A 41812-nucleotide genomic window follows, 5' to 3' on the forward strand; every position below is an offset into this window, starting at 1 on the left:
CGAGACCTAAACATCAAACCCCAGGTCAGAGCCCCGGCCCAGCAAAGCAACCAGAAACCCCCTGCCCCGCACTATCATCAGTGCAGGTCAGGGGGTGTTTTCGTGGAGCCGCCTAGGAGAATCGAACTCCTGACCTTCTCATTACGAGTGAGACGCTCTACCGACTGAGCTAAGGCGGCGGAAACTGCGCTCCAGGGAGCACATATTTACCAAATGAAGAGCTTAGCTTAAGCGGTGTGCCGCAGGAAAACCGGCCGTCTCAATTCCCCGCAGGTAGCCGGTTGACTGCAGGTCAGGACACTCCTGAGGCTTTGCGGATCCGGCCGACCATGCCATCGAAGGCGATCTTGGGTTGGACGTTTTCATCGAGCTGTTCGCGGCAGCGGGTAATCGCGTCCAAACAGCTGACCAGGCCCGCCTCACTGATTTTTCCCGCCAGGTCTGTGGCCATCCCTTGATAATCAGGGTGGGTCAATTCCACTTCCGCTCCGACCTGGATCATCAGGGCATCGCGGTAGAGGCTGGACAGGTCCAGCAGGGAGAGATCGAGGATATCGCGGTTACCGCGGGTTTCCCGGAGCTTCTGCTGCCGCTCCAATTCCTTGACTTGCCCGGCCATGCCGCGGGCCATCTTCTGGGTTCCTTTGCCCCGGCCGCCGGCGCCGAGGGAGGCCTCGAGCTTCTTCACCTCTTCGGCACTGATTTCGGCGAGTTCCTCCTTGACCTGCTTCTTCACCGGGTCAACGAATCTGCTCACTGCCTGGAAAGATTGGTCGCCGTGGAAGATCAGTTCGGCGAGGTTGAGGATTTCGGAGCGACGTTTCTGGGTTTCCGGGGATCTCACCAACCGTCGCGCTCGGCCAATGTGGCGTAAGGAAGCGGTGGCAGCCAGCTGAGCATCTGCTTCTGAAGCCCCCTCCTCGGCGATGAGGATGCGGGTGATCTCCGCTTTGGATGGGGTCTTAACGTAGACGTGGCGGCAGCGTGAGCGCAGGGTGACGGAGAAGTCCTCCGGGTCGGTGGAGGGTGCACAGAGGATGACCACGGTATGGGCCGGTGGCTCCTCCACCGTCTTGAGCAGGGAGTTAGCCGCGGATTCGGAAAGCCGGTCAGCGTCCTCGAGAACCACCACCCGCCAATCGGCGACGGTGGGCAGGCTTGCGGCGTCGCGGATGATTCTTTCCACCTCGCCGACGCCGATGCTCAATCCCTTTGGCACCACATGCACCACATCGGTGTGGCTGCCATTGAAGGCCGCTTGGCAGCCCTCACAGCGGCCACATCCCGGTTCGTTGGGGTCCGTGCACACCAGGGCTGCCGCCAGGGCGATCGCGGCATTGGAGCGGCCGGAACCGGGGGGCCCGGTAAACAGCCAGGCATGGGTCATCGCGCTGTCCTCGACCCCGTATTCGGCGGCGGGGACGCCGCGGATTCGGGCGCGGGAGGCCAGCGCGGCGTCGATAATTGATCTCCGCACGGCGGGCATATCCACGAGACGTTCTGCGACACTGACGGTCTGGGTAGGAGCACTCACCCGAATCAGTCTATTAGGTATCGGGCCGAGGCTGGTTCAAAGTCACTAGAGTGATGATCATGCATCGAATGTTCAGGGCACTTAATTGGCTGTGGGGCACATCCTGGCCCCTCTATGCGGCCTCCGTGCTCGGTTCCAACGTCCTCGGGGCGCTGGCCATCATGTTGTTCGTCCGGTTCTTCATCCCCATGCCGGAGCTCAACGGATTCGAGACGGACGTCCCCCACATCACCTCCATCGGCCTGGGCTACCTGCTTTTTGCGGTGGTGGTGGGCGCGGTCGTGACTTTCCTGATGTTCCGACCGGTCCTCGACTGGCAGCGGCATCCGGATGACCACGATCCAAACATGGTCCGCAACCTGGTGATGCGCATCCCCGTCTACCAGTCGGCGGTGTGCGCGGTGGTCTGGCTGATCGGACTGGTCATCGCGGTGTTGATGACGGCCCCGCACTCCGCCCGCTTGGCCATGGTGCTGGCCGTCTCGATTTTCCTGGCCGGCTGTGTCGTGGTGCTGCTGACGTATCTGGAGGCCGAACGACTGGTCCGCCCGGTCGCCGCCACCGCCCTGGCGCGTCGTTTCGAGGACTCCACCCTGGAGCCCCCGATCAAGCAGCGACTGCGACTGATCTGGGTCATGACCTCGGCTCTGCCGACCATCGGTATCGTCCTGATGCTGCTCGGTCAACGCTTCGATTTCTTCAGCGAGAACTCCAACGACATTCTGCCGGGCATCTCGGTGCTGGCGGTCACCGCGCTGATCACCGGTTTCATCGGCACCAGTTTCGCCATCATGAACGTGGTCGACCCGATCCATGAACTCCAGGACGCCATCAACAAGGTGCGCCGCGGCGACACCAACGCCCAGGTCGATATCTACGACGGTTCCGAGATCGGCGTGCTCCAAGCCGGATTCAACGAGATGATGCGCGGCTTGAAGGAACGCCAGCGGGTGCGTGACATCTTCGGTCGCTATGTCGGGGCCGAAGTCGCCCAACGCGCCTTGGAGGAACGCCCCACCCTCGGTGGTGAGGACCGCAAGGTCGCCGTGCTGTTCATCGATGTCATCGGTTCCACCACCTTCGCCGTCAACCACACCCCGGAGGAGGTTGTCGAGGAGCTGAACAAGTTCTTCGAGCATGTGGTCAAGGCGGTGCACCGCAACAAGGGCATCATCAACAAGTTCCAGGGTGATGCCGCTCTCGCCGTCTTCGGTGCCCCCATCCCGCTCTCTGATGCGAACTCCCACGCCCTGACCGCCGCCCGGGAACTGCGTCAGGATCTCAAGGACCTGGAGCTACAGGCCGGCATCGGCGTCGCCGCCGGACACGTCGTCGCCGGTCACATCGGCGGACTCGACCGCTTCGAATACACCGTGATCGGTGATGCCGTGAATGCCGCCGCCCGGCTCACGGATCTGGCTAAGGACACCCCCGGCCGCATTCTCACCAATGCCGCCACCCTGCGCGGTGCCAATGAAGCCGAGCAGGCCCGCTGGACGCTGATGAAGTCCGTGGAGCTGCGCGGCCGCGGTTCCATGACCCAGCTGGCCCGGCCGATCCGGCCGACCCTGGCAGACCGCTCCTGAGCGCTCGCTTATCGACGCCGCGCCGGTTGCAGTGATCATTTCCGGCGAGGTGGCCCGGCACTGACTATCCTCAGCGCCATGGGCAACTTCTCCGTCAGCGCAGCTACCGTCACCCTCGATCCTGAAGGCTGGGTCCTGCTGATCCAGCGTCAGGACAACGGCGCCTGGGACCTGCCCGGCGGAGTGGTGGAGCTGGGTGAGCAACCGACTGAGGCGGCGATCCGGGAGACCTCCGAGGAAACCGGATTCCTGGTGGAACTGGGACCATTGACCGGGGTGTACACCCACACCACCCGGGGAATCATCGCCCATGTCTTCCTCGCGAAGGTCCGGGAGGGCCATCCCACCGGATCCCCGGAAACCCGGGCGGTGGAGTGGGTGCCGGCTGCAGTCGCGGTCGACCGGGTGCCGCAGGTGTTCAAACAACGGATCCGGGACGCCCTGGCAGCCCACCCGGGGGAAGTCGCATTTCGGGCACATGACGGGGAAAAGATGGTGGGTTAAATCCCCCGAGGTTGAGCCGATATCCGCGAAGCGGTCGGTCCTCATCCCAGGGAATGGAGACTGAAGGCTGCCAGGAACCCGAGTGTGGCTATCAATCCCGAGTACAACGAGGCCTTCTCAAAGGCCTCCGGGATCATGGTGTCACAGATCATCGCCAAGATCGCTCCCGCCGCCAGGGCGTTGACGAAGCCGATCACAGCGGGGGACGCGCCGTCGAGAAGCAGGAAACCGGCCAGCGCGGCCAGGCCGGAGATCAGGGCCATCCCGCCCCAGATGCCGAAGACGTACCCCGGCCCCCGACCCGCGTTCTTCATCCCCGCAGTGCTGGACAGACCTTCCGGCACATTCGAGATAAACACCGCCGCCAACATCGGCAGACTGACGCCACCGCCGCCGAGAAAACCCAGGCCCAGCACCATGGATTCCGGGATGCCGTCTATCAGCGCTCCGATAGCGATCGACAGACCCCCGCCGGAATCCTCGGACTGTTGGGTACCTGAACGTTTACGGTGGCGGGCGCCGCGCCGGGCCAGCAGCAGATTCAGGCCGACATAGACCACCGCACCCACCAGAAACCCCAGGGACGCTGCGAGGAGCCCGCCCTGTTCGACGGCTTCTTCCACAAGTTCGAAGGACAACGCCGAGATGAGCACACCGGCGCCGAAGGCCATCACCACGGCTACCACCCGAGGCGGCACCCGGATAAACCAGGCGATGAACGCCCCCAACAGCAGCGCGAAACCACCGATCAGGCCAGCCCCACTGGCAAGCAGCCAATCTGGCACCTCAGACCCCCTTCGCTACTGTGATCTCGACCATAGTCATAGTGGTACTCGCTGAACAGGCTGAGTCGCTCCCCCAGCGCGACCCGTATCAGCTGCCGGCACCGCCCAGCAGCCAAACCCTATGCCCCATGGAGTCTTATATTCCTCGGTTTCCTGTGTTTTACTGCATGAGAGTTGGGGTGCGTCTACCTGAGGATGAGATTATGTCCACCACGCTTAAAAGAGTTGGCGCAGTACTATTTGCCGCCGGGCTCGTGTTCTCCGCGCCGCTGGCTACCGCCCAGGCCCAGTCTTCACTGCCAACACCATCTGGTTCCCTGGATTCTGGGCCCCCGGACATCAACAAACTACCGCCCTGGGCCTTTGAAGCCCTGCACTATGGGCCGGTGACCCAGGCTGAGGTGGATGCCTGCTGGGATGAGCTGGGGGAGGTGATCATCATGATTTACCCTGGTCCGTGCCCGAATGGCCCGATCAGCCAGGGTGAGCACCTGGCGGCTCAGGCCCTATGGTTCTTCACCTCTCGATTCGGTAACCTCTCCTGATCCAGGCCTGATTCGACCAGCTCCAACTCCGCGGTCTGCGGCACAGCGGCGGGCTTTCCGGGGGCCGACCGAGGGCTTGCCGGATTCCGGCTAAAGCCCCACATTGGGGCTGCCCCCTCGCTACGCTGACTCAGGTGAGAACCTCTCCCCCCGGAGAATCCTCCGGCCAGCAGCACCTGGCCCGCCGGTGGGCGATGCTCCTATTCGGCCAGGTGTTGTCCGCCTTCGGTATCGCCTTCGCGGTGCGCAGTGATCTCGGCACCACCTCGATCTCGAGTCTCCCCTATGTGCTCAGTCTGATTTCCGTGCTCTCCCTGGGCACCTGGACCATCCTTTTGAACCTGGCCTTCCTGCTGTCACAGATGCTGATGCTGCGCCGCCGCTTCGAGTTGCTGCAGCTGCTCCAGATCCCGCTGATGGTGTACTTCGGTCTGCTCAATGACCTCGCGCTCTGGGTGCTTGGCGGGCTGGGTTACACCGCGTACTGGCAGCAGTGGGCACTGGCGCTGGTGGGGATCGTGTTGGTCGGTTTCGGTGTCGCTTTCGCTGTTATCGCGAATACCGTGATGCTCGCCGGCGATGCGCTGGTGCTGGTGGTCACCCGAGAGCTCAACCGAATCTTCGGCACCCGAAAATACCTGGTCTTCGGTTACACCAAGGTCGTCTTCGATGTGACCATGGTGCTCACCGCCGTGATCCTCTCGCTGAATTTTCTACACGGACTCTTCGGGATCCGCGAAGGCACTGTGGCTGCGGCTCTCCTGATCGGCCTGACGGCCAAGCAGGCCACCGCCATTCTCCGGCCGCTGGAACACCGCTGGTTGAATTGATCACCAACGTTTGCCCGATCGAACATAAGTAAGTAGCTTGGCGGGGAGAAAGAACTTCCATCCCGGGACGGCCCGGGATGTTGCAGCTCAGTCGGGGACGGCCCCGGAAGCAGGTACTGAAAGATCCATGCCGTCTCCGCTGACCCCCGCCACCAACATCCGCGTGTTTTTCAGCCGCGGAACGCTCCTCCGGCTACTCATCGGCTGGGGTGCCTTTCTCATCTTCACAGCGTTCTCCGCTCAACTCACCCGCGAGCTGCCCACCCTGCTTATCTGGACTCTGCTGTTCGCGATAGTCGCAGTAATCACCGTCTCCGCCTTCGGCGTGATGGAACAGGCGGAGGCACTCGGACACCGGCTGGGTGATCCCTACGGCACCCTGGTGCTCACCATCTCGATCGTCGGCATTGAGGCGATCCTGATCTCGGCGATCTTGCTCGGCCCCGGGGAGAACCCCACGATCGCCCGGGATTCCGTGATGGCTGTGAGCATGATCATCCTCAACCTCGTGCTCGGTCTCGCCCTGTTGCTCGGCGGAATGAAACATGGCGACCTGAGCCATAACCGCACCGGCACCTCCGCTTACCTCGCGATGATCGTGCTCCTGGGGTCAATGGCTTTCGCCCTTCCCGCCTTCATCGGCGTGGACGGCGCGTTCACCACCGGTCAAGCCATCCCTGTCATCATCCTGACGATTGCGCTCTACGCCTTCTTCCTCTACCGACAGATGGGTGCGCAGAAAACCGACTTCCAGGAAGTTGAATTTCTCGCCACCGCACAAATAGGCGACCAGGCGCGTCCCGCCGTCACCCAGATAATCGCTGAGCACCGGGGAGAGATTCTCGCCCGCACGGGTCTGCTGATCGCCCTGGTGCTGCCGATCGTCCTGCTCTCCCATGACCTGGCCACGCTTCTCGACGTCGCGCTCGACCGTGCGGGAGCCCCTGTTGCGCTCTCCGGCATCCTGATCGCCGCGATCGTGTTCCTGCCCGAGACCATCACCACCATCCGGGCGGCACTGGGGGGCGAAACCCAGCGGGTGAGCAACCTGACTCACGGCGCGCTGGTCTCCACCGTGGGGCTGACCATTCCCACTGTCCTGATCATCGCGCTGATAACCGGGCAGCAGGTGGTGTTCGCGGAATCCCCGGTGAACCTGATGTTGTTGCTGGTCACCCTCTTAATGTCCGTGGCCACCTTCGCCGGCAAGAAGGTCACTGCCATTCACGGTGCCGCACACCTGGTGCTCTTCATGATCTACCTGATGACGGTCTTCGCCTGAGGCTAGAAGAACATCGAGAGCACCAGGGTAAGCCCAAGCGCGACCACGGAGGCCACCGAGATCCCGATGCTCACCGTCTTGAAAGCACCTCGGGTGGTCTGTCCCAGCAGCGACTGCAGCAACCAGAAGGTATTCGAGGTGACGTGCACCAGGAACATCGAACCCGCACCGGCTGCCAAGGCGATGAGCACCGGATCCAGACCGATCTGGGCGGCGACCGGGGCCAACAGGCTGGCTGCGGTGATCGATGAGATCACAATTGATCCGACGGCAATGTGCAGCACCGCAGCAATCGCCCACACCGTGAGCAGCGGTACCGCGGAATTTGCGGAGAAGAACTTGCCCAGAATATCCCCCATACCGGACTGTCCGACCATCTCCGCCAGTGAACCACCGGCACCGGTGAGGATGAGAATCAGACCGGACTCCCGGAAGCCATTCCCCAGGGCGGTCTCCACCTCATCGATACCCAGGGCACGCCAGGCCAGCACGAAGGTACCCAGAAGCCCGATGAGCAGGGCAACCACCGGGGTGGCCAGGAAGTCCAGCACCGGGTGGCTGCCACCCGCGATCTCAAGCACCCCGCCGATCGCCATGAGCACCAATGCCAGCACCATCGGGGCGAAGAGCAACCCCAGCGGCAACTCCTTGCGCCTGGTGGTGGTCGTCGTTTCAGTCCTGGTTTCTGAAGCTGTTTGAACTCCACCACCGGTCCCGGTGTTGTTCTCGGGTTCCCCGGTGATCTCGCCATCATCTTGAACGTGGAAGGCCTCATCCAGCCGGGGATTCCAGAATCCCCGATCGAAGGCGAAGGACATGATGGTCTGGGTGATGACCATGGTGAGCACGCCCACCAGACCGCCGAAGAGCAGCATCTTGCCCAGGGACACCCCCATCACACCAGCCAGTGCCAGGGCACCGACACCCGGAACCACCATGACCACGCCGACCTCGATGCCCAGTGCCATGGCACTGGCGAGCTTGGCTCGGCCGTTCTTTCCCATGAAAGGCACCATGCGGCGGACCAGCGGCGCACTCATCACCAGCATCACGTCCGGGAAGATGGACTGCAGCACAGTGCCGTGGGAGATCGCGAGGGCATAGGGTACACCCTTGACCCCGAAGATCCGGAGCAGGGAATCCACCAGTCTGGTGATCGCACCGGTGGCGTGGAGCAGCGATCCGGTGAGCACTCCCCAGGCGATCAGGAGGCCGACCTCGTAGAGGATATTGCCGAAACCTCGCATGACGGTCTCGGTGGTCTCCTCAATCCCCAATCCGGTGGCCAACCCCAGGGCCAGGGCGCCGACAACCAGGGAGATTGCCGGATGTAGACGTCCTTTGAGGACGAGGAGGACGACACCGATGATGACGGCCGCCGTGATGGTGATGATCTGCCAGTCCTGCATGAGCTGGTACTCGTTACTTCCTTTTCGCCGGCCCTAACGCACGCTAAGGCCGTGGAACATTTCTCGGAGAGGTCGGCCATGGGTGGAGGCCGGGGCTCATCGATGAATGGAATTGTGGTGGGCTCAAGCATATGCAGCAAGCAGGGTGTTCCGGGAACTCGGGGGCTTGCTTTTGCCGGTTTGTCCGTGGCTTTGGTCATTCCGGCAGTGAGTGGGTTCTGATGACAGCTGTCAACCACCCCTGGCATCAGGGTGTGGATAACCCGGATTTGCCGGAGTTATCCACAGCCTTGAAAGCGGGGTCCTTTTCCACCCAGGCTTCGCCTGCCATGCTCGCAGCCATGAGTCCTTCTTTTCGAGATTTTCATTCGAGTGCCCGTCGGCTACGTCTCCGCCTCCACAGGGACGAATCCCAAGATTGTGCTGTCCTTGGTCGCAACCTCATCGGCGCCACGGCCAACTGCTATGAAATCCACGAGGTCTGCGCCCCACCAGGCCTGATCGATGGGGACATCGTGGAAGCCCACCCCGATCCCGAGGGCAGATTCCAGATAACCCGCCTAGTGTCCCTGGTACCGGGTGTCATCGCCTATTTCTCCTTTAGCCCCGAGGTGGCTGCAGCAGAGCAATTCCGCATGATTGAGGAGCTTGAGGAGTTCGGTCTCTTTGAGGTCTCCATCTCCGAGATCACTTCAGGCAGCTACCTCGCCCACTGGAGTGAGATCCATTCCCCGGAGAACGCCCGGCAGCTACTCGACACCCTGCTAGGAGCTGCGGTGACCGTGACCCAGGCGCAGACCCAGCAACAACGAGCCGCCACCCTCCGGAAGAAGATCAACACCCAGCTTCTTTCCCCACCGATATCTGAGCAGGCTCTCCGGTCCACGATCGTGGAGCTGCGCCACCGGTGTCACCTTGAGCTGCCATCAATTGCCCCGGTAGCTGCCGAGAGCACCCCGGTGCTGGATGATCTCAGGCGGTCAGCGGCCTGAGCTGGGACATTTGAGCCATGCTCGGGGCCATAGATTCCGCTGCTGAGCACGGGTAGCCTGGAATTATGCGGTCAAAAACTACGGAACCACAGCTCCCGGGTACAGGTGTGGCAACACCGGATGTCCAGTGCCCGGCCGCAGCATGTTCCCAGTATCACCGGAGCTAACTCCGCCACCCAGGAGAGATGATGTCTGATTCAGCCATCACGACCACCAATCTGACCAAGCGGTTCGGCCGGACCACCGCCTTGGACAACTTCAACTTCAACGTTTCCACCGGACAGGTGCATGGTTTCCTCGGCCCCAACGGTGCCGGCAAGTCCACCACCATCAAGGTACTGCTCGGCATGCTCCGGGCAACCGGTGGTGAGTCAACGGTGCTGGGGCGGGACCCCTGGCGGGATTCCGTGGAACTGCACCACCGGCTGGCCTATGTCGCAGGCGAAACCAGTCTCTGGCCTAACCTCACCGGTGGTGAAGCCATTGACGTACTCACCCGTCACCAGCGTTCCCCCGCGCTGAAGCAGCGAAGAGATGAACTGATCGAGAAATTCGGGCTCGATCCCCGGAAGAAGGCTCGTACCTACTCCAAGGGCAATCGCCAGAAGGTCGCCCTAGTTGCGGCACTGGCCCTGGATGTTGACCTGTATCTGCTCGATGAGCCTACCTCTGGTCTGGATCCACTGATGGAGGCCATCTTCACTGATGAAATCCGGAAACTCCGTAATCAGGGACGCACCATCTTGCTCTCGAGCCACATCCTCGGCGAGGTGGAGAAACTCTGTGACCGGGTGAGCATCATCCGAGAGGGCACCGATGTCGAGCATGGCACCCTCGCGGAGTTGCGCCACCTGACCAGGTTGAATGTCACCGCCACGGTACGCTCTGATGCTTCCCGGCTCAGTGATCTCCTCGGGGTACACGCCCTGAAGGCCGAGAATTCGCAGATTCACTTCGACGTGGACAATGACCATATCACCGGGGTGCTGAGGGTCCTGGCTGATATCGGGGTGGATAACCTGCGGATCAGCCCACCCTCCCTGGAGGACCTGTTTCTCCGGCACTACGGTGGCACGGCATCCGGTGCAGCCACCGATGAAATGGCGCAGTCATGATGACCACCGTGACCCGCTCCCCCACTCCTTCAACTACCCGGAGCGGCCCGCTGACCGGGTTTGGCCGACTCTTCCGCCTGAATCTTCGACTGGACCGACTCCGCCTGGTGGTCTGGGTGTTGAGCTTCTTCCTCCTGATCGCCGGCTCCGTGGCAGCTGTAGCTGTCGCCTACCCCACCCCGGAATCCTTGCAGGCCCGCGCCGCACTCTTGAAGAACCCCGCGGCGATCATGATGACCGGCCCGCTCTTCGCCGCAGACAACTACACCTTCGGTGCAATGGTGGCCAATGAGATGTCGCTCTACACCTTCCTGCCAGCGGCGATCATGGGTGTGTTGTTCATGGTCCGACACACCCGCACCGAGGAGGAAACTGGTCGTTTGGAGGTCCTGCGGGCATTGCCGGTGGGACGCTGGGCTGCGCCGGCGGCTGCTCTCGCGCTGGTGGTGCTGCTCAATGTCTTGGTTGGGGTGGCGGTAGCCCTCGGCCTGATCATCACCGATCTGGCGATCGTTGATTCCCTCGCTTTTGGTTTGGCTACCGCGCTGACCGGTCTGGTCTTTGCCACCATCGCGGCGATCACCGCACAGATCACCGATTCCGCCCGGGCCGCGACGGGAATCGGCCTGGGCACCATCGCCCTGGCTTATGCGGTCCGGGGCATCGGGGATGTACTCAATTCCCAGGGCTCCTGGCTCTCTTGGTTCTCGCCCTTCGCCTGGGCACAGCAGACCCGCCTCTTTGTGGATCTGCGCTGGTGGCCGCTGATGGTTTCAGTGGCTGCAATCCTGATATTCACCACCTTCGCCTTCTACCTCTCAGCCCACCGCGACCTGGGTGCCGGACTGACCAGTCCGCGACCCGGCCCAGCTCGAGCCGCCCACCGACTGCTCTCCCCTGTCGGGCTCGCGCTTCGCCTTGAATCCGCCGCCTTCATCTGGTGGACGGGTGGGTTGTTCTTCTTTGCCCTAGGGTTCGGTCTGCTCGCCTCCGAGCTGCAGGACATGATTTCCGAGATCCCCGCCGTCGCCGACTTCATTGACCTTGATCTGGAAGATCTAACCCGCTCCTTCGGTGCGGTCATGTTGGCGATGCTGACCATCGCCCCGATCGCCCTGATGGTCGCAGGCGTGCTGCGGCTACGCGGTGAAGAATCCGTTGGCCGGGTCGCCGCGATCATCCAGTCCGGTAGTTCCCGTTCCGCGCTGTTGTCCGGCTGGTGCCTGGTAATTCTGGCGTGGTCGGTGATCATGCACATCATTCTCGGATTCGGGGTGGGCGTAGGTATGTCCATCGCCGATGGCCAGCTGTCCTGGATGGGTGAGATGGCCCTCGCCGCGCTCGCCTACCTCCCCGCTATCGCGCTGCACGGGGCGATAGCAGCAGTGATATTGGGGTTGTCGCCTCGGCTGTCGGCACTGGGCTGGCTGCCCGTTGGCTGGGCCGCGTTCGTGATCTTCCTCGGCGAGATGATCAACCTCCCGGACTGGGCTAAAGCGTTGTCCCCGCTCTGGCATACCCCGGCGGTTCCTGATGCCGACCTGGAAGTCTTACCGCTGGGCATCATGGTGGTGCTCGCGCTCGTGCTGTTCGCCTTGGCGCTTATTGCTTATCGACGCCGCGACCTCGCTGCAGGCTGAGCGAGTTCAGCCGGGAAAAGGCCGTCCACCAATAACAGCTGGGCGATGGTGTAGGTGTCCATCACCATCGCATCAAGAATCCGGGCGCTGAAGCTATCTTCCTTAAACAGCAGCTCACGGCTGATCAACAGGGCATCAGAGAGCAGGAAGAGGTTGCCACCGTGTCCGATCCCCAATGATGAGGGAGCGTCCGCCCTGATGAGCGCACGGTCGTCGCCAAGCACCGAGACAGTGGCAAGGAGGCTGCCGTAGCCGGCCGTGATCGGCAGCAGCTGCGGTTTCCGCCAGGCGGTCAGCCCGATGGCGAAGACCAGGGGTAGAGCCCGGCCCGCTGCCCTGGCGACTGTGGGACGGGCACCTCGTTGCCAGAGCAGCCAGCTATAGGCAAGGTGATTGAATGCGAAACCCGCCGCTCCCAGCGGTAAGCGATCGGGCCGAAGCAGCACCACATCACCGAAGCAGCCGCCTGATAGACCGAGCAGACCGATGGTTTTTGCTGAGGTATCTAACTCCGATCGAAGGATCCTGCCAGCGAGCAGCGGCAGGAGCGCAGGTTTGGTGGCTGCCTTGAGTTTCTTCCACCTGAAGAGCGAGGACCAGCTGTTGAGCTCAGCAAAAGCTAGGTAGCCGGCACGTTCCGGTTCCCGGGTGGCCCGCCGCAGCGACTCGCTAAGCGCCACAGCTCCTTCGGTGGAGCGCTTAAGCACAGCGGCATAGATTCCGGCCATGTCCAGGGATCTTTCTGTCTTTTCCATCCATGATCCTCTCCCGGAAGTATCGGAAACCATCCATAATTATCCAACACTATCCAGATTTTTGGATTGCCCTGAGTAGATCCGGATAAATCCCACCACTTCGGCAATCTTCGGATGCCCTCGGTCGCCTTCGATCACAGGAGAACTGGGAATCAATTCCACTCCCCCAAGATCTTGTCAACTCGTCAGCAGTCAGTGCTGTGGATAACCACCCCAATTTCCGGGTTATCCACAGATAGGCGCTACGCTGCAGCTTTCCGGAGTTTCGTGTCCGGCAGGTCTGTCATGCTGAGCCTCATGACCAAGAAAAAGAATGTCATTGCCATGCTCGCCCTCCATCCCCGCACCCCGAAAGATATCCTGGTTCCGGCCAAACCCCGCCGGCTCAAAGCCCAGCGGATCCCCCACGGATTTGAGTTGCACACCGGTGCCTTGGACCTCGGATTCGTCCCCGGCGACAGTGTCACCATCGCTCAGGGGATCGATGGCATCCGCTATATCAACGGAATCCAGAAACTACGCAGCGGTACCCTTTCGCAGATAGACATCAGGCATTCCTTCTGCGATTACCATCGGGCTGAAACCATCGACCAGCTCAGCGAAGATCTGCAATCGGAGGGAGCCGCCACGGTAGCGGAACGCGCTGGCCTGGTTTATGCCTTCTGGCCCGGCAGCATTCTGATCGAAGATGTCGGCATGGCGATTTCCCGCTCCGCCATCGAGTTTGACCTGCCAGCGGTTCTCATGCCCACCTCGTTCCGGCACGCTCTCATCGCCCACTCCGCTGACTTCCGCCCCGGGGAAGAGCACGGCCTCGGAGCGGACCACTGGAATGCGGCTTAAGTACGCACCAGTCCATCAACCAGCAGCAGGTGCCCGACCACTCCGGTTCCGGTCATCGCGGAATCCAGAAGTTTCCCGAGGGTGTGGAATTTTTTGGTGTTCAAGGCACCGAGCAGTGCCAAACCTTCACTGGCCAAGATCAGGTTGCCCGCGTGATCTAACCCCTGGCGGCTGAGTGGGCCGTCCTGCAAATCCCGGCTTTGGGAGAGCGTTGAGGTGGAGATAACACCGGCACCGGCGATCAGCGAGGCAATCACCAGCGCAGTTCCACCGCTGAAAGCCATCCCCACCCCCGAAATCCAGGCCAGGCCACGGAGCTGTGAGCTTATCCAGGAAGGCTGGGCTCCCCGGTGCACCAGCAGCACTGAATAGGCCAGGTGTTGCCCGGTCACCCCGGCGATACCCGTTGCCGAGGGGTATGCGGCATTGCGGGTCTTCTCGATCTCCCCCACTAACCCAGCGCCGAGTCCAGCCAGGAGAATACTCTTCTCCGCTACCGCCAGGTTGCTTCGCAGCACCGTCCCCGCCAGCAATGGCGGGAGTGCCCAACGGAAGGAGGATGCCAGCTTCTCATGGCCGAGAAACCTCGTGCCAGCAGCCAGTCCGCCGACCAAGAGGTACCCGGCTCGTTCCGGCTCAGTGCTAGCGACTTTCACCGAGGCCATCATTGCCTGAGTCCCCTTGCGGGTCCGGTCTAAAAACTCCCCTACCAGTGATTTCATGGGGCTACGGCTTCCGGGTTCCGGCCTTGACCACACGCTTAGTGGTCTGCGGTGGTTTCTTCGCAGCTGTTTTCTTGGCCGTGGTTTTCTTGGCGGTCGTCTTTTTCGCCGTGCTCTTCTTCGCCGGCGACTTCTTGCTCGTCTTCTTTGCCGGACCGCCGTCAGCGGCTTCCTTGGCACGGCGTTCAGAGAGGAGCTCGTTGGCACGGGCGTCGGTAAGCTGCTCCGGCACTTCCCCCTTGCGCAGGGAGGCGTTGGTGTCACCGTCGGTGACATAGGGGCCGAAACGGCCGTCCTTGACGGTCATCGGCTTACCGGAGACGTCATTGTCACCGAGTATTTTCAGCGGCGGGGTCGCTGCGGCACGGCCACGGCGCTTCGGCTCAGCGTAAATGCGGCGGGCTTCGTCCAGGGTGACCGTGAAGATCTGCTCCTCATTCGCCAGCGAACGGGAATCATTACCCTTCTTCAGGTAAGGACCGTAACGACCGTTCTGGGCCGTGATGAGCTCGTTGTCGGCGGGGTCGATTCCGACCTCACGCGGCAGAGTGAGCAGCTGTAATGCCTGTTCCAGGGTGACGGTGGCGGGTTCCATCGTGGAGAACAGGGAAGCCGTGGCCGGCTTGAGGGATTCCTCGACCAGCTGGTTGATCCGCTTCTCCTTCTGGGTGGCGGCGGTCTTGGTCTCCCAGTTCTTCTTGCGCATGCCATCCGCAGCACGCTGGCGATCTTCTTCCGCCCGCTCGACGATGATGGCCTTTTCTGCCTCAGCCTCGGCATGTTCGCGCTCATCCTCGCGCACTTGCTCGGTGACATACGGGCCGTAGCGGCCTTCCTTGGCCACAACGGTCCGACCGTTGTCCGGGTTCTGCCCCAGTTCACGGCCCCCCTGTGGGGTGGCGAAGAGCTTCTCGGCGAGCTCCAGGGTCAGCTCATCCGGAGTGGTGGATTCCGGCAGATTGGCGCGCTGGTAGTCCGGCTCGCCTTCCGCATTCACTCCGACCTGACGCTCGATATAGGGTCCGTAGCGGCCGACACGGACGTTGATGGCCCGGCCCTGCTCATCGTCGTAGAGATGAAGGGAATTCACCAGACGGGCGTCGATGTGCTCGAGGTTATCCCCGACGAGGTTCTTCAGACCACCCTTGCGGGCGACAGATTCTGCCTTGGCTTCAGAGGCCTCAGCGTTGCCGAAGTAGAAGCCGGTCAGCCACTCGGTGCGGTCCTCTTCACCACTGGCGATGTCATCGAGTTCATCCTCCATGGAGGAGGTGAAATCATAGTCGACCAGGTCCTCGAAGTTCTGCTCCATCAGACCGATCACGGCGAAGGCCACCCAGCTGGGGACCAAGGCGTTACCGCGGGGCAGGACATAACCACGGTCCTGGATGGTGCGGATGATCGAGGCATAGGTCGAGGGCCGCCCGATTCCCAGGTCCTCCATCTTCTTGACCAGGCTGGCTTCGGTGTAGCGGGCCGGCGGGTTGGTGGAGTGACCGGCAGCCTCGAGCTCGTTGACCCCGAGTGCATCGCCCTTGCTCAGGCGCGGCAGTCGACTCTCGGCGTTGTCGGCGACATCGCGTCCCTCGGCGTTGAGGGTGGTTTCCACGTAGGCACGCAGGAAGCCCGAGAAGGTGATGGTGCGGCCGGTGGATGAGAACTCCACCTTCTCGCCACCGGCAGATTCACCGGTGACCGTGACCTTCATCGAGGTGCCCTTGGCATCCGTCATCTGGGAGGCGACGGTGCGCTGCCAGATCAGCTCGTAGAGCTTGTATTCCTCGGCATCGAGCTGGCCATGCAGCTGCCCCGGGGTGGAGAAAGTTTCGCCGGCGGGGCGGATGGCCTCGTGGGCCTCCTGGGAATTCTTCACCTTGCGGTCATAGCGACGCGGACCATCGGCGACGAAAGCCGCACCGTAGAGTTCCAACGCCTGCGCCCGGGCGGCCTCGATACCGGAGGCTGAGAGCGAGGTGGAATCAGTACGCATATAGGTGATGTGGCCGTTTTCGTAGAGACGCTGCGCGATGCGCATGGTCCGCTCCGAAGTGAAGTGCAGCTTGCGGCCGGCTTCCTGCTGCAGTGTAGAAGTCATGAACGGCGCATAGGGACGGCGGGTATAAGGCTTTTCCTCGACGCCGGCGACACTCATCGCCGCGTTCTGGAGTCCGGTAGCCAGCGCCTCGGCGCGTTGCTTATCGACGACCACGACCTCCGAGGTCAGCTGACCCAGGTCGTTGAAGTCACGGCCTTGAGCGATGCGCATCCCGTCGATGGCGGTGAGCTTGGCCTTGAAGGTCCGCGGGTTTTCCGGGTCCTGGTCTTTGTTACCGGTATCAAGCTCAGCGGCAATGTCCCAGTAATCGGCGGAGACGAAGGCCATGCGCTCACGTTCCCGCTCGACGATCACGCGGGTCGCCACCGACTGCACGCGACCGGCGGACAGTCGCGGCATGACCTTCTTCCACAGCACCGGGGAGATCTCGTAGCCGTAGAGACGGTCGAGGATACGACGGGTCTCTTGGGCATCAACGAGATTGGTGTCCAGCTCACGGGTGTTGGCGGCAGCCTCGAGGATCGCCGGTTTGGTGATCTCGTGGAAGACCATGCGACGCACCGGGACCTGCGGCTTGAGTTCCTCAAGCAGGTGCCAGGCGATGGCCTCGCCCTCACGGTCGGGGTCTGTCGCCAGATAGAGCTCGTCGACCAACTTCAGCTTGGCCTTGAGGTCGGCGACCTTCTTCTTTTTGTCGGGGCTGACCACATAAAGCGGAGCGAAACCGTGATCGGTGTCCACTCCGAGGCGAGCCCAGGGCTCTTTCTTGTACTTGGCGGGCACATCGGCAGCACCTCGAGGAAGGTCACGAATATGACCGACCGATGCTTCGACGATGTAGTTGTCACCCAGGTACGGCTGGATCTTCTTCGCCTTGGTTGCTGACTCAACAATCACAAGTCGTTTGACGTCCGAGCCCTTGTCTGCTGCCACCGGGGTTACTTCCCTCTCGCCTACTGAAAATACTTACGCGCCGGTATCTGCAGGATTCCCCACAGACCTGCACTTCATTTACTGATCACCGTAGCCGTTCGGACTCTGCGCGATATCGCGGAGCCTACAATTACGATGTTGTCATTTCACGTGACACTACATCACGCCTCTTTCAGGATTACACGCTACACAGTAATTAATGGTGTCCCTCCGGAACGGCCACCCCTTACCTTTCCACCCAAAACGAGTTAAGCATAGCGGCAGGTAACCCCACCAAACCAACATCTGACACCAATTTTCAGCGACCACCGGATACTGACCGATATCCGCCAACGGACAATCCCTTTCCGGTGTTGCCGCAGCAACATTCCGGCACTGGATGCCCCTATCTGTACGGTCACCACCTCGGGGGTAGCACTGTGGGATCCGGTCGTCGACAGCATCTCACCCAAGATTCATCCGACAAATTTTTCGGATGCTCCCTAGAATTGGTGGACAATGTATTTCGTTGACCTGAAGAACACCCGATGACCGACCAGTTCGTGTCCTGGGTTGAAACCCTAATGTCGGCTGCAGCCTTCTATCCGGTGCTCAGCCTCGTGGTGATCATGGATTCCCTGATTCCCCTGATCCCCAGTGAGACCGTCATCTCCCTTGCCGGTGCCTGGTCTGGGTCCCGCGGGACCCCGAATCTGTTTCTGGTACTCATCGTCGCCACTCTCTCCGCGATCGTGGGCGATAATCTCTGCTATTTCTTCGGGACAAGACTCATCGGATTCGTTAACCGGATCCCAGGTAACTCGAAGCGTGGCAAAGCACTGCACTGGACCCGCAAGAACCTCAATGAACGCGATGTATCGACCATCATCATCGCCAGATTTATCCCCTGGGCCAGGTGGTTCGTCACCATCACTCTGGGTTCAGTGGGATATTCCTGGCGACGCTTCCTACTCTGGGACTCCATCGGTGCCCTAGTCTGGGCTGCCCAGGCCACCCTGCTGGGATACCTGGGAGGTTGGCTCTTCCGGGACCAACCACTTATCGGACTCGTCGTCGGCGCAAGTTTCGGCATTCTCTTCGGTATGGCACTGCAACGTCTCCAACGAACCATGGAGAGACGTCGCGAGGCCCGAAAAGCCAGTTAGCCCGCCTGTCAAGGCTAGGGCAGGCCATGAAAAAGCTTGCCTGAAATCCCGCACGCAGGCCTCCTGACCAGCACCGCGCTGGCCATACCCTCACCAGGCTAGTACGGCCGGGGCTGGAGCTTTCAGGGAAGCCGGCCGCCGCCAGCAACACAATTCAGGTACCTAAAGTGCGCAGGCTACCTGCCGCCGCTTACTCCCAGTCAAGTTAACGCGTGCTTGTGGGGGCGGATCTACCCTCAACCCCTCAGTTGAGTACTTTCAGGCATAAAAAAGACGCTGATCACCGCAATGCGATGATCAGCGTCTTTTAATTGAGCTGGTTGTTGCCCGCTACTTACATCGGGTGAACAGCCTGAGCCTGCGGGCCCTTAGCGCCTTCGCCGATCTCAAACTCAACCTGCTGGTTCTCCTCGAGGGTACGGAAGCCGTTGCCCTGAATCTCGGAGTAGTGGACGAAAACGTCAGCGGATCCATCTTCCGGAGCGATGAAGCCGAAGCCCTTCTCCGCGTTGAACCACTTAACAGTTCCCTGTGCCATATTACTAACCTTTACTTTCCTGGAGAGATACAGTGAATCCTAATTGCTGGAAACACCGGGCCGTTTATCGAACTCCCACGTATCCCTCAATCCATGCAGTTTCATGCACAGCGTGAGTTCAACTGGGCGCTCGCGTGAACATCCCTTGCGAGCGCCTAGACACTGCGCGCAGAAACCGCGACCAAGGACCAGTGTGCCACGTTTCCCCCTCTAGCGACAGCCATCGACTAAAGTTCGATCAAAAAGCTCGCCGCCACTCACACTAATAGGGGTGATTTTCCGATGTCAGACCCCCTGCATTTGGAGCTTTCGCAGCCGAGTTCTATAGGTGCTGAAACCGCTGGAACCAGCCCGGCCCACAACCAGATCGGGGAGGAACTCAGCGAGTCCATCATCCGCAGGTTTCCAAACTCTACCTGCACCTACAGCACCACATTGGAGGCCCGGAACGCCCGCTTTGCCCCCTGGCCAGAGTGGGTCCACCCACCCCTGAGGAAGCACCTCGAGGAGCAGGAGATAAGTCGCCTCTACCTGCACCAGGTGGAGTGCGCGGAGATTGCCCACCAAGGCGGGAATGTGGTCTTGGCCACAGGCACTTCCTCGGGGAAGTCACTTGGTTACCAACTGCCGATCTTCAGTGCTTTCGCCGAGGATCCGAAGGCCTGCGCCCTTTATCTGACTCCGACCAAGGCCCTGGGTTCGGACCAGTTGGCCGCTGCGGCAAAGATCTGCCGGGAAGTGCCTGGTCTGGGAGGGGTCCATCCGGCCCCTTATGACGGGGACACTCCCATTGAAGCCCGGAGCGGTATCCGCGATGCCTCCCGCATGATCTTCAGCACCCCGGACATGCTGCACGTCTCCATGCTGGCCAACCATGAACGCTGGGCACGGGTGCTGCGGCATTTGAAATTCCTGGTCATCGACGAATGTCACACCTACCGCGGTATCTTCGGTGCCAATATCGCCCTGGTCCTGCGCCGTTTTCTGCGGATCGCCGCACACTACGGATCTCATCCCACGGTGATCCTGGCATCTGCCACCTCTCACGATCCTGCCGAGCACGCCAGCAACCTCCTCGGCCGACCGGTTCGCGCGGTGACCGAGGACGGTGCACCTACCGGAGCCCGCACGGTCATGCTTTGGGAACCCGGATTCCTCGAGGGTGTCGAGGGTGAGAATGGCGCCCCGGTCCGACGCTCAGCCAGTTCGGAGGCCGCTGCGGTGATGTCCACCGTGGTCGCCGCCGGCGCCCGCACGCTGACCTTCGTCCGCTCCCGCCGCCAGGCCGAGGTCGTGGCAATGCGCTGCGCCGAAGATCTGTCTCTAATGGGGAGAAGTGATCTCAGCGGGCGGATCGCCTCCTACCGTGCCGGTTATCTCGCCGAAGATCGCAGACGGCTGGAACGCCAGCTCGATGAAGGCGAGCTCCTCGGCGTGGCCACCACCAATGCGCTGGAGTTGGGTATCGACGTGGGTGGCCTGGATGCGGTGGTCACCGCAGGGTTCCCCGGCACGGTGGCTTCCTTCTGGCAGCAGGCTGGGCGCGCAGGACGACGAGGTCAGGGATCCCTGGTGATACTGGTCGCAAGGGATGAGCCGATGGATACCTATCTGATTCATCATCCCGAGGCGCTTTTGGGACGTCCGGTGGAAAAGACCGTCTTCAACCCCCGCAACCCCTTTGTGTTGCGTGGGCATATCTACTGCGCGGCCGTCGAGAAGCCCCTGACCCAGACCGATGTCGAGGCTTTCGAAGCTGAGACGGTGGTCGCGGAATTAGAAGAGGCGGGGCTGCTGCGCCGGCGACCGCGGGGATGGTTCGCGGTGGAACGCCCCCACGATGACTCCGGTTTACCGACTCCAGATACCGCACATACGTCGGTGAGCCTGCGTGGCGGCTCAGGTGAGGAGGTCATGATCGTCGATATGAGCGATGGTCGTCTCCTGGGCACCGTGGATTCCGCGCGCGCTGCCGCCCAGGTCCACCCCGGGGCGGTCTATCTGCACCAGGGGGAGAGCTTCGTGATCGAGGAACTGGATTTCGAGGACTATGTGGCACTCGCGCGCCCCGAGATCCCGGACTACACCACCTTCGCCCGCAGTCAGACCGATATCCGGATCATCTCTGCCTCGGATGAACAGCAGATCTTCAGCCCTTCCCCGGGGCTATGGGTGGCCAATGTCGATGTGGAGGTGACGGATCTGGTTACCGGTTATGTCGCCCGAATGTCTGATGGCACGGTGTTGGACTCAGTGCCGCTGGAGATGCCGCCGCAAACCCTGCTGACCCGGGCGGTGGCCTATACCGTCGATCCGCTGGTGCTGACTGCCATGGGTATCCAGGCAGCAGATATCCCCGGCGCGCTGCATGCCGCTGAACATGCGGCAATCGGAATGCTCCCACTGCTGGCGACCTGTGATCGTTGGGATATCGGTGGGGTATCGACTGCCTTGCACCAGGACACCGGGCTACCCACGGTCTTCGTCTATGACGGGCACCCCGGAGGCGCAGGTTTCGCAGACACCGGCTTCGAGCGTTTCGGCACCTGGATCCGGGCGACTTTCGATGCGGTCCGTGCTTGCCGCTGTGAGTCGGGATGTCCTTCCTGTGTGCAGTCCCCCAAGTGCGGCAACGGCAATAATCCCCTGAGCAAGTCCGGCGCGCTGAAGCTGCTCGGCGCACTGGTGACGATGTTGGAGGGGAACCCCGGGGCCGGAAGTGCCCCGGCTACAGAGTTCCCCAGGGATATTATGCCCACCGAAGTTGGGTCCGGGGATGCGGCCTCTGAATAGCTGCTCTGGGGCTGCGCAGTTATTCTAGATCCGTCCGGCTCGTGCGGTGGCTGTTCTTCGCTGTACCGCCACCTCGGTGATGACATCACCTCCTCGGGTTGTACAGGAGATCAGTGCTCCGGAATTGAGCGCAGCGGTCGAAGCCGCCACTGCACAGCCCTCTTGCCCCTGGGCCTGTGCTTCGGCGCCGGACACTGCCGCCAGATCTGCAGCTAATTGCGCCCGGTGTCCGGCAATCACCTGCCCACTGCCAGCTGCCACCACCATTCCCAGGCTGATCAACACCACGATGATTGCGGTGGCCGCCACCGTGGCATAGCCACTTTCATCCCGCCATAGCATCCGAGCTCGGCCTCCCCGGATCATGGTGTTTCCCTGGGGAAGACTGCGGTGGCGCTCATGGTTCCGAAGACCGCAGGGATATCTGCGGTGGCGGTGACCAGTCCGCCTTCCGTGTGGACTGAAATGCTGCCCCGGGATGGTTGATAATCCACTCCGATGGCATGGGAGCGGGCTGCGGCGCCAGCGCTGTCGATAGCCGCGACCTGGGCCGCGAGGGTAGCGATCCCGCCGATCATTCCGGCGCAGACGATCACCAGACTACTCAGCGCGAGTGCAGCTTCAATGGTCACCGACCCCTGCTGATCCATGATCTGATCTGACAGTTTTCTGAGCATCTGTCTCCCCTGGCTCCGCATCCTCATTGGTTTTCCGGTTGGCTAAGGGGTGCTGGTCAGGGCGTCGGTGATGATGGATTCAATCGCATCGACCACCCCACCGCCATTGATGACGGTGTAGAGCACTGCCGCCAAGGCTGCCGCTGCCAAGGAGCCCATCGCGTATTCAATGGTTGACATTCCGGCATCATTATCAAGGTTTCGTCTGGTACGGAGGCAGAGTTCGCCAAGAATGGCTGACTTGCGAGAGTTCTGGACGAGGTTGATCTGCTTCTGGTTCTGGTTGGACATATTATTTCTCCTGTTCAGATGATGTTTCAGTGTTTTTCGAAGGGTGCAGGAATGAGTGGCTGAGTTAGGGGTTGAGGATCTGGGTACCCAGGCCGATCACCACCGGTGCCAGCCCCAGGACAATGAAGCCCGGTAGGAAACAGATCGCCAGCGGCAGAGCGATGAACACTCCGGCGCGTTCCGCTGCGGCGTTGGCGGTCTCGGCGGCCTCACTGCGTAGTGATGCCGCGATGCGTTCACAGCCGGCGGCAACGGCCGCACCAGACCGCTGAGACATCCGCGCCAGGCCAGCCAGCTCCGAGAGTCCATCGATCTCCGCCATCGGGCTCCAGGCTCGGACGGGATCCACCCCCACGGTGAGCAAGGCCGCCACTGACTGCCATTGCCCCCTGGTGGTGTCCCCGGCCGCCGCGGCGACGGCGCCTGCGGCCTGCCCGGTGGACAGGCCAGCACTGACACAGGCGGCAAAGAGGCTGATGTCAGCAGCCACCGCCAGCCGATTACCCTGGGATTGCCGTTGTGCTTCATGAACCCGGGTGCGGATCGATTCCGGCAGCCAGGCCGCGATGCCGCCAGATATTTCGGCAGGTCCATCGCGGGGATGTTTGGGGCCCCGCCAATTACCGGAGGTCCGCTGCAGTGGCGCCGAGGGAGCCAGATAAAACGCGGCAGCCAGCAGGATCAGGGCAAAGGGTGATAAAGCGTCCAAGAAGTCAGAACTAGCTAGCGGGCTCACTTCGCTGCCCCCTCAATGATCTGACGGGTCCAGAGGAAACCGCTGCAGCTTAACCCCACTCCGGCGACCAATAGCATGCCGCCGAGACCACCACCGAAGAGCAGCCCCAGCGGATCCGCTCCCATGGTGCTCCCCATTCCCACTCCTGCCAGCGGCAGCAGGGTCAACACCACCGCAGTAGCTTGTGGTCCCTGCAGCGAGGAGGTCGTCGCGGCCCGATGTCTGGTTCTGATGTCCAGGCGGTTTTGGGCCTCCTGGATCAGGGGTGCCAGTGGCACTCCGTGGTGTTCGGCGGTGTGCCACATCTGCGCCAGTTCCGCGAGTTCCGGAACCGTCGCTCGGGCGTCGAGAAGCACTGCTGGGCCGGATCCGCCGGCAAGGGTGCGGGCGGCGGTGACCTCTACCGCGGTGCGCAACTCCCGTGGGGCGTGTTCCGGAATGGTTTCAGCCGCAGCTGAAATCGCCTGTGGGATACCCGATCCAGCGCGTAGCTCACCGAGCAGGTGCCCGAGGAAGACCCCGGTGGCTGCAGTACGCCGGAGGCGGCGTTTGGTGGCCCGCACTCCCCGGAGGGCCCCGGCGAGGGTAGCCACGACAATTCCGGTGGCCACCGCCACACTGAACTCACCGAGCAGGAAGAACATCAACACGGCGGCGGCGAGGGTGGCACTGAAATGGGCGGTTATTGAACGTGCCTGGGAAGCCCCCGGGGCCAGCTCACTGCCCAGCCGGGACAGCACACCGTGTGCACCCTGGATTCTGGCGACCGGCCCACGGCCGGGAAACGCCAATCCGAACGCCAGCAGGATGTAGGTGTTCATAGCCCCACCTGCCTGCGAAAATCCCCAAGTCCCGGAGCATCTCCACCATCAACATCCCAAATCACGGTGGCAGTCACCGGATTTCCCTGCAGAATCCCCAGCTGATGAAGCTTCCTTCCGGAAGCACTTCGACGCATCGCCAGCACCACCTTCACCGCCGCCGAGAGCTGGGAGTGCAGTGCTGGCCCATCAAGTCCACCCAGGGCTGCCAAGGCCTCCATCCGCGCCGGGATTTCGGATAACGAGTTGGCGTGGACCGTCCCTGCCCCACCATCATGACCGGTGTTCAGCGCCGCGAGAAGATCCACCACTTCTCCGCCCCGGATCTCTCCCACCACAATCCGATCGGGACGCATCCGCAGTGCTTGCCGGAGCAGGTCTGCGAGGCTGATCTCACCGCTGCCCTCGATATTGCTGCTTCGGGCAACCAGGGAGACCACGTGCGGATGCGGTGGTTGCAGCTCTGCGGTGTCCTCGATACACAGAATCCTCTCGTCTTCCGGAATCTCGGCCAATAATGCTGAGAGCAGCGTGGTTTTCCCGGAACCGGTGCCACCCACTACTAGGAAGGACAGTTTCGCTCGCACCATGGCGCGCAGCAGCTGAGCCATCTCTCGGTCCAGTGTCCCGAATTGGACAAGTTGATCCAGGGTGGTCACGGCCTGCCGCAGGATACGGAGACTGAGACAGGTTCCACCTTCCGCCGGCGGACTGAGCAGTGCATGCACCCTGATCTGGCTACCGTCAGAGCGGTGCAGCCGTCCATTGGCGAAGGGCTGCGCATCATCAAGTCTGGCCCCACAAGCCACCGTCAGGCGGGCAGCCAGTCGACGAACCTCCGCATCCGATTCGAAGCGGATCTCAGAGCGCTCCATGCCCCGGCCGCGATCAAACCAGATCTGCTCCGGACCATTGACCACAATGTCGGTGACCCCCTCAACGAGAAGCAGTTGTTCCAGCCTCCCGACACCGGTGGAGTCATGCCGCAATTTCCGCAGTAGCTCCAGCACATCCACATCGCTGATGGCCCCCGCTTCCTCCCGGACGAGTCTGGCTGTCTCGGCGGCATCCACCCCGATTGATTCCGAGACCATCCGACGCTGGACCTTTTCCAGAAGTTCATCAACCCGGCTCATCGGGGAACCCGCTCCCCGGAGTGGAGTTCAGCTTCTGCGAGTACCGCTGCTGCGGCGAGCGAGAGTGCCCGGGGCAATGAGTCCGGCAGCCCCTGCATCTCAGTTTGTTTGGCTAACCGGGCCACGGTACCGAGTTCAGCGATGACCTCCGCCTTGGTTACCTTCTCCACCTCTGCGATGCCAAGTCCGGACCAACCACGGTGGCGCAGGATGAGCGACACCTCCACCTGTCGGGATCGCCAGCGGGCAATCTGCTGTGCCGCAGCCGCTACCGGCCGGACCTCCGCAGGCACCAGCAATAGCACCCGGTCACAGTGTTCAACCGCAGCCTCGGTCACCTCGCCGTGTCCCGGAAGATCAACAATGGTCAGCTTCGGCCCGCCCCGCAGGCTCTCCAGTGCGGAGATCAGCTCTGCGCCACTGAGGTGGTAGGGATCGACGATGGTGGATCGGGCTCCAGTGAGTACCGAGATCCCGTCACGGGATCTGGGCAGGGCAGCCTGGAGATCATCAACTGCGATTGCCCCTTCTCCAAAACTCAGGTCCTGCCAGCGGGCGCCACCCGCATCCTCCAATCCCAGCAGTAGATCTAGTCCGCCGGCTGCCGGGTCAGCATCGACCAGGACAACCTCACCCGCCCGGACTGCTTTGCGGGCCGTCGCCGCTGCCAGTGTGCTCGCCCCCGCCCCTCCGGCTGAGCCACTGATCCCGAGAACCCGGGAGGTGGCGTCTTCGGGACGTCTCTCCCGGCCCAGGGCACCCAGCAACTCCGCAGCTTGCGCGGGAATCACCAGCGCTCTATCTGCGTGGCATTCCAGGGCCAATTGCCAGTCCACCGGGCCGGGGTCCGCCGCCAGGAAATAGACCTTGGGACGCTGCGGGAGCTCGCTGAGGGTGGTGGCTGTGGCCGCATCGATAAGTACGGCATCCACCCGCCGATAATGGCGGGCGATCTCTGCGGGTTTGACGGTGTCAATGATCCTACGGCCGGTGGCGGCGGCGATGTGGGTTGCCTCCGGATGCAGCACCGGATCGGTAACCGCAACCAGGATGGTGGCTTGTACTGGGCTCATGCCCCTCACCAAACCCGCCGCTGGACAGCGGCACAAGGGCGCTACCCGCAGGCTGTGGACAACCCCCAATCATGCTGACATGTCAACTCCATTTTGTGGATAACCAGCTCCGCCACCCGGCCAATTCCCCCTAACACATGCCATCCTTGAAATATGCCAAGTTCCGGCACGTCAACGCCCCAGAACACTTCAAGAATCCGGGGCGCTCAACTAAAAACAGGAGACCTTGCTGCGCACGGAGTGAGAAATTAAGGGACGGTCCGCGCCTCGGGGGGGGTGTGCGCGGACCGTCTACCCGGCCTCGGGGGGCGAGCCGGGGCAGGCCACACTGTATATCGGGGCCTTGCACTAGGCATTATTGCATACCACGCAAACCATGACAACACTTCCCGAGGATAAATTCGCACTTATATTCGAAATCGAAATGGTCACCCTCGCACGAGTCACACCTATAACCATCTCTCCGATTTTCACCCACTCTGAGCAGGCGTGATAATCCCATGAAACAAACTCATCCGAGTGGGCGATATCCCCCCTGAGAGCACCACCGAAACGTATTACCGCCACACCGCCCGGCAGAGATGGAAACTGATGCAGACGAAGCCCGCGAGAGTCAACCTCTCCAGTCACGTTTTTCACAGCAGCCACTATGCTCACGGGCTTCGCAGCATTAGACTGGCCAGCGTGATCCCCCAGGAAGAACCCACGGCATTCTCTGGCCCGCGCCGGGTCGCAGCCTTCTTTGACCTGGACAAAACCGTTATCGCCACCTCCTCTGCCCATGCCTTCGGCAAGGAGTTCATGCATAACGGGCTGATCTCCCCCTCCGAGGCTTTCGAGCTCTCCATGATCAAGGCCACCTACATGTTCTCCGGCCAATCCAGTTCCCAGATGGATTCTTCCCGGGATCAGCTGGCCGCGATGGTCACCGGCTGGGATGTTGAACAGGTCAAGGAGATCGCCGCCGAGGCACTGCACCATGTGGTTACCCCGACCATCTATGCCGAGGCCCGGGAGCTGATCGAGAAGCACCGCGCCGCCGGCCACGATGTCATCATCATCTCGGCCTCAGCCACCATGCTCGTCGAGCTGATCGCTGCTGAACTCGGCGTCGAGCAGGTCGTCGCCACGGAGATGGAGACCGCAGGCGGCAAATTCACCGGCGAGATCTCCTTCTATTGCAAGGGCCCGGCCAAGTCAGCGGCTATGCGCCGCTTGGCCGAGGAGAACCATTATGACCTCGAGGCCAGCTACGCCTACTCCGATTCCGCCACCGATATTCCGATGCTCGAGGTCGTGGGTAATCCGACTGCAGTGAACCCGGACCGGCAGATGAAGAAGAAGGCGCTGAAGAACGGCTGGGACATCCTCTCCTTCCGTAACCCGGTCCCCCTCTTCCAACCGCCGTCTGCCCTGGAGTTGACCATCGGCTCCAGTGTCGTCGCCGCTGCCGCCGCCACCCTGGGCGGCTTATTGTGGGCTATGCGCACCCGCCGCGGCACCGCTTAAAAGCACCGCATAACACTCAGGCTGCCTGGGCGATCGCTTCTGCCTCGGCGGCCCCGGCTTCCCAGGCCCGAAACATCAGTTCGAGGAACACCGCCACTCCCTCCGGCCCGGACCCGAATCCCGCCAGCGCTTGTTCATAGGTCTTCCGGTGCCGGTTGAGATAGGTTTCCGGCACCGCCAATCCCCGTGGGTCGAATCCCGAGTGCACCGCCGCCAGCCGTCCAGCGGCTCGGGCTACCACCCCGCTGCGTGGCCCGAAGACCCCGGCTGAAGCAATTTCCCCGTGCACGATCTGCGGCAGCAGTCCATCGTGAGCACCGCCGACGATGACCTTGGCCAAAGTCTGCAGCCGGGCGGACGCCACCGCAGAAACCGGGATACCGGTGCCACCGGCCAGCACATCCATCCGGGCGAGTACCTGCAGGGGCGCACGTCCGAAGGTCCGGGCGGTTCGCTCCACCATCGACGGGGCGAGCAGGCTGTAGCAGCTGATGGCTCCTCCCAGCGCGCCGGTGGGCTCGCTGCCGAGGTCTACCTCGTGGCCGTCGATAAGCGCGCTGAGTCGGGCGCCGCGGAGCACGGACTCAGATCCGGTGACCTCTGGGCGGCGTAAACTTACCGGTCGGCGGTGGACGGTGGCGATCGCGGCACGAGCTCGGTCATGGAGTTCTGCAACTTCTCCGAGGTTCAGCAGTGGGCGAAGCGGGTCTACATCGGTCATATCAACTAGGGTAGTGCTCAGGAAACCAACAACTAATACGGTCATCAGGCACGCAACCACCGGTAATCCGTGGCACCATTGGAGACACTGCTCCTCAGCGTTTCACCTGTCGACCTTCTGGAGGAAAGAGCATCGTGAGCAATCAGAATGGCCTATATACCAACGGCACCGAGGATTTCTCCGCAAAGGTGAATTCGATCCCGCTGAGCGACGTGGACACCCACGCCGCGGGTCAGGGATCTATTGGCAACCTGATCAGTGATGCCACCGCGCAGATGTCCAGCCTCTTCCGCGCGGAACTTGAGCTGGCCAAGACTGAGCTGGCCGGGGAGGCCAAGAAGGGCGCCATCGGTGGCGGTCTCTTCGGCGTCGCTGGCGTCATTGCGCTCTACAGCTCCTTCTTCTTTTTCTTCTTCGTCGCTGCGCTGCTCTCGGTGTGGTTGGAGCCGTGGGCTGCCTTCCTGATCGTCTTCCTGGCGATGATCGTCATCGCCGCTGGCCTGGCCCTCTTCGGTTACCAGAAGGTCAAGAAGATCGGGGCACCGAAGAAGACGATTGACTCAGTCAATGAGCTCAAGAACCTGGTTCCTGGCAAGGCCACCAAGAAGCTTGAGGCCAAGAACCGGGGCATGTACAGCTAGGCACAGCCCCCACTCCCGCCGCTGACCTGCATTCAGGCGGTCTATCGGCACCACCCATCCCGGAGGTTCGCGCCGGAGCCGCCGACCACGGGATGGTTTTTCAATGCTCCGAGGAGGATTCCGGTGACCTCAGCCCAATCGCGCGCCACCGACGGTGGCCCACAGTCCGCAGGGCCCCAGCCGTCTAATTCCGGGGAACCGGTGCCTGATGCAAATGGCGAGTTTTCCCCCTCCGTCATTGCGCTGGAGGGTCCTTTCAACCATGAGCTGGTGCACACCAGGGGCATCCGGCTGCATGCCGTCACCGCTGGCGATCCGGAGAATCCCCTGATCGTCCTGGTGCACGGTTCCTTCGGCGGCTGGTTCGATTTCCGGGAGGTCATCGCCCCGCTGGCGGCAGCCGGCTATCACGTCGCAGCAGTGGATGTCCGTGGCTACGGAATGTCCGATAAGCCGCCCACTAGTTATGGCTATGACCTGCGCAATGCGGCCGGTGATCTCTCCGGGCTGATCCGGGCGCTGGGTCATGGTTCGGCGATCGTCATCGGTAATGACACCGGTGGCTCGGTGGCCTGGGTCCTGGCCGCGAATCACCCGGAGCGGGTCCGCGCGCTGGTTGCGGTGGCGGCCGCGCACCCCACCGATCTACGCCGCAGTGTGTCCAGCCGCCCCTGGCTCTTCCATCGGCTGATTATCCGAGGCTTGCTGTACCGTCTCCCTTCCGGAATCTCCGCCCACCTGATGCGCTTCCAGAAGGCCACCTACCGCCGCCAACTGCAGGTCAACACCACCACTGAGTTTCAGCGCAGCCCCGCCTTCCGGGAACAGTTGGAGCTGCGTCAGCTGGCCGCCCGGATCAGCAATACCGGGCCGGCCATCGTGCACAACAACCGACTGCTGCTCAGTGTGGTGCCGTTGTCCTGGATCGGGCGGCAGGTCACCGTACCGACGCTGCTGATGTACCAGGAGCAGGGCGCCTGGCGGCATCTGTCCAACCGCGCCCGGCTGCGCGTCGCCAAAGGATCCCCGGTCGAGCAGGTTGCGGTCGAGGGCACCCGCAATCTCCCCCAGTTGGAGAACCCGGCGGGTTTTGTCGCTGCGGTCACCGATTTTCTGGCGCAGGAACTCCCGCGCCGCTGAACCTGCGACGGAACCCCGCGCACCATAGACCTCTTCGGGGTCGCGGGTATTTTGCTTAGCGACGCCGCGGGGCCCCACCATCACGGTGGGCTTAGCGCGCCACGCAGGACTCGGTGTCCACCGGCTCAGTCAGGCGGGTGACATCACCGAGCTGGCGCTGTACCTCAGCGGCGGTCAGGGCGTAGCCGGTGTCAGAGGAATCCACGGAAGCCCCGAAAACCACACCCAGGACATCACCCTCGGTGTTGGTCATCGGACCGCCGGAATTACCCTGCCGGATGGAGCCGCGGACCGTATAGGCCTCCCGCTCCACCCGACCGTTGGCGTAGATGTCCGGGCCGGCGATGGTGATCTGGTCCCGGATCCGGGCCGGTGCCGCTTCAAAGGGACTGGACTCCGGGAAACCCATGACCATGGCGTCATCGCCGGTGGCTGCCGGGGTCGTTGCCCAGGGCAGCACCGGTAGGTCGAGGCCGGGGCTGTGCAGCACCGCGATATCGACCTCAGGGTTGTAGTAGACCACCTCAGCCTCCCGCACCCCCAGGACAGTATCCAGCCGGATGGTCTCCGTACCGGCGACCACATGGGCGTTGGTGATCACATAATCCGACTCCGTGACAAACCCGGAGCCCATGAGCCGACGGCTGCACACCTGCGCATCACCGAGCACATGGATCACTGACGGGCGCAACGACTCCACCAGCTCATGATTGGCCACATTGATCCGCGGAGCCTCGACCTCCGGGGAGGAGTCAGTCTGGAAGGGTGAGCCGATCTGCGGGATCCCCGAGTCATTGAGCAAGGCCGAGATCTGTGTGGGCACCCGGTCGAACTGATTGGGAGTGGCACTGTCCACGAACCCCAGGACCACTGAATCGCGCATCCCCTCGCCGATGGCACCACCGACTCCGGTAGCCAACGGAATGGCCACCAACCAGGCAACGAAGAGTGTAACCACACCCTGGAAAATCGCACCGATGCCCGAGTCGATCTTCATGGAGGAACGGAAACGCATCCGGTCCCGCAGCGCGGAACCGAGCATACCGCCCACCAGATTGCCGATACCGATCAACAGGATGATCGTGCCCAGCGCCAACAGGACCCGCAACGCCGTGGAATCAGTCAGCTGCATCACCACCGGAGCCAGCGCGGCACCGCAGATCAAACCGGCGACCACGCCAACGGTGCTGAGGACAGATGAGAAGGCACCCGCCCGCCAACCGCTGATCAGTGCCACCACCACCGCAAGTATCAGGACTGCGTCGATGATCAGGCTGACGGTCACTTAAGTGCTCCAATTCGGGTTTTATGAAAGAATTTATTCACCTAAAAGGATCTTTCATTATTACGTGATGATGCCAGCGCCCGGCGTAGATCCACATTCGTGTCGTGGTCCCAGGGTTCCTCCCAGCCTGCGTGATGCAACACCGAGGACAAAAGCATGCCGGTGAAACCCCACACAATATAGTCATTGACGTGGAAGGCCGGGCCCCGCCAATCACCCCAGTGGACCATGAGCCGATTCGCCGGGTCAATCAGGTCGAAGATGGGAACCTGGAAGACCTCATCAGCTTCCTGGGGACTGACCACACCCACCCGGGAGGGTGAATGCCAGTGCCCGAGGATCGGATGGACCGGGTAACCGGAGGCCCGGATATGCACCTCATCCAGCTCCGCGACCGGAGTGAGGCTGTGCCGGTCCAGCCCGGTCTCTTCCCAGGCCTCCCGCAGCGCGCAGTCCACCGCATTGATATCGGTGGTATCCATCTGCCCGCCGGGAAAGGCAATCTGCCCGGAATGCGAGCGCATCCGCGGCGAACGGTGGGTCAGCAGAACCGCAGCATCATTGGGTAGCTCCACGGAGGTTTCCGTCCCGGAAAAAAGCATGAGCACGGCGGCGCGACGTTTGTCATCCGGAGCGGTGGAGCGCTCCAGGCCACCGGCCCGCAGGCTGGCATGGACACTCCCGGCGGCGATCCGGCGCAACAACCGGGACATCCATAGTGGGGCGACCTCTGGACTGAGCTCGATGTTCTGGCCCGGCTGATCCGCGATGAACTGCGGCTCAGGTGTCATGAGATCCGGCGGCACCGGTTCCGGATTCAGGGGTTCCATGCTCATACCAGGGCCTCCTCCACAGCATTCTCGAGTTGGGTGACAGATTCAAAGGGCTGGGGGAACATCGCCACCTGTTCACCGTTGACGATCACCACGGTGATCGGCACCACCCCGGGAAGCCCCAGGGTGCCAGCGAAGAGATTGTCACTGTCCTGGTAGGAGGCCAGCTCGACACCCAGGTCATCCAGCATGGCCGCACCATTGGCAGGGTTGGGGTCAGCATGCACGCCGATGACATGGTACTCCGGGTGTGCGGCAGCGAATTCATCGAAGATGGGCAGCTCATCACGGCAGGGGCCACACCACCAGGCCCAGAGATTGACCACCGAAGCCTCCGTGCCGGCGGGCTCACCCGCTGCCGGGGTGTCCCCGCTCTCCCCTCCCAGGCAGGGCAGGCTCACAGCACCAACACCGGTGGCAGCGCAGTCCGGACGCCCGGCGACCGGGCTGACACCTTCGGCCGACGGCCCCGCCCCCGCAGATGATTCGGTGCCCCCGACAGACCCAGAACCAGAGTTCACGCTGTTGAGCATCATCGGCACCGCCGCCAGGATCACCACGATCAGGATGATCGCGCCGACAATCGACCACTTCACACTATTGCTCATCACATACCCGCCATTTCCAGAAGGTGCTCTCGATTATCACCTTTGACCAGGGCCTCCGCCGCCGCTGGATCCGTCGGACCAGCCAGACCGAAGGAAGGACAGTCCGCCGCCAGGAAGCAGGCCCCACAGGCCGCCTTCCGGCTGTGGCAGACCCTTCGACCATGGAAAATCATCCGGTGGGAGAACATGGTCCACTCATTCTTTTCGATCAGCTCCGCGATAGCGAACTCAATCTTCACCGGGTCGGTCTCCTCGCTCAGTTTCAGGCGGTTGACCAGCCTGCTGAAATGAGTGTCCACCGTCAGTCCCGGAACCCCAAAGGCATTGCCCCGGACCACATGGGCGGTTTTACGGCCCACTCCGGGGAGGCTGACCAGGTCTGCCAGGCCGGAAGGGATCTCGCCGTCAAATTCCTCGACCAGCCGCTGCCCCATGCCGATGAGGTTGCGAGCCTTCGCCCGGTAGAAACCGGTGGGACGGATATACTCCTCCAGCTCGGCCTGCACGGCATCGGCGTAGTCTGCGGCACTGCGGTAACGCTCAAAGAGTGCCGGGGTGACCTGGTTGACCCGGACATCGGTGCACTGGGCGCTGAGCACGGTGGCCACAGTCAGTTCCAGGGGAGTACGGAAATCCAGCTCGCAGTGGGCATCCGGGTGCCCGAGTTCGAGGGTCCGGTTGATCCGCCGGGCCCGCCGCTTGCGGCCGATCTCCGTCTCGCGACCACTGGCCGCCAGATGGGAACCCACCTTCGGACGGTTGGCCGGGGTGGTCTGCCGGGTGATGGAGCCTGCTGGATGAGACATGCGTTCCACTTTAGCCAGCACCCTGGACATCTCAGAAGTAATGCGGGCAGCCGCTGGCACTTCATCCCACAGAACCAGGCCTCCCGCGAACATCACCACCCGATGGTTGACGTGGTCCGGCCACAACTGCTTGCTAAAGTGGTGTGCATGTCAGCATTTCTCGTCGTTCTCGTGCCTGTTGTTCTGGCGGTCTTTGCCATGCAGATGGAACGCCTCGAAGCGGTAGTTCTCCGACAGACTGACACTGAGATCAGCGAAGAAACTCCCGAGGGGTAAGCTATCAATTGTTACTTCTGAGCACCTGCAATAGCAGATTCAGTGTGATTAATTGGTCAGTTGAATGCGAAAGTGACCAATTCCACGGTACAGTGGTACCGAACACAGCTTGAAGTGCAGACGAGTTCCGGCTTCCACCTCAATAGTGCGCGATTCCATTGTGTGGTTGCGCCGAGGAAAAAGTACGAAAATTCCTGTTGGTCGGATACCGCCCTGCACACGTACCCCAAGGAGATGCACGTGGAAGGTGTACAGGAGATTTTGTCCCGCGCCGGGATTTTCCAGGGCGTGGACGCAGGTGCCGTTGAGAACCTGATCAGGGACATGGAGACTGTCCGTTTCCCACGTGGAACGACAATCTTCGAGGAAGGCGAGCCCGGTGACCGTCTCTACATCATCACCTCGGGCAAGGTGAAGCTTGCCCGCCATGCCCCGGATGGTCGCGAGAACCTACTGACGGTGATGGGCCCCTCCGACATGTTCGGTGAACTCTCCATCTTCGATCCCGGTCCGCGTACCTCTTCGGCGGTGTGTGTGACCGAGGTTCACGCCGCCACCATGAGTTCCGAGATGCTGCGGACCTGGGTGGGCAACCACCCGGAGATCGCCCAGCAGCTGCTGCGTGTGCTGGCACGTCGCTTGCGCCGCACCAACGCCTCGCTGGCCGACCTCATCTTCACTGATGTCCCCGGCCGCGTGGCTAAGACGCTGCTGCAGCTGGCGAACCGCTTCGGTACCCAGGAGGGTGGCGCGCTGCGCGTCAACCACGACCTCACCCAGGAGGAGATCGCCCAGCTGGTCGGCGCCTCCCGTGAGACCGTGAACAAGGCCCTGGCCACTTTCGCCCACCGCGGTTGGATCCGCCTGGAGGGCAAGTCCGTGCTCATCATCGATACTGAGCACTTGGCCAAGCGCGCCCGCTAAGCCCCTCGCGCTTATCGACGACCTCCACGGCGTCGATAAGCGTTTTTCCTGACCTGGGAACGAAGACACCGGGCCGGTCACCGCATTGCAGCGGCGACCGGCCCGGTGTGGGTTGGTGGAACTATTCCCCGTGGGCAGCCAGGTAACGCAGCGCCACCCGGGTCGACTGCTCGGCGGCACCGCGCAGGACCGGATCAACATCGTCATACATCAGGTTGATCAGCTCGGGCAGTTCCACATTTTTGCCACGCTCGGTCCAGACCTGACGGATCTGGTCGAGTCGGTGATTCCGGCGCTCAATGTACTTGCGGGCGAAAACAGCGAGATCATCACCATCTGGACCATGTCCGGGGAACAGCTTGATGCCCCTGCCCCGCTCCTCGAGCAATTCCAGGGAGGAGATATAGGCTCCCAGGTCGCCGTCGGTCTCAGAGATCATGGTGGTGTGACGGCCCGCGATGGTGTCACCGGTGACGATGCCCTCCAGGGTGGAGGTACCGGGCTCGCCGCTCCAGATGAAGAAGCTGACGCTGTCCGCGGTGTGACCCGGGGTGGCCACCACCTCGATCTGCGGGGTGACCCCCTCAAGGGTGATGATTTCACCGGGAACGAGCCGCTCCCCGCCGGCACAGTAGCTGGCATCGAAAGCCCGGACCGGGGCACCGGTGAGCTGACGGAACCGCTGCGCACCATCGGCGTGATCGTGGTGCCGATGGGTCAGCAGCACAAGACCGACCTCACGCGCCTTGGAATTCAGCACATTGAGATGCCCCTCATCCTCCGGACCGGGGTCAATGACAATACTTCGCTCGTCCTCCTGGGCGCGGATAACCCAGGAGTTAGTGCCTTCGAGAGCGGCGTACCCGGGATTAGGGCACAGGACTACTGATACGGACTCAGTCACCGGCCGAAGCTGGCTATAAGCGGGATGCTCCATGGCACCCACTCTAGCCGCCAAACCCGGTTCCGCAGAACTGAAAACCCGATGACTCCCCAGAATCACACACCCGCCCCATGTCCCGGGGAATCATAGTTAATCTGCGGCAATCTCGACGATCAACTCAACTTCGACCGGAGCATTGAGCGGCAGCTCAGCGACTCCGACCGCGGAACGAGCGTGGGCGCCGGCCTCGCCGAATACCTCAGCCATCAGGTTGGAGGCACCATTGACCACGCCGGGCTGACCGGAGAAGTCCTCGGCGGAGGCCACGAAGCCAACGATCTTGAGTACCCGGGTGACCTTGTCGATGCCGACCAGGGCGTCAATGGCGGCCAGGGCGTTGAGGGCGGCGGTGCGGGCCAGGTCCTGAGCCTGAACCTCATCAACCTCGGCACCGACCTTGCCGGTGGCAGGCAGCTGGCCGTCGACGAAGGGTAGCTGGCCGGAGGTCCAGACCTGGTTACCGGTTCGGATCGCCGGAACGTAGGCGGCGACGGGAGCCGCGACGGCCGGCAGGGTGATTCCCAATTCGCGTAGCTTTTCAGAGGTGCTCATTATTGGAGCTCGCGCTTCATGTAGGCGACCAGGTTCTCCGGGTTCGGCCCCGGGATGACGGAGACCAAATCCCAGCCATCCTCACCCCAGGTGTCGAGGATCTGTTTGGTGGCGTGCGACAGCAGAGGCACAGTGGCATATTCCCATTTAGTCATGGGCACCACATTACGTGGCCGTCAGCGGGCTTTCAGGAGCACCGGTCCGAGAACACCGGCAACCTCGGCAATAGTCACCGGTGGCAGACCTTATTCCGGCCACCCCCACGCAACTCAGCCGGGGCCTCAGATACCGCTGAGCTCCCCTCCGCCGGCCAGATAGCGGCCCCAATTATCAATCTCCGGGTTCTTCCGGAGCAGGGCACGGCGCTGACGCTCCGTCAGCCCACCCCACACCCCGAACTCCACCCGGTTATCCAGAGCATCCGCCCGGCACTGATCCATTACTGGGCAGTGCCGACAGATGACTGCAGCCTTGCGCTGCTCTGCCCCCCGGACAAATAGGGCATCTGGATCACCTTCACGACACTTGGCCTTGGTCACCCACTCGCCGCGCTCGGTGTTCCCCTCGGGCACCTCAATGCGGTTGTCCAATTCCGTCACGAGGGAATTGCGGTGGCGGTTCCCTTGCAATGACACTGTCATCATCAACCTCCTTCGTGTGGAAATTCGTGTAGGAAAAGTATCGAAAAATTACCTGAATGACTATGAGTGTATTCACAGAATTCACACCCTGTCGAGTAGGTCACACGAATAGGGGGATTCTTTAGTTCCCTCGCGTGAGGTCTTCTGCGTAGGGTAAAGGGGTGTCAGTCTCAAAGTCTTTCAGGAACGTGCTGGCCGCGACCCTCGCCGCTGCGGTCGTTGGTGCCCTCGCGCTAGCCCCGTTGGCCGGTGTCTCGGGTGTAGCGACCGCGCGGATCAACGAAACCATGCAGTCCAATCTGTCGGACATGGCCGGCGGTGAGACTCCCGGAGTCACCACTGTGACGGACGTCAACGGCGACCCGATGGCCTGGCTCTTCAACCAGCGTCGCCATCCGGTGGAGTCGGAGCAGATCTCGCAGACGGTGAAGGATGCCATCGTCGCCATCGAGGACCGACGCTTCTACGAGCATGAAGGAGTGGATCTGCAGGGCACCGCCCGCGCCATGGTGTCCAATGTCGTCGCCGGCGGCGTCACGCAGGGCGCCTCCACTCTCAATCAGCAGTACGTCAAGAACTATCTGCTGCTCGTGGATGCCGAGAGCGAGGAGGAACAGGCCGCCGCCATCGAGACCTCCGTGCCACGCAAGCTTCGCGAGATGCGGATGGCCTCGGATCTGGACAAGCTCCTGAGCAAAGAGGACATCCTCACCCGCTACCTGAATCTGGTGCCCTTCGGCAACGGGGCCTACGGCATCGAGGCGGCCTCCCGCACCTACTTCGGTATCCCCGCCGCAGAGCTGAACGTGGCCCAGGCCGCCATGCTCGCCGGCATCCCCCAGTCCTCCTCCTTATTGAACCCGTATACCAACGTCGAAGGTGTGACCGAAAGACGCAACACGGTGTTGCAGTCCATGGTCGACGCCGGATACCTCGACCAGGGTGCCGCCGATGAGTTTGCCCAGCAGCCGCTCGGGGTACTGGACTCCCCCGAGACCCTGCCCAATGGCTGTATCGGCGCGGGCAACCGCGGATTCTTCTGCGATTACGCCCTGACCTACCTCGATTCCAAGGGCATCCCCCGCGAGGAGCTGGCCCGCGGCGGGTACACCATCCAGACCACCCTGGACCCGGCAGTTCAGGAGCGCGCCCACGACTCTGTGACTGCACAGGTCAACCCCAATGCCCTGGGCGTGGCCAATGTGCTCAATGTCGTCGCACCCGGCGAGGATTCCCGCGACATCCTCGCGATGACCTCCTCCCGTGACTACGGACTCAACCTCGATGAGGGCGAGACCATGCTGCCGCAGCCCACCTCCCTGATCGGTAACGGCGCCGGCTCCATCTTCAAGATCTTCACCGCCGCCGTCGCCATCGAGCAGGGCATGGGCCTGGACACGGTACTCAATGTGCCCACCCGCTACGAAGCCAGGGGAATGGGCACCGGCGGTGCCGCCAACTGCCCGGCGAACACCTACTGTGTGGAAAACGCCGGGTCCTACCGCTCACAGATGACCCTGATGGACGCTTTGGCACACTCCCCCAACACCACCTTCGTCCAGATGATCGAGCAGGTCGGCGTGACCCCGGTGGTGGACATGTCCGTCAAGCTCGGACTGCGCAGCTATGAGTCCGCGGGCTCCTACAACGATGAGTACTCCATCGCCGAATACATGCGCGAAGCCAATCTCGGTTCCTACACTCTGGGCCCGACCGCGGTGAACCCGCTGGAGCTGTCCAATGTCGGCGCGACTCTCGCCTCCCATGGCACCTGGTGCGAACCCAATCCGGTCGCCTCGATCACCAACCCAGACGGCGAAGAGGTCTACCTGAAACGCCCCGAGTGCGAGCAGGTCCTCGAACCGAAGGTCGCCGATACCCTGACCATCGGCATGAGCCAGGATGCGATCGACGGCACCGCCTCGGCTTCCGCCCGTTCCAGTGGCTGGAGCGCACCGATCGCCGCGAAGACCGGCACCACCGAGTCCCACCAGTCCTCGGCCTTCCTGGGTTTCAACTCCAATATCGCTGCTGCACCGTATATCTACAATGACGGCACCACCACCATGTCGCTGTGCACCTCTCCGGTGCAACAGTGTGCCAGTGGTGGACTCTATGGTGGCTTGGAACCTGCCCGGACCTTCTTCAACATGGCCAACCAGCTTCCCAGTGCCACCTCCGGCACCTTGCCGCAGCGTTCCGCTGACATGGCGGGCGCCCCGGGAGAAGCCCCGGTTGGCGGCGGCGAAGCCGCTGTAGACCCCGGCAATGCCGCTCCGGCACCCACAAATGAGGGCGGGAGCAACCAGGAAACCTCACAGCGCAATCCGGCTCCGGCTCCGGCGCCCCAGCCAGCCCCGGCCCTTCCGAACGTGACCCAGGATGACATCGACGCCATCACCCGGGACCTGCGCAACGCCTTCGGGCTCTAAATACCCCGGAAACGGATAATCCCCTCGTTCACCTTGAACGAGGGGATTTTTCAATGGGCGGATCTAGCCTTGGAGTTGCTGCTTCACCTCAGTAGAGAGGCGCTTGCCATCAGCCTGGCCGGCGGCCTTCTCGGCGGCCAGCTTCATGACATTGCCCATCTGCTTGACGGCCACCGGCTCGCCACTCTCGGCGGCAACCTCGGCGATCGCGACCCGCACCAGCTCAGCGAGAGCGGCATCATCCAGCTGGGCCGGCTGGTAGGCGCCAAGGATCTCAGCCTCTGCCAACTCTACGTCGGCCAGCTCCTGGCGGTTGTTCTCGGCGTACACCTCAGCGGACTCGCGGCGCTTCTTGATCTCGCGGGCGATGACCTTCAACACCTCATCATCGGTGAGTTCATGCTTGGTTCCAGCGGTCTCCTCGGTCTGGATGGCAGCCAGGAGCATGCGGATAGTGCCGGTGCGCTCCTTCTCCCGGGCTTTCATGGAGGTCTTCAGGTCATCACGGATCTTGCTCTTCAGCTCGCTCATGTTTCACCACGTTACTCCGCAGGTAGGCTAAACGAGTGCACACTAAGACGAAGCGAATTCTGAATCTGTCCGCCGCCGTGCTGGGCCTGGGTGCGGCAAGTGGTGCCGCCCTGGCTGCCTGGGGTGTCCGCGAGTTGAACCGCTTCCAGCTCAAGGAGTTCACCGTACCGCTCTTGGAGCCGGGTACGCTGCGCGGCGAGCGGGAGTTCAGGATTCTCCACCTCTCGGATCTCCACATGATCCCCGGCCAGGACACCAAGAAGGCCTGGGTCTCCGCCCTCGATGCCCTGCACCCCGATCTGGTGATCAACACCGGCGATAATCTCTCGGATGAGCGTGCCGTGCCTCAGGTGCTCCGAGCCTTGGGCCCACTGCTTGACCGCCCCGGCCTGTTCGTATTCGGCACGAATGACTACTTCGCGCCGAGACTGTCCAACCCCTTCCTTTACCTGCTGGGGAAGAAGCGCAGGCCCCACCACGTCGAGCTGCCCTGGCAGGGCATGCGCGCAGCTTTCCTCGAGCGTGGCTGGCGCGATGCTAACCAGGCCCGCCATGAGTTCCAGGTCGGCCCGGTCCGCATCGCCGCCGCGGGAGTAGACGATCCCCACCACGATCTCGATGACTACTCCGAGATCGCCGGCGCGCCGAATGCGGATGCCGATCTGTCACTGGCGCTGCTGCACGCCCCCGAGCCGCGTGTGCTGGCTGAGTTCGCCGCCGACGGGTACCAGCTCTCCTTCTCCGGGCACACCCACGGCGGCCAGCTCTGTCTGCCAGGCGGGAAGGCGATCATCACCAACTCTGGGATCGACCGCGGGCGGGCGTCCGGGCTACACGACTTCGGGGAGATGAAGATGCACGTCTCCAACGGACTGGGCACCTCCAAGTTCGTGCCCTTCCGATTCTTCTGCCGCCCCTCCGCAACTCTGCTGCACATCACCGAACGCAGCTCTTAGGAACTTTCAGGAAAGCGCCTGCAAGCAGGCGTTTTGGTTGATGCCGAGAATGTCAGCTACAGTATTGCAAGTACCACGGGATATGGCGCAGCTTGGTAGCGCGCGTCGTTCGGGACGACGAGGTCGCAGGTTCGAATCCTGTTATCCCGACCAACTGACATCACCCCGGATCTGAGAAATCAGATCCGGGGTGATGTTTTTCATTCTCCTTGGGGACCGGGCTTAAGGGCTATAGAAAAAAGGGCCCCACCTGGGGTTTGACGTTTAGGTCTC

General features: G+C 62.2%; 42 protein-coding genes and 2 tRNA genes. 19 read left to right on the forward strand and 25 right to left on the reverse strand.

The window, feature by feature from the left end; genetic code table 11:
* Positions 1-103: 103 nt before the first annotated feature.
* Positions 104-179 (reverse strand) — tRNA-Thr (locus ACTU46_RS15350).
* A 113-nt stretch (positions 180-292) separates the two neighbouring features.
* Positions 293-1534 (reverse strand): DNA polymerase III subunit delta', encoded by a 1242-nt coding sequence (locus ACTU46_RS15355; RefSeq protein WP_443383505.1) that lies wholly within the window; start codon positions 1532-1534, stop codon positions 293-295.
* Between the two features lie 59 nt (positions 1535-1593).
* On the opposite strand from ACTU46_RS15355, the gene ACTU46_RS15360 reads away from it, so the two are divergent.
* Positions 1594-3120, forward strand: a complete 1527-nt coding sequence (locus ACTU46_RS15360; protein WP_443383508.1) for an adenylate/guanylate cyclase domain-containing protein — start codon at positions 1594-1596, stop codon at positions 3118-3120.
* Positions 3121-3198: 78 nt separating this feature from the next.
* Complete coding sequence (locus ACTU46_RS15365) at positions 3199-3624, forward strand: NUDIX hydrolase (RefSeq protein ID WP_443383511.1); 426 nt, start codon at positions 3199-3201, stop codon at positions 3622-3624.
* A 41-nt stretch (positions 3625-3665) separates the two neighbouring features.
* Here the strand turns inward: ACTU46_RS15365 and ACTU46_RS15370 are convergent, their stop codons facing one another.
* The gene (locus tag ACTU46_RS15370) at positions 3666-4409 is read right to left on the reverse strand and encodes a ZIP family metal transporter (RefSeq protein ID WP_443383514.1); all 744 of its coding nucleotides are present in this window, start codon (positions 4407-4409) and stop codon (positions 3666-3668) included.
* Between the two features lie 203 nt (positions 4410-4612).
* Here ACTU46_RS15370 and ACTU46_RS15375 point away from each other — a divergent pair, with 203 nt between their 5' ends.
* The 3 genes from ACTU46_RS15375 (at position 4613) to ACTU46_RS15385 (ending at position 7066) form a co-directional block, all read left to right on the forward strand.
* Positions 4613-4954 (forward strand): hypothetical protein, encoded by a 342-nt coding sequence (locus ACTU46_RS15375; protein ID WP_443383517.1) that lies wholly within the window; start codon positions 4613-4615, stop codon positions 4952-4954.
* Between the two features lie 134 nt (positions 4955-5088).
* The gene (locus ACTU46_RS15380; protein WP_443383520.1) at positions 5089-5784 is read left to right on the forward strand and encodes a YczE/YyaS/YitT family protein; all 696 of its coding nucleotides are present in this window, start codon (positions 5089-5091) and stop codon (positions 5782-5784) included.
* Positions 5785-5911: 127 nt separating this feature from the next.
* Positions 5912-7066 (forward strand): calcium:proton antiporter, encoded by a 1155-nt coding sequence (locus tag ACTU46_RS15385; RefSeq protein ID WP_443383523.1) that lies wholly within the window; start codon positions 5912-5914, stop codon positions 7064-7066.
* A 2-nt stretch (positions 7067-7068) separates the two neighbouring features.
* Here the strand turns inward: ACTU46_RS15385 and ACTU46_RS15390 are convergent, their stop codons facing one another.
* Positions 7069-8475 carry a GntP family permease gene (locus tag ACTU46_RS15390; protein WP_443383526.1) on the reverse strand — a complete coding sequence of 469 codons (1407 nt, stop codon included), beginning with the start codon at positions 8473-8475 and terminating at the stop codon, positions 7069-7071.
* Positions 8476-8816: 341 nt separating this feature from the next.
* Between ACTU46_RS15390 and ACTU46_RS15395 the strand changes: the two genes are divergently transcribed.
* The 3 genes from ACTU46_RS15395 to ACTU46_RS15405 all read left to right on the forward strand — a co-directional run bounded on the left by ACTU46_RS15395 (position 8817) and on the right by ACTU46_RS15405 (position 12222).
* Entirely contained in the window at positions 8817-9467 is a 651-nt protein-coding gene (locus ACTU46_RS15395) for a hypothetical protein (RefSeq protein WP_443383529.1), read from the forward strand.
* A gap of 188 nt (positions 9468-9655) precedes the next feature.
* Positions 9656-10582, forward strand: coding sequence for an ABC transporter ATP-binding protein (locus ACTU46_RS15400; RefSeq protein WP_443383618.1), 927 nt, complete (start codon positions 9656-9658; stop codon positions 10580-10582).
* On the forward strand, positions 10579-12222 hold the full coding sequence (locus ACTU46_RS15405) for an ABC transporter permease (RefSeq protein ID WP_443383531.1): 1644 nt from the start codon (positions 10579-10581) through the stop codon (positions 12220-12222). Before ACTU46_RS15400 ends, ACTU46_RS15405 begins: the two co-directional genes overlap by 4 nt.
* Here ACTU46_RS15405 and ACTU46_RS15410 read toward each other — a convergent pair.
* The gene (locus tag ACTU46_RS15410) at positions 12192-12977 is read right to left on the reverse strand and encodes a lysoplasmalogenase (RefSeq protein WP_443383534.1); all 786 of its coding nucleotides are present in this window, start codon (positions 12975-12977) and stop codon (positions 12192-12194) included. The two genes, ACTU46_RS15405 and ACTU46_RS15410, sit on opposite strands and share 31 nt — an antisense overlap.
* 297 nt (positions 12978-13274) lie before the next feature.
* Between ACTU46_RS15410 and ACTU46_RS15415 the strand changes: the two genes are divergently transcribed.
* Complete coding sequence (locus tag ACTU46_RS15415; RefSeq protein WP_443383537.1) at positions 13275-13820, forward strand: hypothetical protein; 546 nt, start codon at positions 13275-13277, stop codon at positions 13818-13820.
* Here ACTU46_RS15415 and ACTU46_RS15420 read toward each other — a convergent pair.
* Positions 13817-14476, reverse strand: a complete 660-nt coding sequence (locus tag ACTU46_RS15420) for a hypothetical protein (RefSeq protein ID WP_443383540.1) — start codon at positions 14474-14476, stop codon at positions 13817-13819. The genes ACTU46_RS15415 and ACTU46_RS15420 overlap by 4 nt on opposite strands.
* Before the next feature lie 70 nt (positions 14477-14546).
* On the reverse strand, positions 14547-17531 hold the full coding sequence (gene topA / locus ACTU46_RS15425; RefSeq protein ID WP_443383543.1) for a type I DNA topoisomerase: 2985 nt from the start codon (positions 17529-17531) through the stop codon (positions 14547-14549).
* Between the two features lie 527 nt (positions 17532-18058).
* Here topA and ACTU46_RS15430 point away from each other — a divergent pair.
* Positions 18059-18676, forward strand: a complete 618-nt coding sequence (locus tag ACTU46_RS15430; protein ID WP_443383546.1) for a DedA family protein — start codon at positions 18059-18061, stop codon at positions 18674-18676.
* Positions 18677-19010: 334 nt separating this feature from the next.
* Here ACTU46_RS15430 and ACTU46_RS15435 read toward each other — a convergent pair whose 3' ends face one another.
* A complete protein-coding gene (locus ACTU46_RS15435; protein WP_443383548.1) occupies positions 19011-19214 on the reverse strand; it encodes a cold-shock protein in 204 nt (67 codons plus the stop codon).
* 300 nt (positions 19215-19514) lie between these two features.
* Between ACTU46_RS15435 and ACTU46_RS15440 the strand changes: the two genes are divergently transcribed.
* Entirely contained in the window at positions 19515-22007 is a 2493-nt protein-coding gene (locus ACTU46_RS15440; RefSeq protein ID WP_443383621.1) for a DEAD/DEAH box helicase, read from the forward strand.
* Between the two features lie 24 nt (positions 22008-22031).
* Here ACTU46_RS15440 and ACTU46_RS15445 read toward each other — a convergent pair whose 3' ends face one another.
* The 7 genes from ACTU46_RS15445 to ssd form a co-directional block, all read right to left on the reverse strand.
* A complete protein-coding gene (locus tag ACTU46_RS15445) occupies positions 22032-22349 on the reverse strand; it encodes an Rv3654c family TadE-like protein (protein WP_443383551.1) in 318 nt (105 codons plus the stop codon).
* A gap of 20 nt (positions 22350-22369) precedes the next feature.
* The gene (locus ACTU46_RS15450; protein WP_443383554.1) at positions 22370-22684 is read right to left on the reverse strand and encodes a hypothetical protein; all 315 of its coding nucleotides are present in this window, start codon (positions 22682-22684) and stop codon (positions 22370-22372) included.
* Between the two features lie 42 nt (positions 22685-22726).
* Positions 22727-22918 carry a DUF4244 domain-containing protein gene (locus tag ACTU46_RS15455; protein WP_443383624.1) on the reverse strand — a complete coding sequence of 64 codons (192 nt, stop codon included), beginning with the start codon at positions 22916-22918 and terminating at the stop codon, positions 22727-22729.
* Positions 22919-23039: 121 nt separating this feature from the next.
* On the reverse strand, positions 23040-23684 hold the full coding sequence (locus ACTU46_RS15460; protein ID WP_443383557.1) for a type II secretion system F family protein: 645 nt from the start codon (positions 23682-23684) through the stop codon (positions 23040-23042).
* A 23-nt stretch (positions 23685-23707) separates the two neighbouring features.
* On the reverse strand, positions 23708-24532 hold the full coding sequence (locus ACTU46_RS15465) for a type II secretion system F family protein (RefSeq protein WP_443383560.1): 825 nt from the start codon (positions 24530-24532) through the stop codon (positions 23708-23710).
* Entirely contained in the window at positions 24529-25668 is a 1140-nt protein-coding gene (locus ACTU46_RS15470; RefSeq protein ID WP_443383563.1) for a TadA family conjugal transfer-associated ATPase, read from the reverse strand. Before ACTU46_RS15470 ends, ACTU46_RS15465 begins: the two co-directional genes overlap by 4 nt.
* Positions 25665-26741, reverse strand: a complete 1077-nt coding sequence (ssd, locus tag ACTU46_RS15475) for a septum site-determining protein Ssd (protein ID WP_443383566.1) — start codon at positions 26739-26741, stop codon at positions 25665-25667. Before ssd ends, ACTU46_RS15470 begins: the two co-directional genes overlap by 4 nt.
* A 684-nt stretch (positions 26742-27425) precedes the next feature.
* Here ssd and ACTU46_RS15480 point away from each other — a divergent pair.
* Complete coding sequence (locus ACTU46_RS15480) at positions 27426-28250, forward strand: HAD family hydrolase (protein ID WP_443383569.1); 825 nt, start codon at positions 27426-27428, stop codon at positions 28248-28250.
* Between the two features lie 16 nt (positions 28251-28266).
* On the opposite strand, the gene ACTU46_RS15485 is transcribed toward ACTU46_RS15480, so the two are convergent.
* Positions 28267-28971: a hypothetical protein gene (locus ACTU46_RS15485; protein ID WP_443383572.1), complete on the reverse strand. Its 705-nt coding sequence runs from the start codon at positions 28969-28971 to the stop codon at positions 28267-28269.
* Between the two features lie 134 nt (positions 28972-29105).
* Between ACTU46_RS15485 and ACTU46_RS15490 the strand changes: the two genes are divergently transcribed.
* Positions 29106-29612, forward strand: a complete 507-nt coding sequence (locus tag ACTU46_RS15490) for a phage holin family protein (protein ID WP_443383575.1) — start codon at positions 29106-29108, stop codon at positions 29610-29612.
* Positions 29613-29735: 123 nt separating this feature from the next.
* Positions 29736-30752: an alpha/beta fold hydrolase gene (locus ACTU46_RS15495; protein ID WP_443383578.1), complete on the forward strand. Its 1017-nt coding sequence runs from the start codon at positions 29736-29738 to the stop codon at positions 30750-30752.
* Positions 30753-30843: 91 nt separating this feature from the next.
* Here ACTU46_RS15495 and ACTU46_RS15500 read toward each other — a convergent pair whose 3' ends face one another.
* Genes ACTU46_RS15500 through nth form a run of 4 tightly spaced genes read right to left on the reverse strand, consistent with a single transcriptional unit; the run spans position 30844 to position 34284 of the window.
* Positions 30844-32037, reverse strand: a complete 1194-nt coding sequence (locus ACTU46_RS15500; protein ID WP_443383581.1) for a MarP family serine protease — start codon at positions 32035-32037, stop codon at positions 30844-30846.
* A 41-nt stretch (positions 32038-32078) separates the two neighbouring features.
* Positions 32079-32873, reverse strand: coding sequence for an NUDIX hydrolase (locus tag ACTU46_RS15505; protein WP_443383584.1), 795 nt, complete (start codon positions 32871-32873; stop codon positions 32079-32081).
* On the reverse strand, positions 32870-33478 hold the full coding sequence (locus tag ACTU46_RS15510; RefSeq protein ID WP_443383587.1) for a TlpA family protein disulfide reductase: 609 nt from the start codon (positions 33476-33478) through the stop codon (positions 32870-32872). The genes ACTU46_RS15505 and ACTU46_RS15510 overlap by 4 nt, the downstream gene beginning before the upstream one ends.
* On the reverse strand, positions 33478-34284 hold the full coding sequence (gene nth / locus ACTU46_RS15515; protein WP_443383590.1) for an endonuclease III: 807 nt from the start codon (positions 34282-34284) through the stop codon (positions 33478-33480). Before nth ends, ACTU46_RS15510 begins: the two co-directional genes overlap by 1 nt.
* Before the next feature lie 147 nt (positions 34285-34431).
* Between nth and ACTU46_RS15520 the strand changes: the two genes are divergently transcribed.
* Positions 34432-34560 carry a hypothetical protein gene (locus ACTU46_RS15520; RefSeq protein ID WP_443383593.1) on the forward strand — a complete coding sequence of 43 codons (129 nt, stop codon included), beginning with the start codon at positions 34432-34434 and terminating at the stop codon, positions 34558-34560.
* A gap of 240 nt (positions 34561-34800) precedes the next feature.
* Positions 34801-35484 (forward strand): CRP-like cAMP-activated global transcriptional regulator GlxR, encoded by a 684-nt coding sequence (glxR, locus tag ACTU46_RS15525; RefSeq protein WP_443383596.1) that lies wholly within the window; start codon positions 34801-34803, stop codon positions 35482-35484.
* Positions 35485-35605: 121 nt separating this feature from the next.
* Here the strand turns inward: glxR and ACTU46_RS15530 are convergent, their stop codons facing one another.
* From ACTU46_RS15530 to ACTU46_RS15545, 4 genes are all read right to left on the reverse strand, one after another.
* Positions 35606-36421 carry an MBL fold metallo-hydrolase gene (locus ACTU46_RS15530; protein WP_443383599.1) on the reverse strand — a complete coding sequence of 272 codons (816 nt, stop codon included), beginning with the start codon at positions 36419-36421 and terminating at the stop codon, positions 35606-35608.
* A gap of 96 nt (positions 36422-36517) precedes the next feature.
* Positions 36518-36979, reverse strand: a complete 462-nt coding sequence (locus ACTU46_RS15535) for a RidA family protein (RefSeq protein ID WP_443383602.1) — start codon at positions 36977-36979, stop codon at positions 36518-36520.
* Complete coding sequence (locus tag ACTU46_RS15540) at positions 36979-37134, reverse strand: hypothetical protein (RefSeq protein WP_443383604.1); 156 nt, start codon at positions 37132-37134, stop codon at positions 36979-36981. The genes ACTU46_RS15535 and ACTU46_RS15540 overlap by 1 nt, the downstream gene beginning before the upstream one ends.
* A gap of 126 nt (positions 37135-37260) precedes the next feature.
* The gene (locus ACTU46_RS15545) at positions 37261-37620 is read right to left on the reverse strand and encodes a WhiB family transcriptional regulator (RefSeq protein ID WP_443383607.1); all 360 of its coding nucleotides are present in this window, start codon (positions 37618-37620) and stop codon (positions 37261-37263) included.
* A gap of 161 nt (positions 37621-37781) precedes the next feature.
* Between ACTU46_RS15545 and ACTU46_RS15550 the strand changes: the two genes are divergently transcribed.
* Positions 37782-40052 (forward strand): transglycosylase domain-containing protein, encoded by a 2271-nt coding sequence (locus ACTU46_RS15550; RefSeq protein WP_443383610.1) that lies wholly within the window; start codon positions 37782-37784, stop codon positions 40050-40052.
* Between the two features lie 63 nt (positions 40053-40115).
* Here ACTU46_RS15550 and ACTU46_RS15555 read toward each other — a convergent pair whose 3' ends face one another.
* On the reverse strand, positions 40116-40583 hold the full coding sequence (locus tag ACTU46_RS15555; protein WP_443383613.1) for a GatB/YqeY domain-containing protein: 468 nt from the start codon (positions 40581-40583) through the stop codon (positions 40116-40118).
* A gap of 35 nt (positions 40584-40618) precedes the next feature.
* On the opposite strand from ACTU46_RS15555, the gene ACTU46_RS15560 reads away from it, so the two are divergent.
* Together ACTU46_RS15560 and ACTU46_RS15565 are read left to right on the forward strand one after the other, a co-directional pair.
* Positions 40619-41539: a metallophosphoesterase gene (locus ACTU46_RS15560; RefSeq protein ID WP_443383615.1), complete on the forward strand. Its 921-nt coding sequence runs from the start codon at positions 40619-40621 to the stop codon at positions 41537-41539.
* A gap of 76 nt (positions 41540-41615) precedes the next feature.
* Positions 41616-41692: transfer RNA gene (locus ACTU46_RS15565), tRNA-Pro, on the forward strand.
* Positions 41693-41812: the final 120 nt, after the last annotated feature.

Source organism: Corynebacterium sp. A21, from assembly GCF_052266655.1.
GTDB lineage: Bacteria > Actinomycetota > Actinomycetes > Mycobacteriales > Mycobacteriaceae > Corynebacterium.

Coding starts and splice junctions, on each gene's coding strand:
- ACTU46_RS15360 (WP_443383508.1), top strand. CDS start 1,594: ATGCATCGAATGTTCAGGGCACTTAATTGGCTGTGGGGCACATCCTGG.
- ACTU46_RS15365 (WP_443383511.1), top strand. CDS start 3,199: ATGGGCAACTTCTCCGTCAGCGCAGCTACCGTCACCCTCGATCCTGAA.
- ACTU46_RS15375 (WP_443383517.1), top strand. CDS start 4,613: ATGTCCACCACGCTTAAAAGAGTTGGCGCAGTACTATTTGCCGCCGGG.
- ACTU46_RS15385 (WP_443383523.1), top strand. CDS start 5,912: ATGCCGTCTCCGCTGACCCCCGCCACCAACATCCGCGTGTTTTTCAGC.
- ACTU46_RS15390 (WP_443383526.1), bottom strand. CDS start 8,475: ATGCAGGACTGGCAGATCATCACCATCACGGCGGCCGTCATCATCGGT.
- ACTU46_RS15395 (WP_443383529.1), top strand. CDS start 8,817: ATGAGTCCTTCTTTTCGAGATTTTCATTCGAGTGCCCGTCGGCTACGT.
- ACTU46_RS15400 (WP_443383618.1), top strand. CDS start 9,656: ATGTCTGATTCAGCCATCACGACCACCAATCTGACCAAGCGGTTCGGC.
- ACTU46_RS15405 (WP_443383531.1), top strand. CDS start 10,579: ATGATGACCACCGTGACCCGCTCCCCCACTCCTTCAACTACCCGGAGC.
- ACTU46_RS15410 (WP_443383534.1), bottom strand. CDS start 12,977: ATGGAAAAGACAGAAAGATCCCTGGACATGGCCGGAATCTATGCCGCT.
- ACTU46_RS15415 (WP_443383537.1), top strand. CDS start 13,275: ATGACCAAGAAAAAGAATGTCATTGCCATGCTCGCCCTCCATCCCCGC.
- ACTU46_RS15430 (WP_443383546.1), top strand. CDS start 18,059: ATGACCGACCAGTTCGTGTCCTGGGTTGAAACCCTAATGTCGGCTGCA.
- ACTU46_RS15435 (WP_443383548.1), bottom strand. CDS start 19,214: ATGGCACAGGGAACTGTTAAGTGGTTCAACGCGGAGAAGGGCTTCGGC.
- ACTU46_RS15445 (WP_443383551.1), bottom strand. CDS start 22,349: ATGCTATGGCGGGATGAAAGTGGCTATGCCACGGTGGCGGCCACCGCA.
- ACTU46_RS15450 (WP_443383554.1), bottom strand. CDS start 22,684: ATGCTCAGAAAACTGTCAGATCAGATCATGGATCAGCAGGGGTCGGTG.
- ACTU46_RS15465 (WP_443383560.1), bottom strand. CDS start 24,532: ATGAACACCTACATCCTGCTGGCGTTCGGATTGGCGTTTCCCGGCCGT.
- ACTU46_RS15470 (WP_443383563.1), bottom strand. CDS start 25,668: ATGAGCCGGGTTGATGAACTTCTGGAAAAGGTCCAGCGTCGGATGGTC.
- ssd (WP_443383566.1), bottom strand. CDS start 26,741: ATGAGCCCAGTACAAGCCACCATCCTGGTTGCGGTTACCGATCCGGTG.
- ACTU46_RS15485 (WP_443383572.1), bottom strand. CDS start 28,971: ATGACCGATGTAGACCCGCTTCGCCCACTGCTGAACCTCGGAGAAGTT.
- ACTU46_RS15505 (WP_443383584.1), bottom strand. CDS start 32,873: ATGAGCATGGAACCCCTGAATCCGGAACCGGTGCCGCCGGATCTCATG.
- ACTU46_RS15510 (WP_443383587.1), bottom strand. CDS start 33,478: ATGAGCAATAGTGTGAAGTGGTCGATTGTCGGCGCGATCATCCTGATC.
- nth (WP_443383590.1), bottom strand. CDS start 34,284: ATGTCTCATCCAGCAGGCTCCATCACCCGGCAGACCACCCCGGCCAAC.
- ACTU46_RS15520 (WP_443383593.1), top strand. CDS start 34,432: ATGTCAGCATTTCTCGTCGTTCTCGTGCCTGTTGTTCTGGCGGTCTTT.
- ACTU46_RS15530 (WP_443383599.1), bottom strand. CDS start 36,421: ATGGAGCATCCCGCTTATAGCCAGCTTCGGCCGGTGACTGAGTCCGTA.
- ACTU46_RS15535 (WP_443383602.1), bottom strand. CDS start 36,979: ATGAGCACCTCTGAAAAGCTACGCGAATTGGGAATCACCCTGCCGGCC.
- ACTU46_RS15540 (WP_443383604.1), bottom strand. CDS start 37,134: ATGACTAAATGGGAATATGCCACTGTGCCTCTGCTGTCGCACGCCACC.
- ACTU46_RS15545 (WP_443383607.1), bottom strand. CDS start 37,620: ATGACAGTGTCATTGCAAGGGAACCGCCACCGCAATTCCCTCGTGACG.
- ACTU46_RS15555 (WP_443383613.1), bottom strand. CDS start 40,583: ATGAGCGAGCTGAAGAGCAAGATCCGTGATGACCTGAAGACCTCCATG.